General features: G+C 59.1%; 58 protein-coding genes, 1 tRNA gene, 1 other RNA gene and 4 pseudogenes (2 of these 64 running past the window's edge). 45 read left to right on the forward strand and 19 right to left on the reverse strand.

Annotation, left to right across the window (positions count from 1 at the left end; translation table 11 throughout):
• From H7847_RS12305 to ribD, 14 genes are all read left to right on the forward strand, one after another.
• Positions 1-92: the 3' end of a hypothetical protein gene (locus tag H7847_RS12305; protein WP_227269779.1), read on the forward strand. 397 nt of this gene lie to the left of the window's left edge; the window shows 92 of its 489 coding nt (coding positions 398-489); its start codon lies beyond the left edge, outside the window; it ends in the stop codon at positions 90-92.
• A gap of 169 nt (positions 93-261) precedes the next feature.
• The gene (locus tag H7847_RS12310; protein WP_227269780.1) at positions 262-1,701 is read left to right on the forward strand and encodes a Glu/Leu/Phe/Val family dehydrogenase; all 1,440 of its coding nucleotides are present in this window, start codon (positions 262-264) and stop codon (positions 1,699-1,701) included.
• Between the two features lie 93 nt (positions 1,702-1,794).
• Positions 1,795-2,376, forward strand: coding sequence for a DUF6151 family protein (locus H7847_RS12315; protein WP_227269781.1), 582 nt, complete (start codon positions 1,795-1,797; stop codon positions 2,374-2,376).
• Positions 2,377-2,491: 115 nt separating this feature from the next.
• Positions 2,492-3,742 (forward strand): sarcosine oxidase subunit beta family protein, encoded by a 1,251-nt coding sequence (locus tag H7847_RS12320; RefSeq protein ID WP_227269782.1) that lies wholly within the window; start codon positions 2,492-2,494, stop codon positions 3,740-3,742.
• Between the two features lie 47 nt (positions 3,743-3,789).
• Positions 3,790-4,059, forward strand: a complete 270-nt coding sequence (locus tag H7847_RS12325; protein WP_227269783.1) for a sarcosine oxidase subunit delta — start codon at positions 3,790-3,792, stop codon at positions 4,057-4,059.
• Positions 4,056-6,983 (forward strand): sarcosine oxidase subunit alpha family protein, encoded by a 2,928-nt coding sequence (locus H7847_RS12330; RefSeq protein WP_227269784.1) that lies wholly within the window; start codon positions 4,056-4,058, stop codon positions 6,981-6,983. Before H7847_RS12325 ends, H7847_RS12330 begins: the two co-directional genes overlap by 4 nt.
• The gene (locus H7847_RS12335) at positions 6,976-7,521 is read left to right on the forward strand and encodes a sarcosine oxidase subunit gamma (protein WP_227269785.1); all 546 of its coding nucleotides are present in this window, start codon (positions 6,976-6,978) and stop codon (positions 7,519-7,521) included. Before H7847_RS12330 ends, H7847_RS12335 begins: the two co-directional genes overlap by 8 nt.
• 32 nt (positions 7,522-7,553) lie before the next feature.
• Complete coding sequence (locus tag H7847_RS12340; protein ID WP_227269786.1) at positions 7,554-7,856, forward strand: hypothetical protein; 303 nt, start codon at positions 7,554-7,556, stop codon at positions 7,854-7,856.
• 72 nt (positions 7,857-7,928) lie between these two features.
• Positions 7,929-9,887 (forward strand): DNA primase, encoded by a 1,959-nt coding sequence (gene dnaG, locus H7847_RS12345; RefSeq protein WP_227269787.1) that lies wholly within the window; start codon positions 7,929-7,931, stop codon positions 9,885-9,887.
• A gap of 122 nt (positions 9,888-10,009) precedes the next feature.
• On the forward strand, positions 10,010-11,992 hold the full coding sequence (gene rpoD, locus H7847_RS12350) for an RNA polymerase sigma factor RpoD (RefSeq protein ID WP_227269788.1): 1,983 nt from the start codon (positions 10,010-10,012) through the stop codon (positions 11,990-11,992).
• A gap of 163 nt (positions 11,993-12,155) precedes the next feature.
• Positions 12,156-12,569 carry a hypothetical protein gene (locus H7847_RS12355; protein WP_227269789.1) on the forward strand — a complete coding sequence of 138 codons (414 nt, stop codon included), beginning with the start codon at positions 12,156-12,158 and terminating at the stop codon, positions 12,567-12,569.
• A 36-nt stretch (positions 12,570-12,605) separates the two neighbouring features.
• Entirely contained in the window at positions 12,606-13,025 is a 420-nt protein-coding gene (locus H7847_RS12360) for a secondary thiamine-phosphate synthase enzyme YjbQ (protein ID WP_227269790.1), read from the forward strand.
• A 134-nt stretch (positions 13,026-13,159) separates the two neighbouring features.
• On the forward strand, positions 13,160-13,627 hold the full coding sequence (gene nrdR, locus H7847_RS12365; protein WP_227269791.1) for a transcriptional regulator NrdR: 468 nt from the start codon (positions 13,160-13,162) through the stop codon (positions 13,625-13,627).
• Between the two features lie 17 nt (positions 13,628-13,644).
• A complete protein-coding gene (ribD, locus tag H7847_RS12370) occupies positions 13,645-14,721 on the forward strand; it encodes a bifunctional diaminohydroxyphosphoribosylaminopyrimidine deaminase/5-amino-6-(5-phosphoribosylamino)uracil reductase RibD (protein WP_227269870.1) in 1,077 nt (358 codons plus the stop codon).
• 31 nt (positions 14,722-14,752) lie between these two features.
• Here ribD and H7847_RS12375 read toward each other — a convergent pair whose 3' ends face one another.
• From H7847_RS12375 to H7847_RS12385, 3 genes are all read right to left on the reverse strand, one after another.
• Entirely contained in the window at positions 14,753-16,765 is a 2,013-nt protein-coding gene (locus tag H7847_RS12375) for a capsular polysaccharide biosynthesis protein (RefSeq protein ID WP_227269792.1), read from the reverse strand.
• A gap of 6 nt (positions 16,766-16,771) precedes the next feature.
• On the reverse strand, positions 16,772-17,872 hold the full coding sequence (locus H7847_RS12380; protein ID WP_227269871.1) for a polysaccharide biosynthesis/export family protein: 1,101 nt from the start codon (positions 17,870-17,872) through the stop codon (positions 16,772-16,774).
• Positions 17,873-18,016: 144 nt separating this feature from the next.
• Positions 18,017-19,336: a capsule biosynthesis protein gene (locus H7847_RS12385; RefSeq protein ID WP_406675993.1), complete on the reverse strand. Its 1,320-nt coding sequence runs from the start codon at positions 19,334-19,336 to the stop codon at positions 18,017-18,019.
• Positions 19,337-19,461: 125 nt separating this feature from the next.
• On the opposite strand from H7847_RS12385, the gene H7847_RS12390 reads away from it, so the two are divergent.
• The 5 genes from H7847_RS12390 (at position 19,462) to H7847_RS12410 (ending at position 22,611) form a co-directional block, all read left to right on the forward strand.
• On the forward strand, positions 19,462-20,055 hold the full coding sequence (locus tag H7847_RS12390; protein ID WP_227269794.1) for a riboflavin synthase: 594 nt from the start codon (positions 19,462-19,464) through the stop codon (positions 20,053-20,055).
• A gap of 72 nt (positions 20,056-20,127) precedes the next feature.
• On the forward strand, positions 20,128-21,252 hold the full coding sequence (gene ribB / locus H7847_RS12395) for a 3,4-dihydroxy-2-butanone-4-phosphate synthase (RefSeq protein WP_227269795.1): 1,125 nt from the start codon (positions 20,128-20,130) through the stop codon (positions 21,250-21,252).
• A gap of 5 nt (positions 21,253-21,257) precedes the next feature.
• The gene (locus tag H7847_RS12400; RefSeq protein WP_227269796.1) at positions 21,258-21,809 is read left to right on the forward strand and encodes a 6,7-dimethyl-8-ribityllumazine synthase; all 552 of its coding nucleotides are present in this window, start codon (positions 21,258-21,260) and stop codon (positions 21,807-21,809) included.
• The gene (gene nusB / locus H7847_RS12405) at positions 21,806-22,288 is read left to right on the forward strand and encodes a transcription antitermination factor NusB (RefSeq protein WP_227269797.1); all 483 of its coding nucleotides are present in this window, start codon (positions 21,806-21,808) and stop codon (positions 22,286-22,288) included. The genes H7847_RS12400 and nusB overlap by 4 nt, the downstream gene beginning before the upstream one ends.
• Positions 22,289-22,341: 53 nt before the next feature.
• Positions 22,342-22,611 (forward strand): hypothetical protein, encoded by a 270-nt coding sequence (locus tag H7847_RS12410; protein ID WP_227269798.1) that lies wholly within the window; start codon positions 22,342-22,344, stop codon positions 22,609-22,611.
• A gap of 264 nt (positions 22,612-22,875) precedes the next feature.
• Here the strand turns inward: H7847_RS12410 and ssrS are convergent.
• A non-coding RNA gene (gene ssrS / locus H7847_RS27370) (6S RNA) lies at positions 22,876-23,029 on the reverse strand.
• 103 nt (positions 23,030-23,132) lie between these two features.
• On the opposite strand from ssrS, the gene H7847_RS12415 reads away from it, so the two are divergent.
• The gene (locus H7847_RS12415) at positions 23,133-23,591 is read left to right on the forward strand and encodes an MmcB family DNA repair protein (RefSeq protein ID WP_227269799.1); all 459 of its coding nucleotides are present in this window, start codon (positions 23,133-23,135) and stop codon (positions 23,589-23,591) included.
• On the opposite strand, the gene H7847_RS12420 is transcribed toward H7847_RS12415, so the two are convergent.
• Complete coding sequence (locus H7847_RS12420; protein WP_227269800.1) at positions 23,588-23,785, reverse strand: DUF6324 family protein; 198 nt, start codon at positions 23,783-23,785, stop codon at positions 23,588-23,590. The two genes, H7847_RS12415 and H7847_RS12420, sit on opposite strands and share 4 nt — an antisense overlap.
• Positions 23,786-23,864: 79 nt before the next feature.
• Between H7847_RS12420 and H7847_RS12425 the strand changes: the two genes are divergently transcribed.
• Both H7847_RS12425 and H7847_RS12430 read left to right on the forward strand, forming a co-directional pair.
• Complete coding sequence (locus H7847_RS12425) at positions 23,865-24,347, forward strand: GNAT family N-acetyltransferase (RefSeq protein ID WP_227269872.1); 483 nt, start codon at positions 23,865-23,867, stop codon at positions 24,345-24,347.
• A 43-nt stretch (positions 24,348-24,390) separates the two neighbouring features.
• Positions 24,391-24,467 (forward strand) — tRNA-His (locus H7847_RS12430).
• Between the two features lie 31 nt (positions 24,468-24,498).
• Here the strand turns inward: H7847_RS12430 and H7847_RS12435 are convergent.
• Genes H7847_RS12435 through H7847_RS12465 form a run of 7 tightly spaced genes read right to left on the reverse strand, consistent with a single transcriptional unit; the run spans position 24,499 to position 29,776 of the window.
• Positions 24,499-24,729 carry a hypothetical protein gene (locus H7847_RS12435; RefSeq protein WP_227269801.1) on the reverse strand — a complete coding sequence of 77 codons (231 nt, stop codon included), beginning with the start codon at positions 24,727-24,729 and terminating at the stop codon, positions 24,499-24,501.
• A complete protein-coding gene (locus tag H7847_RS12440) occupies positions 24,729-25,175 on the reverse strand; it encodes a hypothetical protein (RefSeq protein ID WP_227269802.1) in 447 nt (148 codons plus the stop codon). Before H7847_RS12440 ends, H7847_RS12435 begins: the two co-directional genes overlap by 1 nt.
• A complete protein-coding gene (locus H7847_RS12445) occupies positions 25,162-25,968 on the reverse strand; it encodes a hypothetical protein (protein ID WP_227269803.1) in 807 nt (268 codons plus the stop codon). The genes H7847_RS12440 and H7847_RS12445 overlap by 14 nt, the downstream gene beginning before the upstream one ends.
• Entirely contained in the window at positions 25,929-27,368 is a 1,440-nt protein-coding gene (locus H7847_RS12450; protein WP_227269804.1) for a DEAD/DEAH box helicase family protein, read from the reverse strand. The genes H7847_RS12445 and H7847_RS12450 overlap by 40 nt, the downstream gene beginning before the upstream one ends.
• On the reverse strand, positions 27,365-28,696 hold the full coding sequence (locus tag H7847_RS12455) for a hypothetical protein (RefSeq protein ID WP_227269805.1): 1,332 nt from the start codon (positions 28,694-28,696) through the stop codon (positions 27,365-27,367). The genes H7847_RS12450 and H7847_RS12455 overlap by 4 nt, the downstream gene beginning before the upstream one ends.
• A gap of 4 nt (positions 28,697-28,700) precedes the next feature.
• Complete coding sequence (locus H7847_RS12460) at positions 28,701-29,243, reverse strand: hypothetical protein (protein ID WP_227269806.1); 543 nt, start codon at positions 29,241-29,243, stop codon at positions 28,701-28,703.
• Positions 29,240-29,776: a helix-turn-helix domain-containing protein gene (locus H7847_RS12465; protein WP_227269807.1), complete on the reverse strand. Its 537-nt coding sequence runs from the start codon at positions 29,774-29,776 to the stop codon at positions 29,240-29,242. Before H7847_RS12465 ends, H7847_RS12460 begins: the two co-directional genes overlap by 4 nt.
• Before the next feature lie 1,181 nt (positions 29,777-30,957).
• On the opposite strand from H7847_RS12465, the gene H7847_RS12470 reads away from it, so the two are divergent.
• The 7 genes from H7847_RS12470 (at position 30,958) to H7847_RS12500 (ending at position 34,191) form a co-directional block, all read left to right on the forward strand.
• A complete protein-coding gene (locus tag H7847_RS12470; protein ID WP_227269808.1) occupies positions 30,958-31,338 on the forward strand; it encodes a hypothetical protein in 381 nt (126 codons plus the stop codon).
• The gene (locus H7847_RS12475; protein WP_227269809.1) at positions 31,335-31,700 is read left to right on the forward strand and encodes a hypothetical protein; all 366 of its coding nucleotides are present in this window, start codon (positions 31,335-31,337) and stop codon (positions 31,698-31,700) included. The genes H7847_RS12470 and H7847_RS12475 overlap by 4 nt, the downstream gene beginning before the upstream one ends.
• 356 nt (positions 31,701-32,056) lie before the next feature.
• Entirely contained in the window at positions 32,057-32,611 is a 555-nt protein-coding gene (locus tag H7847_RS12480) for a terminase large subunit domain-containing protein (RefSeq protein ID WP_227269873.1), read from the forward strand.
• Complete coding sequence (locus H7847_RS12485) at positions 32,608-33,066, forward strand: hypothetical protein (RefSeq protein WP_227269810.1); 459 nt, start codon at positions 32,608-32,610, stop codon at positions 33,064-33,066. The genes H7847_RS12480 and H7847_RS12485 overlap by 4 nt, the downstream gene beginning before the upstream one ends.
• A complete protein-coding gene (locus H7847_RS12490; RefSeq protein ID WP_227269811.1) occupies positions 33,059-33,622 on the forward strand; it encodes a hypothetical protein in 564 nt (187 codons plus the stop codon). The genes H7847_RS12485 and H7847_RS12490 overlap by 8 nt, the downstream gene beginning before the upstream one ends.
• Before the next feature lie 23 nt (positions 33,623-33,645).
• Positions 33,646-33,867 carry a hypothetical protein gene (locus H7847_RS12495; protein ID WP_227269812.1) on the forward strand — a complete coding sequence of 74 codons (222 nt, stop codon included), beginning with the start codon at positions 33,646-33,648 and terminating at the stop codon, positions 33,865-33,867.
• Between the two features lie 18 nt (positions 33,868-33,885).
• Positions 33,886-34,191: a hypothetical protein gene (locus H7847_RS12500; protein WP_227269813.1), complete on the forward strand. Its 306-nt coding sequence runs from the start codon at positions 33,886-33,888 to the stop codon at positions 34,189-34,191.
• Between the two features lie 270 nt (positions 34,192-34,461).
• Here H7847_RS12500 and H7847_RS12505 read toward each other — a convergent pair whose 3' ends face one another.
• From H7847_RS12505 to H7847_RS12520, 4 genes are all read right to left on the reverse strand, one after another.
• Positions 34,462-35,277 (reverse strand): sugar ABC transporter substrate-binding protein, encoded by an 816-nt coding sequence (locus H7847_RS12505; protein ID WP_227269814.1) that lies wholly within the window; start codon positions 35,275-35,277, stop codon positions 34,462-34,464.
• A gap of 85 nt (positions 35,278-35,362) precedes the next feature.
• The gene (locus H7847_RS12510) at positions 35,363-36,307 is read right to left on the reverse strand and encodes an NAD(P)-dependent oxidoreductase (protein WP_227269815.1); all 945 of its coding nucleotides are present in this window, start codon (positions 36,305-36,307) and stop codon (positions 35,363-35,365) included.
• Positions 36,307-37,119, reverse strand: coding sequence for an HpcH/HpaI aldolase family protein (locus tag H7847_RS12515; RefSeq protein ID WP_227269816.1), 813 nt, complete (start codon positions 37,117-37,119; stop codon positions 36,307-36,309). The genes H7847_RS12510 and H7847_RS12515 overlap by 1 nt, the downstream gene beginning before the upstream one ends.
• Positions 37,120-37,129: 10 nt before the next feature.
• A complete protein-coding gene (locus H7847_RS12520; RefSeq protein ID WP_227269817.1) occupies positions 37,130-38,566 on the reverse strand; it encodes an NAD-dependent succinate-semialdehyde dehydrogenase in 1,437 nt (478 codons plus the stop codon).
• A 302-nt stretch (positions 38,567-38,868) separates the two neighbouring features.
• On the opposite strand from H7847_RS12520, the pseudogene iolD reads away from it, so the two are divergent.
• The 3 genes and pseudogenes from iolD (at position 38,869) to H7847_RS12535 (ending at position 41,632) form a co-directional block, all read left to right on the forward strand.
• Positions 38,869-40,729, forward strand: a pseudogene (iolD, locus tag H7847_RS12525) (3D-(3,5/4)-trihydroxycyclohexane-1,2-dione acylhydrolase (decyclizing)).
• Between the two features lies 1 nt (position 40,730).
• Positions 40,731-41,087 carry an IolE/MocC family protein gene (locus tag H7847_RS12530; protein WP_227269818.1) on the forward strand — a complete coding sequence of 119 codons (357 nt, stop codon included), beginning with the start codon at positions 40,731-40,733 and terminating at the stop codon, positions 41,085-41,087.
• Positions 41,088-41,116: 29 nt separating this feature from the next.
• Positions 41,117-41,632 (forward strand): TIM barrel protein, encoded by a 516-nt coding sequence (locus H7847_RS12535; RefSeq protein WP_227269819.1) that lies wholly within the window; start codon positions 41,117-41,119, stop codon positions 41,630-41,632.
• A 340-nt stretch (positions 41,633-41,972) separates the two neighbouring features.
• Here H7847_RS12535 and H7847_RS12540 read toward each other — a convergent pair whose 3' ends face one another.
• Together H7847_RS12540 and H7847_RS12545 are read right to left on the reverse strand one after the other, a co-directional pair.
• Entirely contained in the window at positions 41,973-42,839 is an 867-nt protein-coding gene (locus tag H7847_RS12540) for a MurR/RpiR family transcriptional regulator (RefSeq protein ID WP_227269820.1), read from the reverse strand.
• Positions 42,840-43,040: 201 nt separating this feature from the next.
• Positions 43,041-43,658: pseudogene (locus H7847_RS12545) on the reverse strand (IS3 family transposase); the annotation flags it as partial.
• Between the two features lie 379 nt (positions 43,659-44,037).
• Here H7847_RS12545 and H7847_RS12550 point away from each other — a divergent pair.
• The 5 genes from H7847_RS12550 to H7847_RS12570 all read left to right on the forward strand — a co-directional run bounded on the left by H7847_RS12550 (position 44,038) and on the right by H7847_RS12570 (position 47,654).
• Entirely contained in the window at positions 44,038-45,000 is a 963-nt protein-coding gene (locus H7847_RS12550) for a DUF1403 family protein (protein ID WP_227269821.1), read from the forward strand.
• A complete protein-coding gene (gene scpB / locus H7847_RS12555) occupies positions 45,000-45,611 on the forward strand; it encodes an SMC-Scp complex subunit ScpB (RefSeq protein WP_227269822.1) in 612 nt (203 codons plus the stop codon). Before H7847_RS12550 ends, scpB begins: the two co-directional genes overlap by 1 nt.
• 126 nt (positions 45,612-45,737) lie before the next feature.
• Complete coding sequence (locus H7847_RS12560) at positions 45,738-46,046, forward strand: type II toxin -antitoxin system TacA 1-like antitoxin (RefSeq protein ID WP_227269823.1); 309 nt, start codon at positions 45,738-45,740, stop codon at positions 46,044-46,046.
• Positions 46,036-46,590, forward strand: coding sequence for a GNAT family N-acetyltransferase (locus tag H7847_RS12565; RefSeq protein WP_227269824.1), 555 nt, complete (start codon positions 46,036-46,038; stop codon positions 46,588-46,590). Before H7847_RS12560 ends, H7847_RS12565 begins: the two co-directional genes overlap by 11 nt.
• 5 nt (positions 46,591-46,595) lie before the next feature.
• Positions 46,596-47,654: a toll/interleukin-1 receptor domain-containing protein gene (locus tag H7847_RS12570; RefSeq protein ID WP_227269825.1), complete on the forward strand. Its 1,059-nt coding sequence runs from the start codon at positions 46,596-46,598 to the stop codon at positions 47,652-47,654.
• Positions 47,655-47,892: 238 nt separating this feature from the next.
• Here H7847_RS12570 and H7847_RS12575 read toward each other — a convergent pair.
• Positions 47,893-48,057 (reverse strand): annotated as a pseudogene (locus tag H7847_RS12575) (IS6 family transposase); the annotation flags it as partial.
• Positions 48,058-48,364: 307 nt separating this feature from the next.
• Here H7847_RS12575 and H7847_RS12580 point away from each other — a divergent pair.
• The 8 genes and pseudogenes from H7847_RS12580 to H7847_RS12620 all read left to right on the forward strand — a co-directional run.
• Positions 48,365-48,601, forward strand: coding sequence for a helix-turn-helix domain-containing protein (locus tag H7847_RS12580; RefSeq protein WP_227269826.1), 237 nt, complete (start codon positions 48,365-48,367; stop codon positions 48,599-48,601).
• 16 nt (positions 48,602-48,617) lie between these two features.
• Positions 48,618-49,301 carry a LysR substrate-binding domain-containing protein gene (locus tag H7847_RS12585; RefSeq protein WP_227269827.1) on the forward strand — a complete coding sequence of 228 codons (684 nt, stop codon included), beginning with the start codon at positions 48,618-48,620 and terminating at the stop codon, positions 49,299-49,301.
• Positions 49,298-50,212, forward strand: a complete 915-nt coding sequence (locus H7847_RS12590; RefSeq protein ID WP_227269828.1) for an NAD-dependent epimerase/dehydratase family protein — start codon at positions 49,298-49,300, stop codon at positions 50,210-50,212. The genes H7847_RS12585 and H7847_RS12590 overlap by 4 nt, the downstream gene beginning before the upstream one ends.
• Before the next feature lie 171 nt (positions 50,213-50,383).
• Positions 50,384-51,148 (forward strand): annotated as a pseudogene (locus H7847_RS12600) (IS6 family transposase).
• A gap of 171 nt (positions 51,149-51,319) precedes the next feature.
• Entirely contained in the window at positions 51,320-53,524 is a 2,205-nt protein-coding gene (locus tag H7847_RS12605; RefSeq protein ID WP_227269831.1) for a type VI secretion system Vgr family protein, read from the forward strand.
• A gap of 432 nt (positions 53,525-53,956) precedes the next feature.
• A complete protein-coding gene (locus H7847_RS12610) occupies positions 53,957-54,457 on the forward strand; it encodes a hypothetical protein (protein WP_227269832.1) in 501 nt (166 codons plus the stop codon).
• Positions 54,457-55,296 (forward strand): hypothetical protein, encoded by an 840-nt coding sequence (locus tag H7847_RS12615; RefSeq protein ID WP_227269833.1) that lies wholly within the window; start codon positions 54,457-54,459, stop codon positions 55,294-55,296. The genes H7847_RS12610 and H7847_RS12615 overlap by 1 nt, the downstream gene beginning before the upstream one ends.
• 47 nt (positions 55,297-55,343) lie before the next feature.
• On the forward strand, positions 55,344-55,433 hold the 5' portion of the coding sequence (locus tag H7847_RS12620) for a hypothetical protein (protein WP_227269834.1). 507 nt of this gene lie beyond the right edge of the window; 90 of the gene's 597 nt are visible here — the first part of the coding sequence; the start codon lies at positions 55,344-55,346; its stop codon lies beyond the right edge, outside the window.

The raw sequence follows: 55,433 nt of genomic DNA on the forward strand, positions 1-55,433 counted from the left end.
GGATCGGGGTCGGCGGCATGACGCCGATGCGTCCGACCAAATACATGGCCGAAGTCATTGCGATCATCATCGCTGAGCGCGACGGCGAGTAACAACGCCCTGCGGCCCGCTTGCACGCAGCCGGTCTTCATATGCCCTTAACACAAATCGGTTTAGCTTTCGTAAACTGCCCAAGAAACTGGCAATTACGCCGGGGCAGGCATAGGGTCCGATGATCAATGAGCGTTGCATCTGCGGTCAAGGATGCATTTCAACAGGAGAATGAATGTGAACCAACCTGCCTCTGAGCCGAGTTTTCGCGAAAGCGTCGATCAAATGTTCAACCGCGCTGTCGGATTGATGGATCTCTCGCCGGGGCTGGAGGAAAAGATCAGGGTGTGTAACGCGACCTATACCGTGCGGTTCGGTGTGCGCCTGCGTGGCGAGATCAAGACCTTCACCGGCTACCGCTCGGTTCATTCCGAACATATGGAACCGGTCAAGGGGGGCATCCGGTTTTCCATGGAGGTCAATCAGGACGAGGTCGAGGCTCTTGCCGCGCTGATGACCTACAAATGCGCCTTGGTGGAGGCGCCCTTTGGCGGCTCCAAAGGCGGGCTTTGCATTGATCCGCGGGAATACAACGCCCAGGAGATGGAGCTTATCACCCGGCGCTTTGCCTATGAGCTTATCAAGCGCGACCTCATCAACCCCAGCCAGAACGTGCCGGCCCCCGACATGGGCACCGGCGAGCGTGAGATGGCGTGGATTGCGGACCAGTACAAACGCATGAATACCACCGACATCAACGGCAACGCCTGTGTGACGGGTAAGCCCTTGAATTCAGGTGGTATCTCTGGCCGGGTCGAGGCCACGGGACGGGGCGTGCAATATGCGCTGCGCGAATTCTTCCGCGATCCGCAGGGCCTCAAGAAAGCAGGTCTGACCGGCACGCTTGAAGGCAAGCGGGTGATTGTGCAGGGCCTCGGCAACGTGGGCTATCACGCGGCCAAGTTCCTCGGCGAAGAAGACGGCAGCGTGATCGTCGGGATCATCGAACATGACGGTGCGCTCTACAATGCCAAAGGTCTCGATGTTGAGAAGGTCCGCGCGTGGATTTCCAAGCATGGCGGCATCGCGGGCTATTCAGATCGCCATCAGGTGGCCGAAGGCAACAAAGTTCTGGAAGAGCCCTGCGATATCCTTATTCCCGCCGCGCTGGAGGGGGTTATCAACCTTCAGAATGCCCGGAAAATTCAGGCACCGCTGATCATCGAGGCTGCAAACGGGCCCGTGACCGCAGGGGCGGATGAAATCCTGCGCGAACGCGGCACGGTCATCATCCCCGATATGTACGCCAACGCAGGCGGTGTGACGGTAAGCTATTTCGAATGGGTCAAGAACCTCAGCCACATCCGCTTTGGCCGGATGCAGCGGCGACAGGAAGAATCGCGCCACCAGCTGTTGATCAACGAGCTGGAACGGCTGTCGCGCGACAAGGAGCTGAACTGGGAGCTGAGTCCGAACTTCAAGGAGAAATACCTGCGCGGTGCGGATGAGCTGGAACTTGTCCGCTCAGGCCTCGATGACACGATGCGGATCGCTTACCAATCCATGGCCCGGGTCTGGCATGAACGCGACGAGGTCGAGGATCTGCGCACCGCGGCCTATCTGGTCGCCATCGAGAAGGTCGCGGCCAGCTATCAGGCCAAGGGCTTGTGACGCGGCATCCTGCAGCGTAGTCTTTTGCTTGACGACCGAATGAAATCTGACCCGGCCAGTCAACTCTGGGTCTGAAACGTAAGTGTTAAGAACATGACTGATATCGCATTCGCATGTGCCTGCGGCACGCTGAAGGGTGTTTTGCACGAGGTGTCACCGACGAGCGTCTGCCATCTGATGTGCTACTGCAAAGACTGCCGGGCTTTTGCGCGGCACATGGGGCACGCAGAGGCGCTGGAGCCGGGCGGCGGAAGCCCCATCGTCCAGGTTCTGCCCGCCCGGATTGAGATCACCGAAGGGGCCGCGCAAATCGCCTGCCTGCGGTTGTCGCCAAAGGGGCTGCACCGCTGGTATGCGGCATGCTGCAAGACCCCGCTGGCCAATACGCCGGGCAGCGCGCGGATTCCGGTCGCGGGCATGTGGCGGCCGCTGTTTGATCGCACGGACGCATTTGGCCCGGTGGTGGCTTACGGTTTCACCAAGGCGGCGCTGCCCGGCGGGCCCCGCAAGGACAGGGGGCTGTCGCGTATGCTGGGCGGGCTGCTCAAGAGGTCACTGGCCGCCTATCTCAATGGCACGGCGCGTCAAAGCCCGTTCTTTGATGCCACGGGCGCGCCGGTTGTTGCACCGCAGGTGATCAGCAAAGAGGCGCGCAAAGCTGCTTACGCGGACTGACCTGCTGTTTTGGCAATCAAATGATCCGTCTGCGACATCGGATGTCTGATTTGGTCTCGGATGCTGCTGAAAACTGCTGCTAGGCTGTGACAAAAGTCAGGGAGCCTGTCTGTCGATGTTTTCTGGTCTGCGGATATTTAAAGAAGGCCTTACGGGCAACACCGGCTGGTCGCCGCACTGGCGCGATCCGGCCCCCAAGGCAGAATACGACGCTGTCATCATCGGTGGCGGTGGTCACGGACTGTCGACCGCTTACTACCTTGCCAAGAACCACCGCATGACCAATATCGCGGTTCTTGAAAAGGGCTACATCGGCAGCGGCAACATCGGGCGCAACACGACGATCATTCGCGCCAATTACTACCTCCCCGGCAATTCGGAATTCTACAGCCATTCGCTGAAGCTGTGGGAGGGGCTGGAGCAGGAGCTGAACTACAATGCCATGGTGTCCCAGCGCGGCGTCATAAATCTGTTCCATTCGGACGGTCAGCGAGATGCCTTCGTGCGGCGCGGCAATGCGATGCGCGCGCAGGGCGACGATGCGGAGCTGCTCGACCCTGAGGGGGTGCGCCGCTACCTGCCGTACCTGGACTTTGACAACACGCGGTTTCCGATCTACGGCGGCCTGTTGCATGCCCGTGGCGGGACCGCGCGGCACGACGCGGTGGCCTGGGGATATGCGCGCGGCGCGGATCGGCTGGGCGTCGACCTCATCCAGAATTGCGAGGTCACCGGCATCGACATTGAAAGCGGCGTTGTCCGCGGCGTCCAGACCGCCCGCGGGCCGATCAAAGCCAAAAAGGTCAGCATTGTCACCGCAGGCCGGTCGGGTCAGGTGGCGGCGCTGGCGGGCCTGCGTTTGCCCATCGAGAGCCACGTCCTGCAGGCCTTTGTGACCGAGGGGCTGAAACCCTGCATCGACCATGTGGTCAGTTTCGGCATGGGGCATTTCTACATCAGCCAGTCCGACAAGGGGGGGCTCGTGTTTGGCGGCGATCTGGATTTCTACGCCTCATACGCACAGCGCGGCAACCTGCCGATGGCCGAACATGTGATGGAGGCGGGGATGACCCTGATGCCGATGATCGGCAAGGCCAAGGTCTTGCGGTCATGGGGCGGGATCATGGATATGACCCCGGATGGCTCGCCCATCATCGATAAGACGGATACGTATGGTCTCTTTCTCGACTGTGGCTGGTGCTATGGCGGTTTCAAGGCGGTGCCGGCGTCAGGGTATGCCCTTGCCCATCTGATGGCGACGGGTGTGCCGCACGAAACGGCGCGCGGCTTTCGGCTGGACCGGTTCCGGGACGGGCATGGGCTGATGGACGAGGAAGGCACCGGCGCGCAGCACAACCTGCATTAGCAAGATGCAAGTCCGGGATTTAATAAGATGACGAAGATGGATATCAGATGAGGTTGACCTGTCCACTCTGCGGCGACCGTGATCGCCGGGAATTTTACTACCGGGGGGCTGCCGTTGCATTGCACCGCCCGGCGCCGGACGCAGGTGTCGCCGCATGGGATGACTATGTGCATCTGCGGGACAACCCTGCCGGAGAAACCCGCGACCTTTGGCATCACGAGGCAGGCTGCGGTGCCTGGCTGGTTGTGACCCGCCATACGGTAACGCATGCCGTGCTTGAGGTCGCCTTGGCGCAGGATGAGGGTGCCGCTGGATGAGGATTGACGGCAAAGGCCTGGTGGATCGCAGCAGCCCGATCCGGTTTCAGTTCGACGGGATCGGCCATACCGGCTTTGCCGGAGACACTTTCGCCTCGGCGCTGCTGGCCAAGGGGCAGCGGCTGATGGCCCGGTCGTTTAAATACCACCGCCCGCGCGGCGTGATGACTGCGGGCAGCGAGGAGCCGAATGCGCTTGTCACGGTGGGCACGGGGGCGGCACAGGAGCCCAACCTGCGTGCCACCACGCTGGAGATCTACCACGGGCTGGAGGTGCGCAGCCAGAACGCCTGGCCCTCGCTGTCTTTTGACGTGATGGCGGTCAATGATGCGCTCTGGCCGTTTCTGGGGGCGGGGTTCTACTATAAGACTTTCATGTGGCCGCGCAGTTTCTGGGAACACCTCTACGAGCCGCTGATCCGGCGGGCCGCCGGTCTGGGCGCGCTCAGCGGCCAAAGCGTGGCGGAGCGCTACGAGAAGGCCTTTGCCTTCTGCGATCTGCTGGTGATTGGTGCAGGGCCGACCGGGCTGATGGCGGCGCTCACGGCGGGGCGGGCGGGGGCCGATGTGATCCTCGCTGACGAAGACAGCCTGCCCGGCGGTCGCCTCAATGCCGAGCGCCATGCGGTGGGGGATATGGCGGGTAGCGATTGGGCGGCCCAAGCCACGGTGGAGCTGCGGGCGATGCCGAATGTGCGTGTCATGACACGCACCTGCGTGACCGGGGCCTACGATCAGGGCACCTATGGCGCGCTCGAACGCGGGGCGGGAGCACCGCAGCCGGGCCGCCCGCGCGAGACCTTCTGGCGGATCGTAGCCAAGCGTAGCGTTCTGGCCGCCGGCGCGCTGGAGCGGCAGATCGCCTTTGCGGACAACGACCGACCCGGCATCATGACGGCGGGGGCCGTGCGCGCCTATCTCAACCGCTGGGGTGTTGCGGCGGGCCGGCGGGTGGCCGTCTTCGGCAACAACAATGACGCGCACCGCACGGCGCTGGATCTGCGGGCAGCCGGGGTTGAGGTCGTGGCCCTTATCGACCCGCGCCCCAAGGCAAGTGGACCAAAAGGCGACTTTCCCCTCTATGCAGGTGCGATGGTCGAAGGCACGCGCGGATGGCTCGGCCTGAGGGAAATCACGGTAAAGACCGGGGGCGGTATCGTACGGCTTGCGGTGGATTGCCTTGCGGTCTCCGGCGGGTGGAACCCCACGGTGCATCTAACCTGCCATATGAACGGCAAACCGACGTGGTGCGACGCGATTGCCAGCTTTGTGCCGACACCGGGGGCGGTTCCGGGACTGGTCGCGGCGGGGGCTTGTGCCGGGGCCTTCAGCACAGCCGCCTGTCTGGCCGCGGGCGCGCAGGCGGCGCGTGATGCGCTGGCAGAGATTGGGGTGACCTCCGCACCACCCGATGTCCCGGAGGCAGATGACACCCCCTACCGGATTGAGCCGTTTTGGGCGGTGCCGGGGGCCGGACGCGCCTGGCTCGACTACCAGAACGACGTCACGCTCAAGGATATCAAACAGGCCGCAACCGAAAACTTCCGCTCGGTCGAGCACATGAAACGCTACACCACACAAGGCATGGCGACCGATCAGGGCAAGAATTCCAACGTGGCGGCGCTCGCGCTGCTGGCCGACGCCACCGGACGGGGTATCCCCGAGACCGGCAACACGACCTTCCGGCCGCCCTACACACCTGTGTCGATCGCCGCCATGGGCGCGGGAGGGCAGGGCATGGGCTTTGCCCCCCGCCGCTTCACCACCTCGCATGCGGCAAGCGTGCAACGGGACGCCCCGATGGTCGAGGCCGGACTGTGGTACCGGCCGAGTTACTTCCCGGCCGCCGGTGAAACCACCTGGCGGGAAGCCTGCGACCGCGAGGTGCGGCTGGTGCGCGAAAAGGTCGGTGTCTGTGATGTCTCCACCCTTGGCAAGATCGATATTCAGGGCCCGGACGCGGCGACATTCCTGGATATCGTCTACACAAACACCTTCTCGACTTTGCAGGTCGGGCGGGTGCGCTACGGTCTGATGCTGCGTGAAGATGGTCATGTCATGGACGACGGCACCAGCGCGCGTCTGGGCGAGACCCATTTCCTGATGACCACAACCACCGCAGCGGCGGGGCTGGTCCTGCGGCATCTGGAGTTTGTGCATCAGGCACTGCGGCCTGATCTGGACGTTCGGTTCGCTTCCGTGACCGAGCAGTGGGCGCAGTTTGCGGTTGCGGGGCCAAAGTCACGGACGCTCCTGAACGACCTGTTGGACAGGCCTCTCGACAATGAAACCTGGCCTTTCATGACCTGTGGCCCGATCACTCTCGGAGGTGTCGAAGGCCGGTTGTTCAGGATTTCGTTCTCGGGGGAACATGCCTATGAGATCGCGGTCCCGGCCCGCTTCGGCGCGTCTCTGTTCGACACGCTGGTCGCACGGGCGGAGGCTCTGGGAGGCGGGGCCTACGGGATGGAGGCGCTCAACGTGCTGCGCATTGAAAAGGGGCATCTCACCCATGCTGAAATCCATGGGGCCACCACCGCCTTTGACATCGGGTTTGACCGGATGGTGAGCGCCAACAAGGATTGTATCGGCAAGACGATGGCTGCACGACCGGGGCTGACCGATCCGAACCGGCAACAGCTTGTGGGGCTGCGGCCTCTGGACCGGGCGGTGGAGCTCACGGCGGGGGCGCATCTTTTTGACCGCGCGGCCCCGGCCCGGCGCGCGCACGATCAGGGCTATGTCACCTCGGTGGCCTTCTCGCCCACGCTGGGGCACGCCATCGGACTGGGGTTTCTCAGCCGCGGGCGGGACCGGCACGGCGAGGTGGTGCGGGTGGTGGATGCGCTGCGCGGGAAAGAGACGTTGGCTGAAGTCTGCCCGCCGGTCTTTGTCGATCCCCAAGGAGGACGCCTGCGTGGTTGATCTTGAGGCGAAGAAACCCTGCGCGGGGCTTTTGCCGGTCGCGCACCCCGGCACGGAATTGGTTGAGGTTGACCTCGGGGCGCTGACCTCCATCGCCCCTTTTGCCGGTCAGCAGGACGCCGTCTCGGTGGCGCTGCAGAACGCCTATCGTCTGGGTTTTCCCGCGCCCAACCGCACCACCGGCACCAAGGACAGGCGACTGATCTGGTTCGGGCGGCAGATGGTCTTGCTCGCGGGCCCCGCACCCGCTGCCGCTTTGCAAAAAAATGCCGCCCTGACCGATCAGACGGATGCCTGGGCCAGCGTCTCGCTGTCCGGTAACAGGGCCGAAGATGTCCTGGCCCGACTGGTGCCCATTGACCTGAGACGCGCGCAGTTTGGAACGGGCCACACGGCGCGGACGCTGCTGGGGCATATGAACGCCTCCATCACCCGCACAGGGGCGGACCGGTTCCTGATCCTGGTGTTTCGGTCCATGGCGGTCACACTCGTGCACGATCTCAATCAGGCTATGGAAGCTGTCGCGGCACGGCGTTAAACTGGCCTCGAATGCATATCAGGAGTTCTACCATGTTGCGTCTATCTCTCGCGGCCGTTCTGGCCTTTAGTGCTCTCCCCGCCGTTGCGCAAAGCGACAAAGAAGTGAGCTGCGGCTACCAGGCCCAGGTTGTCGCGGCTGTTCAGCAGGCCCGACTGGATCGGGTGGAGGAACGCAGCGTGCAGAAAACCATCCTCGACAGTGACCCGGAGTGGCCCGCGAACTTTAACAATGCCATCCCGCTGATCACGCCCTGGGTCTACGAGATGCCGATGAAGGATGTTCGGGAAAACGACCTGAGCGACGTGTGGAACGAGCTTTGTCTGCAGCAATAGCGACACAGAACAGGTCAGAGGCAGGCCGTGTCATGACTGGACTCTCGACCCCGCTGCCTTGATACTTGCGGCATGAGCCTGCCGCCCGGATTCCTTGACGAATTGAGATCGAGATCGAGCCTGACACAGGTGGTCGGTCGTAAGGTCATGTGGGACGCGCGCAAGTCCAATCAGGGCAAGGGCGACATGTGGGCCCCATGCCCCTTCCATCAGGAAAAGTCGGCCTCTTTCCACGTCGATGATCGCAAGGGATTTTATTACTGCTTTGGCTGTCACGCTAAGGGGGATGCTATTTCCTTCGTGCGCGAGACTGAAAACGTGGGCTTCATGGAAGCGGTGGAAATCCTGGCGCGCGAGGCAGGCATGCCGATGCCGGAACGGGACCCGAAAGCGCAGGAAAAGGCCGATCTGCGCACGCAGCTGACGGAGGTGATGGAGCTTGCGGTCAAGTTCTTCCGGCTTCAGCTCAACACCGGGGCGGCTGCCGATGCGCGCGCCTATCTGGCGCGTCGCGGCCTGGGACCACAGGTGCTGGAGCGGTGGGAGATCGGCTTTGCCCCCGACCAGTGGCAGGGGTTGTGGGACCACCTCAAGGCCAAGGATGTGGCGGATGATCTGATCCTCGGGGCCGGTCTGGCCAAACCCTCCAGCAAGGGCGGCAAGCCCTATGACACGTTTCGCGGTCGGATCATCTATCCGATCCGAGATGCGCGGGGGCGGGCGATTGCCTTTGGCGGACGGGCGATGGACCCCAATGACAATGCCAAATACCTCAATTCCCCCGAAACTGCGCTTTTTGACAAAGGTCGCAGCCTTTATAATCAGGCCCCGGCGCGGACGGCTGCGGGCAAGGGCCAGCCGCTGATCGTGGCCGAAGGCTACATGGATGTGATCGCGCTGGCCTCCGCGGGGTTCGAGGCGGCGGTCGCCCCGCTCGGGACGGCGATCACGGAAAACCAGCTGCAGATGCTGTGGCGGATCGCGCCCGAGCCGATTATCGCGCTGGACGGGGATACCGCGGGCCTGCGGGCGGCGATGCGGCTGATCGATCTGGCCCTGCCACTGGTGCAGGCCGGGCAATCCTTGCGGTTTGCGATCATGCCGCCGGGCCAGGACCCGGATGATCTGCTGCGCGCGCAGGGGGCGGGCGCGCTGCAAAAGCTGCTGGATGCGGCCCTGCCGATGGTGCGTCTGCTCTGGCAGCGCGAGACCGAGGGGCGTGTGTTTGACAGCCCTGAACGCAAGGCAGCCCTCGACAAGGCGCTGCGCGAAAAGATCATGCTTATCAAGGATCCCTCGATCCGAAGCCATTACGGGCAGGAGATCAAGGACCTGCGCTGGCAACTCTTTCGGCCGCAGCGTCAGGGGGGCGGCAAGGGCCGGGCCGGGGGCGCGTCGCGCTGGCATGCAGCGCCGCAACATGCCTTGGCGAGCACCAAGGCCTCGACCCTGGCGACGGCGCAGAGCCCCGACATCGCCGAGCACATGCGCGAGGCGGTTATCCTTGCAGCGCTTGCAAAATGCCCGCAGGTGATCGAGGGGTTCGAAGTGGAACTGGAGCGCATGCGCTGCATTGATCCGGTGCATGCGGGTCTGCGGGATATGCTGTTGCGTTACATGTCCGCCACACCTGACGATTTAAGGGACAAAATCGCGCAGGCGATTGGGCCGGACGCCCTTGAAAACCTGCTGGGTCAGAGCCATGTGGCAATTGTGCCCTGCATCCGTACCCCAGGAGACCCGGAAAAGGTCCGGATGACGGTGGCCGAAGAACTGGCAAAGCTTCAGGCGGCGCGGGGGCTCGATGCGGAAATAGCAGAAGCGGCAGAGGATTTGAGCGGTGTTGCGGACGAAGGTCTGACGTGGCGCTTGTCCGAAGCTGCAAAGGCTGCCGACAAGGCTTTGAGAAGCGGGCAGGAGGACCGGGCCGAGTATGAAATTGGAGACAACGGTGCGCGAATCAGCCGGGACGAACGGAGCGCGTTGGATGCACTCCTTGCGACGATAAAGTCGCGGAAACCGCATGGTTAACGATATTTGAACGCAAAACCATGAATTATTAAGTCTTAACGGCTGGCCGAATCAGCCAAAACACGAGATGATTCTCTTGTGATTCGGGCGAGCGAATCGGTGTTACCTGTGAGGAGCAGTCTATGGCCGCGAAAGATACCAACGAAGACGCAAAGCCAGACGATCAGGAAGCGGGCCACTCGCTTGATATGAGTCAAGCCGCCGTCAAGAAGATGATCGGCGAGGCGCGCGAAAAAGGCTACATCACTTACGATCAGCTGAACACGGTTCTGCCCCCGGATCAGGTGAGTTCCGAACAGATCGAAGACGTGATGTCGATGCTCTCCGAGATGGGCATCAACATCATCGAAGACGAGGACGCCGAGGAAGAAGAAGCCAAGGGCTCCACGGAGCTGACCACGACGGAAGGCACCCGCGAGGTCACGCTAGGCTCTGGCACGGCGGAAAAGCTCGACCGTACCGACGATCCTGTGCGGATGTATTTGCGCGAGATGGGCTCGGTCGAGCTGCTGAGCCGCGAGGGCGAGATCGCGATTGCCAAGCGGATCGAGGCCGGGCGGAACACCATGATCGCGGGGCTTTGCGAAAGCCCGCTGACGTTTCAGGCGATCACGATCTGGCGCGATGAACTTTTGTCCGAAGACATTCTGCTGCGCGATGTGATCGACTTGGAAGCCACTTTCGGCAACCAGTTGGATGAGGATGGTGGCGTCGATGAGCCGGTGGTCTCGGGGGACGGGGCCCCCGCCAAGAAAGACGAGGCGACCCCCGAGCTTGACGCGGACGGTAACCCGATTGCCCAGGACGACGAGGACGACGAGGACGAACAGGCAAACATGAGCCTGGCGGCCATGGAAGCAGCCTTGAAGCCGCAGGTGCTCGAAGCGCTCGACATCATTGCCGGCGACTACGCAAAGCTGAGCGAAATGCAGGACAGCCGCATTTCCGCGACGCTCAATGAGGACGGCAGCTTTAGCGCGACGGATGAGGGGCTCTATCAGAAACTGCGCGCCGAGATCGTGCTGCTGGTGAACGAGCTGCATCTGCACAACAATCGGATCGAGGCCCTGATCGACCAGCTTTACGGGATCAACCGCCGGATCATGCAGATTGACAGTGCCATGGTCAAACTGGCGGATCAGGCCCGGATCAACCGCCGCGAGTTCGTGGATGAATACCGTGGCTACGAGCTTGATCCGAACTGGATGGAGCGGATGGCGGAAAAGTCCGGTCGGGGCTGGCAGATGTTCATCGAGCGCTCCACCGACAAGGTGGAAGAGCTGCGCACCGATATGGCGCAGGTCGGGCAATATGTGGGCCTTGATATCTCTGAATTCCGCCGCATCGTTCAGCAGGTCCAGAAGGGTGAAAAAGAAGCCCGTCAGGCCAAGAAGGAAATGGTCGAGGCGAACCTGCGTCTGGTGATCTCCATCGCGAAAAAATACACCAACCGCGGCCTGCAATTCCTTGATCTCATTCAGGAAGGCAACATCGGTCTGATGAAGGCGGTGGACAAGTTCGAATACCGCCGCGGCTATAAATTCTCCACCTATGCGACCTGGTGGATTCGCCAGGCGATCACGCGGTCCATCGCGGATCAGGCCCGCACGATCCGTATTCCGGTGCATATGATCGAGACGATCAACAAGCTGGTCCGGACCGGTCGCCAGATGCTGCACGAGATTGGCCGTGAACCGACGCCGGAAGAACTGGCCGAAAAGCTGCAGATGCCGCTGGAGAAAGTCCGCAAGGTGATGAAGATCGCCAAGGAGCCGATCTCGCTGGAGACGCCGATTGGCGACGAGGAAGATTCGCAGCTTGGCGATTTCATCGAGGACAAGAACGCGGTTTTGCCGCTGGACAGCGCCATTCAGGAAAACCTGAAAGAGACCACGACTCGCGTGCTGGCCTCACTCACGCCGCGTGAAGAGCGCGTGCTGCGCATGCGCTTCGGCATCGGGATGAACACCGACCACACACTCGAAGAGGTGGGCCAGCAGTTCAGCGTGACCCGCGAGCGTATCCGCCAGATCGAAGCGAAAGCGCTGCGCAAGCTCAAGCACCCGAGCCGGTCGCGCAAGCTGCGGTCCTTTTTGGATCAGTAAGACCCTGCCTTCAGGGCACATCAGGGGATACGGGCAAGGGCGGTCGCATGGCCGCCCTTTTTGCGTGGCAGCGATCACATCAGACGTCAACAGGTTGGGACTTTGAGCGAAGCGGTTCTTAGACTATTGCTAAAAAAGCTCGTTGGTCGCGTCGGAGGATTACATGCGCAGGTTTCTTATCGGTTTGGTGATCGCGTCCATGGGTTTACCCGCCGCCGCGAATGTCTATCGGACGGTCAACCGTCTTTATGTCGTACCAATCACAGCAGACACGTTTGAGGTGATCGAAGACCGAGGCGTGGGCGCGCGTGGCATCTGGTGTGCGGCTGCGGATTACACGCGCGCGGCAGGACTGGATGGGCTGAGAAAGCGCCTCTACATCGTGGAGCCGCGCGGCCCCTCAAGGACAATGGCCAACCAGATCGGTGTCGTTTTCACGGTCAACCCCGATGAGCAGATGCGCAACACCCCGTCTTCCTACTCCGTCTCGGTGAAACGCAGGGGGGAAAACCTGGGCGTTGGCCATGCCTATAATTTTTGCGAGACCCTGCTGGATGAGCTTTTTGACCGTTTTTAGAAAGGTGCAACTCGCGCCAGCGGCACAGAGGTAGACATGCAGACCATCTTCGAGATCAACACCCATGGCCCCGGTCTTTACGAATGTACCGCCCCGATCACGCGGTGGCTCTCCGGGCAGTTGGAGGGTGTGCTGGTCCTGATGGTCCAGCACACCTCCGCATCGCTCCTGATCCAGGAAAATGCAGATCCCGATGTTCAGCGGGACCTTCAGGCGTTTTTCCACCGCCTCGTGCCACCGTCCGATGACCCGCATATGGCCTATCTGCGGCACAGGGCGGAAGGCCCCGATGATATGCCTGCCCATATCAAAGCGGCGATGATGCCCGTCAGCCTCTGCATTCCGGTATCGGCCGGGCGGCCTGCGTTGGGAACATGGCAGGGGATTTATCTCTTTGAGCATCGGGACCGACCCCATCGGCGTCAGATCGTCGGTCAGTTTCTGGCTGACCGATAAGACACGGTTTTTGCCACAACATGTGGGCAGGCATTTCACCTCTACCCAAAACCTAGCAGCTCGCCTATAAGTGTGGATAAGTGGGGCAACGATCCCACAACGAGAGGCAGAGACTGAAATAAGGGGGACGGCCCATGCGCTGCCCGTTTTGCGGAAATATCGATACTCAGGTTAAAGACAGCCGCCCGGCGGAGGATCATGTATCGATCCGGCGCAGACGTTTTTGCCCCGCCTGTGGCGGACGTTTTACGACGTATGAACGTGTCCAGCTGCGCGATCTGGTGGTTATAAAATCGACCGGCAAGCGCGAGGATTTTGACCGCGACAAGCTGGAAAGATCCATCCGGATTTCGATGCAGAAACGCCCCATCGATCCTGAGCGGATCGACCAGATGATCTCCGGTATCGTGCGACGGCTGGAAAGCATGGGGGAGACCGATATCGGCTCCAAACAGATCGGTGAGATCGTGATGGAGGCGTTGGCGCGGATTGATACCGTGGCTTATGTGCGGTTTGCCAGCGTCTACAAGAATTTCCAGGCGGCCGATGACTTTGACAAATTTGTCAGTGAGTTGCGGCCTGACGTGCCGCCGGAAGAGTGATCGACTCCGCACGCCACATGGCGCTTGCGCTGTCCTTGGGGCGGCGCGGACAGGGGCGTGTCTGGCCGAACCCAGCGGTTGGCTGCGTGATCGTCAAAAAGGGCCGCATCGTCGGGCGCGGCTGGACGCAGCCCGGCGGCCGCCCGCATGCGGAAACGCTGGCGCTGGCGCAGGCCGGGGCTGAGGCGCGGGGCGCTGATGTTTTTGTCTCGCTGGAGCCTTGCGCCCACCATGGCAAGACCCCGCCTTGTGCCAAGGCCCTGATCGAGGCAGGCGTGGCGCGTGTCTTCATGGCCACCGAAGACCCCGATCCAAGGGTCAGCGGCGCAGGCGCGCGGATGCTGTCAGACGCCGGGATCGAGGTGCAGACGGGTCTGGCAGAGGCGCAGGCCTACCACGACAACGCAGGTTTCTTTGCCCGGATCGACTTGGACCGTCCCTTTGTGACGCTGAAACTCGCCAGCAGCTTTGACGGTCGGATTGCCACGGCGACGGGAGAAAGCAAGTGGATCACAGGCTCGGCGGCCCGGCGCGCGGTGCATGCGCTGCGGGCGCGGCATGACGCGGTCATGATCGGCGGCGGCACGGCCCGCAAAGATGATCCTGCGCTGACCGTGCGCGATTTGGGTACCTCCTGGCAGCCCGCGCGTGTTGTCATCAGCAGGCGGTTGGATTTACCGCTTTTGGGGGTCATCGCCCGCACCGCCAAGGAGACACCGGTTATCCTGTGTCATGGGCATGACGCGGACCCGCATCTGATCCAGACCTGGCGGGATCTGGGGGCTGACCTCTTGGCCTGTCAGTCTGCGGGCAGTCAGCTTGATCCGGCGGATGTTCTGCGGCAGCTCGCCGGCTACGGGCTGACGCGTGTGTTCTGTGAAGGGGGCAGCGCCCTGGCAGCCTCCTTGCTGGAGGCGGATCTGGTGGACGAGCTGGTCGGCTTCACCGCCGGGGTGGCCATCGGGGCCGAAGGGCTGCCGTCGATCGGCGCTTTGGGTCTGGGTCGGCTGGAAGAGGCGCCGCGGTATGCGCTGCAACGCAGCCATCCGGTGGGTGGCGATGTCCTGCATGTCTGGGCGCGTGCACGAGCGTGATTCGGTAAAAAGGCCGATCCGGTGATTTCAGTCACCGCCACAAACGGGCCTGACTGGCAAAGAGACCTTGCAGCTTTGACAGCAGACGGTTGTGCCAGCTGCGCGGCGGGGTCGGGTCCGCCTGCGCCAGCCAGTCTGTCGCGGCTTCGACGGGACAGGCGGTCTTGAGGTCCGGGTGCATATAGCGCGGATAATCGATGAGGCAGGCGTGCACCAGACCTGCAAGGCTCGGGGTCGCCCGGCGGCGTGGCGGGACTTGCGCCAGATCGTTTGTGAGCTGCCATCCGGCGTAAAACGGGAGCCCGAGCGTGGTAACCGGGACGCCACGGATCAGGGCTTCAAACCCCAGAAGCGATGTCATCGTCCAGACCTCCTGCACCTCTTGCAGCAGAAAAATGGTATCCGCCTCTCGGACAACAACATCCGCAAGATCATCGGATAGCTCACCACCGCGGCGCAGGCCGGCCTCCACATCGGGGTGGGGCTTGTAGATCAGAACCGCGTCCGGGTTGGCGGTTCTGGTGGCCTTGAGCAGCCCGGCATTGGTCCGGATGCTGTCGCCGCCGTGGATCAGTGAGGCGTCATCCTCGACCTGCCCGACAACAAGGATACGGTGTCCCTGCGGCAATTCCGGTTGCCGGCCGCCGAGGTTGTACTTGCTGAGCCCGGCGCTCTTGATCTGTCGGATCAGCGCTTCGGCCCGCCGCGCCTGATAGGGGCGTAGAGTGGCCCGCGCCGCGATCAGGTTTTCCAGGCGGCTGGGTTTGGAGGCATCGTAGTAAACGCCCAGATCGTCAATCACCAGAGACAGCGGGGGCACAAGGGCGGCCCCCAGCCCGCGCGAGCGCAGAAAGCCGTCCTCCACCCGCAGGGCATCGGCATGACCCACAGCTGCTTTGCTGGCCCAGACCATCCAGGGCCGCTTGGTGGCACGCGCCTTGGCGGGGTGATCCTCGAACAGCAGCGGTTTGTGGGTGCCGAAGGCGTCTTGCAGCGGGCCGCGCTTCCATAGACGCATGCCGGAGGCGACCCAGCCCCGGTGATCCTCTCGCCACGCGCGTGTCTCTGCCGCGAGGTTCTCCAGTGCGGTTTCGAATGCACACAGGCGGTCTGCAAAAGGATCGTACCATTTGGGATAGATCAGGGCGGCAGCGGCAAAGAGCTGGGCGCGGCTGAGCTGTCGTTGTCGGCGCTGGACGGGAAACTCATCCTGCGTCAGCCCCCAGCCGGCGTAAAACGGCGTGCCGAAAACGCGGGGTCTGTGGCCGGCAAAGATGGCTTCGAACCCGAGCTGAGACGAGACCGTGTAGACGGCAATCGCCCCCTCCAGAAGGGTCCAGGGGCTCACGGGGCTGTCCAAAAGACTGATGTGATCCGCCAGATCGGCCTGTGTGTAGTAGCCCGGACGGTACTCTTGTGTCGTTTCAGGATGCGATTTGATGACGATCCGCGCGCCGGGGTGTTCTTCCTGCGCGATGAAAAGCATCTCAAGGAAACGGTTGCGATCCGCGCCGCAGGCCTTCAGCGAGGCGTCGCCCTCGGTTTGATCCACCACCAAAACATAGCCCGGCGGCGGCACGGCAGTTGCGGGCTCAAAGGCGGTGTATTTGGTCAGATGCGCCTCTTTCAGACGTTCAATCGCACCACGAGCCCGGTCCAGCAGGGCGGTGTCATCCAGCGGGTGCGTTGCCAGCAGGACCTCCAGCTCCGAGGCGGTTTGCGCATCATAATGCACGCCCTGGCCGTCGATGACCAATCCCATGGGAGGGGCCCCGGCCCGACCGGGAAAGAGCGAGCGCAGCCAAGCATCTTCGACCCGCAGGAGCCCGACACCGCGATGCTCCGCCACCGCCTCACCCCGGTGGGCGGTCGGGCTGTTGCCCCAGACACCCACCATGTCCTGCGGTCCGGGGGCCCCAAGTCGGACCTGATATCCGCAGAGCGCGAGAATGCGTTTGATCCGCTTTTCGGTCAGAAAGCCGCCGTTATAGACAAAAAGCCGCCGATCAGCATCGGCGGCCTTTGGGGCGTTTGCTGTCTCCATCAGGCCTTAATTGGCAAGCTGGTCAAAGGAGGCAACGGGGCCAAGCAACGATCCGACGAGCGCGCCGATGGTTTTGTTCCACTGCGTGATCGGGGCTTCGGTGACATAGAGCGTATCGCCGTCGCGGATCACGAAATCGCGCGCTTTGAACATGCCGTTGGGTTGGGTCAGATCCAGCAGATAGACCATGCGCTGGTCCCCGATAAGATCCGTTCTGCCCAGAACTTCGTTGGCGATATTCTGTGTTTCATTGCGCAAAACGAACACGCCCGTGGCGTCCGAAGTGGTAGAGACCAGCCCGCCCACCTGCGCAATTGCCTCAAGTGCGGAGAGATTCTGTTTGCTGAATGGCACCCGTGCCTGCGACCCCGTGGCCCCGAGCGAGGTGAAGGTGCGTGTGTCTTCTTCCACTAGGATGCGGTCCCCGCCGCGCAACGCGATGTCGACACTTGGGTCCTTGTAAAGATCATTGAACCAGATCCGGCCTTGCTGGTTGCCGCGCAGGACGGTGATCTGGGCAATCTCGGGCTCGATCGTCACGCCACCGGCGCGCGCGAGCATGGTCGACAATGTGCGGGTGGGGCGCTCGATCGGGTAGACACCTTGTCCGCCGACGGCCCCGACAAGCGAAACGGTAGAGCCGTCGCCGGCCTGGCGCCGGACCTCAACCTGGGGATCCGGTGTCTGGTCTTCGAGCCTTTCCGTAATGATCCGGCGAATAGTCTCCGGAGAATTCTCTGACACTTTGATCCGACCCGCGTAGGGCACAAAGATAAAGCCATCGCCATCGACCTGCACCTGTTCCAGCAGGGTTGCGTTCTGCGCCTCGCCGGCCAGCAGGCCGTCGTCCACGTTTTCCCAGATCGTCAGTCCCAGAATATCACCGGGCTGGATGGTATCAGACCCGACCCGGGCGGCATTTCTGAAACTGTCGGAAAATCCGAGCGCTGGCACGAAAGCGGTTGCGCGGGTGACACGGTCGTTGACCTCGACCACGAACGCATCCCCTTGTTCCTGAACCGATCCGCTGAAAATCTGGTTTTTGTTGGGGCCGACCTTGGGCAGGCCACAGGCCGACACAACGATCAGAGCCGCCAATAAAGTCATGGCGCGCGTGCGCGCGAAACGGATAGCTGTCACTGCCGGTCTCCTCGACCTGTATTGCGCTGTCAAAAAATGTCAGTCATTTATATTATTTGGCTGCACGATATCCTCGAATTTCGAAAAATCCACTATTTTGAAGGCTTTTGCCTATCGCACGACGCGCAACTGTTGCTGAACTGCTTCGCTTTTCGGGTGGGGCAGGGCGTAAGGATCATGACCTTGCAGCATCAAATCGGTCACTTGGCGCAGCAGCTGGCGGCGTCCCTTTCGGGCATAATAGCTGCCCGGCAATTGGCTCGTGGCGAGCAGAAAGTCCCGAAACTGGCGGTAGGCACGGGCATCCGGACGGGCCGGATCGGCAAAGAAGTCAGTGATGCTCTGATGTGAAACCAGTTCTGGTTTATTGTAGACGGCCGCCCCAAAGGCCCGCAGGGGAATGCCGCGCCACAGTACTTGCTGGCCTGCCGTCGAGTTGACGGTGACAGCGCTGCGCGCATCGGTCAGCACGCCCGCAAGCTTGCCACCCCGGACGTAGTGCACGCGGTCGGCGATCCCGTGGCGGCGTGCCAGGCGTTTGATGTCTTGCCGGACGGGCACGCGTCCATCCTCCAGCGGGTGGGCCTTGAAGACCAGATGATGATGTACGGGCGCGCCTTTGGCAAAGCCTTCGATCACCAGATCCAGAAAGTCGCTTTGCGTCTGGAAGGGCCCATGCATCTGGAAGGAGCTGTCATGCTCCAGTTGCAGCAGCGCCAGATGGTAGGGAAAGCTGCCCTGACGGATGCGAAACGTGGCGAGCATCCGTTCCAACGATTGAAAGGGCATCAGCAGCAGGCGTCTGAGATAGAGCTTGAATTCCTGCGCGACGTTCAACGCCCTGTGAGGCTGAAACCGGGGGTAGCCCTTGTTCCAGAACAGCACAAACCAGTGGTAAAGCGCACCGTAAAACACGTGCTGCCGCATATCGCCCCAATGACCGGGTGGAATGGGCGGCTCAAAGGGTTGCTCCTCGCCCATGGCCTGCATCGCGTCGATGGTGAGCGCCATCAGGCTGGAATGACCGTTTGCGCCGCCTTGCTCATAGGTGACCCAATAGGGTCTCAGATATCCCTCTTCGAAGACGTGAACGCGCAGGCCCTGTCCCTTGGCCAGCGCGATGGCCTGGGCATGAACGGGGCGTGTGTCACCGTAAAGCACGACATCTGTCACGGTGTGATCCTTGACCAGACCGACAAAAGTGTCGGGCCAGCCGTCGATAGTGCCGCGGAAGGGAATATAGCTTTGACGGTTGAACCAGAACGCGCGATCCCCGGCGTTAAAGCCGACGCGCCGAACCTGCGCGCCGCTCTGCCTGAGCTGTTCGGCAAGCGACCAGAAGAATGGCCCATGCGGCCCCTGCAGAAACAGGAAAACGCGGTCTTTGTTCACCGGACCAAGGGTCACACAACTGTCCTTTTCAAATCTCATCCACCCAAGGAAGTAGAGTAAGAGATCAGATATGACAGCAAGATTAATGCGCAGCAAGGCAGGGGGCTTGTCAGCCGGGTGTTGCACGTCTACGTCACACAAGGCATGGGCAGAGCGGGATCAGCATGTTTACGGGTATTATAACGGATATTGGCACCATCGTCAGCCTTGAGCAGCAGGGCGACCTGCGCGCACGTATTGCGACATCCTACGACACCTCGGGCATCGATATGGGGGCGTCGATTGCCTCGGATGGGGTCTGCCTCACGGTGGTTGATCTGGGGGAGGACTGGTACGATGTTCAGATCAGCGCCGAGACGGTCAGCAAAACCAACCTCGCCACCTGGGACGTTGGGACAAAAGTGAACCTTGAGCGCGCCCTGCGGGTGGGGGATGAACTGGGCGGGCATATCGTCTCAGGCCACGTGGATGGCGTGGCAGAGGTTATCGCGGTCAGCGATGAGGGCGACAGCACGCGTGTCACCCTGCGGGCCCCCCGGACACTTGCCCGGTTTATTGCGCCGAAAGGGTCGGTGGCGCTCAATGGTACGTCGCTGACAGTAAATGAGGTCGACGGCGTGGATTTCGGGGTGAATTTCATCCCGCACACCAAAGAGGTCACCACCTGGGGGGGCGTGGCGGTTGGCGACCGCGTCAACCTTGAGATCGATACACTGGCCCGTTACGTCGCGCGTCTCGGCGATATGCCCGCGCTTTAGCGGGTCCGGTGACTGGTCAAGAAAGCGCGCTTGGGCTAAGAGCCAGCGACGGCACAATGAGGCGATCCTGCTATGAGTTTTGAAACACCCGGACCGGTCGAGACGGATTTGCGCAGCAGTATTTCGCCCATCGAAGAGATCATCGAGGTCGCCCGCAGGGGACGGATGTTTATCCTTGTCGATCACGAAGACCGCGAGAACGAAGGGGATCTGGTAATCCCGGCCCAGTTTGCGGATGCCGCCGCGATCAATTTCATGGCCACTCATGGCCGTGGGCTGATTTGCCTGCCGCTGACGGCAGAACGGGTAGAGACTCTGGGATTGCCGATGATGGCGGTCAACAACTCCTCGCGGCACGAGACGGCGTTCACCGTGTCCATCGAGGCGCGCGAAGGGGTGAGCACAGGGATTTCCGCCGCAGACCGGGCGCTGACCGTGGCGGTGGCCATCGATGAGAGCAAGGGCCAGGCCGATATCGCAACACCGGGTCATGTCTTTCCACTCGCCGCACGGCGCGGCGGGGTGCTGGTGCGCGCGGGCCATACCGAAGCTGCGGTGGATATCAGCCGTCTTGCGGGACTGCATCCCTCCGGTGTGATCTGCGAGATCATGCGGCCTGATGGGGAGATGGCGCGCCTGCCGGATCTGGTGCGCTTTGCCGCCCAGCACGGGCTGAAGATCGGCGCGATCAGTGATTTGATTGCCTACCGCCACAAGCATGACAATCTGTTGCGCCAGCGCGCGGAGCGCCGCGTCACCTCGGAGTTTGGTGGCGAGTGGACGATGCGCATCTTTTCCGATCAGATCACCGGCACCGATCATGTGATGCTGTCGAAGGGCGATATCTCGACGCCGGAGCCGGTATTGGTGCGGACCCATGCGCTCAACGCGCTGGAGGATGTCCTGGGCCTGGGGCCGAGCCCTTCCGATGAGCTGCCCCGCGCGATGCAGATCATCGCGGAGGAGGGCCGGGGGGCTGTGCTGCTGTTCCGCGAACCGCATCCGAAATTGCGTCTGGAGGATGACGAGGACGAAGGCCCGCGCACCATCAAACGCACCGGGACCGGCGCGCAGATCATGTCGACGATGGGCCTGCGGGACCTCATTCTGCTGACCGACAGCCCGCAGACCAAGTACCTCGGGCTGGAAGCCTACAACCTCTCCATCGTGGGCACGCGCCCGATCACCAAGGAGTAAAAGCCATGGCTGCGAACGAAGACCACTACGTCCTGCCGCGCCCCGATTTTGACAAACCGGTCAAGATCCTGATTGTCGTGGCTCCCTACTATAAGGACATCGCCGACCAGCTTGTGGCCGGGGCCAAGGCCGAGATCGAAGCCGCCGGTGGCAGCTGGGAGCTGGCAGAGATGCCGGGCGCGCTTGAGGTGCCAACGGCGATTGGCTTGGCGGATCGTTGCAGCAATTTTGACGGCTATGTCGCTCTGGGCTGTGTGATCCGGGGCGAGACCACGCATTATGAGACGGTGTGCAATGACAGCAGCCGGGCGCTGCAATTGCTGGGCTTGCAGGGGCTTTGCATTGGCAATGGCATCCTGACCGTCGAGACCCGCGCGCAGGCTGAGGTCCGGGCGGAGGTTGCGGGGCAGAACAAGGGGGGTGGGGCCGCAGCGGCAGCCTTGCATCTGATCGCGCTCGCTCGTAAGTGGGCGGCAGAGCGCAAAGGCATCGGGTTCAAGCCGCAAGGGCAGGAACTCTTGATGGCCGGTGACACAGATGGATCCAAGACTGCATGAGTTCTCTTCACGGCAACCTTTCCGGCAATCAACGTCGCAAGATGAAGTCGGCAGCCCGGCTTTACGCGGTGCAGGCGCTGTTTCAGATGGAGCATTCTGCCCAGACCGTCGAGGCAGTGCGCCGTGAATTTCTCGACCACCGGTTTGGGGCAACCTATGAGGGGCAGGAGATGCTGGACGGCGACATCGATCTCTTTGACCGCCTTTTGGAGCAGGCGGTGAATTATCAGGCCGCCATTGACCAGTTGACCGACCGGGCTCTGGTGGCGAAATGGCCCTTGGGACGCATTGACCCGACGCTGCGCGCGCTTTTTCGGGCGGCAGGGGCCGAGTTGCAGATCGCTGACGCGCCGCCAAAGGTGGTCATCACTGAATATGTCGATGTGGCCCGCGCGTTTTTCGAAGGCGGCAAGGAGCCGAAATTCGTGAATGCAGTGCTGGATCACATGGCGCGTGAGGCCCAGCCTGAGGCATTCTGACGCTTGCGTGGCGGACCCTGCGTGCTATTTTCCGAACTGAAAGGAGCTGGAACATGCCCCGTATCTTCCGACTATATCTGGTGAGCGCCCTCAATGGATTTGGTATTTCACTCGCCTTTGTGGCAATGATCCTGATCTTTAACGTGGCAAACCTGCGCCATCTGGTTGGCACGTCTGATATCGGTGTGATGGCGGCAGTCGCCTTCTGGATTCTGAATGGAATCGTTTTTTCCGGAGTGCAGTTTGCCTGGGCGTTGGCGCAGATGGTGCGTGTTGAAAATGCCAAGATTGCAGAAGAGCAGGGTGGAACACCTCACAGGTGAACAAATTGGTAATAATTTGCGCCTACAGTCCCATTTATCGCTATTTTCAAGGGTAAAGGCTCTGGACATTTCATCCAGAAATGCCATCTTAATCCCAAAGGAGAGCAGAAATGTTTGATGCCATCGTATCTTTTTTCCGGTCAATTTTCGCCGAAACGCGGCAGGACGAGCTGCTGATCCCTGTACGCGTAGAGCGCAAGCGCGACCAGTTGGGTCGCCGCTGATCCACGAGATCATCTGACTTTTTGAAGGGCAGCGGGTGTGACGGGCCCGCTGTAACCGTTTGGTTTTTTATTCCCGAGGACCTGTATATACAGGTGGGCGCCAGGTAACCAGGCCAGGGCCAGGACAGAGCCAGCTCCCTCGGATTTGCTTAAGGCCACTGGAACGTAACCAGTCACGAGAAAAGCAGCACCCGTCACGCACAGCACTTAAGACGCACAAGGTGCCAGAACAAGTGGCGGATGGCCTGCAACAAGATTATTGTTGATTGATGTTCTTGTAATGTTCATATTTGAAGCATGACACAAGAAGATTTGCAGTGTTTTCAACCAGGCCAGCTCCTGGCGCGCGGCACATCCCGCCTGATGTCGAGCCATGGGTTCTGCACCGTGGAAGAACTGGTGCCGGCACGGGGACTGCGTGTTGATGTAATGGCCCTGGGCGCAAAGTCAGAGATCTGGGTGATTGAATGTAAGTCAAGCTGGGCCGATTTCAGATCAGACAGCAAATGGCGCGGTTATCTGGAGTGGTGTGACCGGTTTTTCTGGGCGGTGGACGCCGCGTTTCCGACCGAACTGCTCCCCGACGACACGGGTTTGATCGTTGCGGACGCTTACGGGGGTGAGATCATACGGATGGGCCCTGAGCGCAGATTGGCCCCGGCCCGCCGCAAATCGGTGGTGCAGACCTTTGGATCAACAGCGGCGCGACGCTTGCAGGCATTGCGCGATCCCGGTGCGCAGCCAGAGTGGACCTAACGGCGAGGTTTTGCCGTGCCGCGGGCGCGCAGTGCCGCGGCTTTGATCTCTTCTGCGATTTCATCCGCATCGTCCGGCGCGAAATCCATGGGAATTTCAACACCGTCCGCTTCTACGTAAATGCGGACCATCCCCTTGTCGGTCGGTCCGATCTGAAGGTTGGCTTCAATGTCGCGCTCTGTGTCGATCCCCATGAGGTCCTCCTTGATGAAGTGGCGCATCGCTAGCCTGCAAGAGCTTGAAAAGCAAGCGCAGATGGGATCAGATGAGAGGATGGAAGACGTGACCCTTCGCCCTTTAAACCGGACCGACCGGGATTGGCTGGTTGACCAACACCGCATCCGCTACGCGCAGGATGAAGGCTTTGACCCCAGCTTTGGCGTGCTGGTGGCAGAGATTGTGGATGCTTTTCTCAGCGGACATGATCCTGAGCGGGAGGCCGCATGGATCGCGGTTGAGGGCGATGTGCGTCTGGGGTCGATCTTTTGCGTGCGCCAGAGCGCAGAGTGCGCCAAGCTGCGTCTCTTTTTGTTGGTACCCGAAGCCCGTGGCAAGGGGTTGGGGCGCCAGTTGTTGGAGACCTGCATGGCCTTTGCCAAAGACCACGGCTACCTCAGGATGCAGCTTTGGACCCATGAAAGCCACAGTGCTGCCTGCGCGCTTTACAAGGCCACGGGCTGGCAGTTGGAGTCGTCAAAACCGGTGCACTCTTTTGGCCAGGATCTTGTCGAGCAGAGCTGGAGCTATCACTTTTAACCCTCTTGCATTTCCCAGACGCGGAGGCTAAATCCGACGCAGTGCCGCCTTAGCTCAGTTGGTTAGAGCGCCTGATTGTGGATCAGGAGGTCCCCCGTTCAAGCCGGGGAGGTGGTACCATTAAATCAATACCTTAGCGGATTTCGACAGCTCACAGATAGCCATAAAATATTTTTTCCAACGCTTTTCCAACACTCGAACACAAATGCCAGGCGCTGGGCACCGGGGCGATGTTGGAAAGAATCGTGGAAAAATCACATGCCGCTGTAGTCAGGCCAGTCACGGGCGGCGGGGTCACCGCTGCGAGGGTTGGGATCGGTGATACGGCGTAGTCCAGCTTGAGTTCGAGGTACCGCAGCAGTCGGTGGTCGTCAGGCGTCATTATGCTTTCCTCATTTCGATGGTCGAGGCGGTCGGCACCAGAGCGCGCAACAGGCGCTCTCCGTCCTCGTGGTTAGCCGCGTGAACCAGCACGGCATAGCGCGGGCTGTGCGGCTTCAACTGCAGGAACATGGGCAGCGGCTCATGGGTCCAGACCCGGTGCACCACGTCCAACGGCTTATGGTCCCAGTATGGCTTCAACTGCATCGGGTTGGTCACCAGTTCGGGCAGCAGCTCAAGCGCCAGAGAGCCGAGCTTCTGGTCGACGGCTGGATCAGGCACGACGCCCTTCGCTGCCATCCTGACGAACCAGCCCTGCCGCCAATAGGCGACCCTTTCGCGCTGTTTGCGTGGCAGGGCACCGGGCGGGATGCGGTCCCAGTCGCGTGGGATGGTGCCCCAGTCCTTCGGGATATTGTGGGTCTCTTCGACCTTACGCTGTGCCATGAGCGGCTCCTCTCTTCAGGTTCTTCAGCGACTTCAGGTTCACTTTCTGGTTCTCGCGTTCTCCGCGCCGGGTCTTCAGTTCAGTGCCTGCAGGCAGTGTGCCATCAGCGATCAGCTCATCGATCAAGCCGTACGCGTCGTCATCGTCCAGCGCATCGATCAGAACCGGTACGGCAAACACCAAGTCGGGCAGCTTCAGGGTATAGGCTCGGGGGTCAGTAAAGCGGTGTGCGTCGACCAGCGCCTCTTTGGTTTCGCCGAACTCCCGGCGACGGTAGTCGCGATGGTTCTCGACTGCCTTGGCGTCGGCGAAACGGTCGGCCAGTATGGTGGCCACCAGCTCGTTCAAGCAGGCAACGCGCTTGGCATTGAGGTCCGGTACAATCCCCATGTCGGCCAGCATCTCGTACCAACTGTAGAGCTGGTCGGTGGTCACGATGTCATCGATCTCGATGTTGTCGTGCAGGGCGTCAGTGTAGAAGAAATGATCGTACTGGGCGTCGGCAGTGCGGCGCTGTGCACGGCCTCGAACGGACTGTAGCACCTGCGCCTCGGTGATTGCCCGCATGCGCTCCGTCAGGAACGGGTTCTCGTGCACGTAGCGCACGACGGTGTATGGCACGCCTCCGGTAGTCTGGCGCTCAATTTCGTGCCGCTGCCACATGTTGTCGTCGGCGTCCTCGATGACATCGCCGATCAGGGCTTCGATCTCCGGCACGAGGTCGTGCACCTGAGGCAGCACCTGCCCGATGGTCAGGCCCCACCGCGCGTCCTTGAGGTCGTTGCTCCCCATCGTGCTGTTGTGGTGCAGGACTTCGAACCGACGCGGCAGGTCCAGCTCGCGGAGCTTATCAGCGAGCACCTCCGGCGCGACGACGTAACCCCCCCCGGCTTGCTCTCGTCGGTGGCGTACTCGGGGAAAAACCGCTGGTCGAGCAGCTCGATGATCTGGACGATCTCCTCCAGCCGCCCGTCCTGCTTCAGCGCGGTCTTCGTAGTCTTCGACCCATTGATCTTGACGAACCGCGTGTAGGGCCGTGGAGCTGGTGTGAGGGCCGCCTGCGTTACGCTGGAGAACAGGCGGCCATACATGGGCGAGGCCGTGGCGGACAACAGAGCCACGTTGACGACCTCGCTGAGGTGTGTGGCCAACGGCGCGCGGTGGCGCAGCACAGCATCGAGTTTGTCGCCCCGGCTGCTTGGTCGCCATTGGATGCGTGTGCCGGGCACCAGATCAAGGTCTGGGCGGCAGCGCATCGTCTCCAGCAACTGGTCGAGATAGAGGCAGGCAACCCAGATCGCCTGATTGTTCAACGCGTCGGTGCCGAGCCTCTTTGACTCGGCGCGCCGATCATCGACATTGGGGCGGCTGCGCAGCTCGACAATGGCGCGGTTGTAGACGCCGCGCAGTGCAGTGATCAACTTCGGCGACGGCAGGTCATCGCGGCTCAGCCTGCCGTGTGGACGGCCTGCTGCGCGCCTGTGGGCCTCGATGATCTCGTCGCGCAGGGCGGTCGCCAGCGCGCCGCTGACACGCTCTGTGTTTTCGCCTGCGACCAGTGTGCCGAAAGCGTCCTCGTCGATGATCAGCTGCTTGAACCTGGCGCGCTGCTCTGTTGGTAAACCGAGAACTGCCATCGGATGTGTGGCCACCAGCACCTGCGGCTGGTGCGCTCGGAGCGTCGGGCGATAGATCGGGCAGGTGTCCGCGTTGGGGCACGTCGCGCCTTTCACGCCGTCCTTGGTCTTTACGTGGCAGACAGAGCGCTTGCGCCCGCGTCCGGTGATCAGGTGGTGGGCGATGTCGTACTGGGTGCAGGCAGGCTCGTTGTCAACGACGGACAGGGGCTTACCGGGGCGGTGGTTGCCTCGCTCGGCGGGGTCAACGTCCTGCCACTCACGGTCGGGGCCGTGGTAGACGTGCACGCTGACCTTGGCGGCGCGTAGGTCCCGCATGATCTGGTTGGCCAGCTTGATGGTTGCGGCGACGATCAGGATGCGGTCGTCGCTCATGCGGGTCAGCTCGATCACCTCTTGCAACGTCACGAACGTCTTTCCGACCCCTACGTCGTTACAATTCATCAGCAACGGCGTCGGGATCAGAGGCAGCGGCATGAGCGGCCACCCGATGTCGAGCATGGAACGCTCGACCTCGACGCTGCGCCTCAGCCCTTTGATAATGAACTGGTTCACTTCTCCGTACCGAAGGCCCTACGCAGAAGAGTCCGGAAGTCACCGAGTGGCTTCGGCACAGCTGCAACTCTCGCGCGGTGCTTCTCCTCGGCCTCTGCCGCGCGTTCAGCTAGCTGGCTTTCAGACCAAGATTGCTGCCGATAGCAGTAGCGAAACTGACCCCTCAAGCCTTCATTCATGCGCAGGGCGAACTCGATATCATCCCGCAGCGGGTGCTTCGTGACATGCGCCACCAGCTGCTGCAGCTCCTCGAACGATCCGTCGGGGTAGACCTCGTTGACGTAGGCACCAGCCAGACTGAGCAGTTGGTGGTGCAGCGTCGGTTTGCCGGTGGCGTCGCCACCGGGGCCGTAGTCCACGATCTCGGCTGCACGTTCCTGCACGCTCATGCTGGTGGCACTGCTAGCGCGTTCCTTGATCTGCGCCATCTTCGCCTTCTTCTCGCGGAAGGGCTCGATGTCGGTCGGCACCTTCACGCGGGGTCCGTTGAGGCGCAGTAGGCGTGGCAGTGGGTCCTTGACCAAGCCCGGCAGCGCGAGCGGCGGGCCATCAGGATCGGCGTTCTCGCGCAGTCTGATGCCCCAGTAGCGCGCCTCTGCGGTGTAGTGGACGTGACCGGGTTGAAACAGGCTGCGGTCGCAGGCGAAGCCGTATGTCCAGTCCTGCATCTCCTGCGAGCTGACGGGCCGGTCGCTCAGGCACCAGACGTGTGCCTTGCTGATGTCCCGTGCGCCGCCCAGCATAGAGGAGGACCATCGTACGATGCACCCGGCATCGTGGAGCTCGGGCGGCAGGCACTCGCGGATCAGGTAGCGCGCCCAGTGCTTTGGGTTCTGCTCCCAGCCTTCGGGGAAGGGTGGCCCGCAGTCCACGTCGAACATGATCCACCGGCGCGGTACATCGACGATGGCGCGGCGGGGGTCGCTCTTTTTGAAGATGCGGCGGAAGATACTGGCTGAGGCCTGCGTGATCGCGCCCCTGATCACACACTTGTAGGCGTTCGTCGTGCGGGGGTGCGCCGTTTTGAGCAGGTGCTGCAGCGTCGCCTCCAACTCACCGAGGTCGGTGATCGGCCAGCTGCTATCGACCTTGTAGTATGTGGGGAAGCCGGGGCCTTTTCCCTTCCGCCTGCGCTGGATGGCAGGCGGCGGGGTATCCTCGGTGGCAGGTGCAATCAGGACTGTTTTGCGCAGCTCCTTGCGGTACTGCACCTTGCCGCGCTCGTCGACGTACTCGACGGCCTGCAGCACGACCATTGTGTCGGGGTTGTCTTGCCCCATGATGACAGGCACGGCGGCTGCCGTGTCGTAGTTGAAATCGAAGTCCATGGCATCACCCCACGAAGCGGTCGAGCAAAATTTCGGTCGCCCTGTCGGTGATCTCGTCATTCTTGAGACCGGGCATCGGTTTGTAGCCAAGGGAATGGACCTCTGGCGCTCCGTCGCGGATGGCGACGGCGATGTACGCCTGCCCCCCGATCCGCAGTGCGCGGTCGTCCTCTTCGGTCCAGCCGGGCATGAGAAAGGCGCAGTCGCGGTCGACGTTGCTGATCTCGGGCTCAGTACCGTCGGTGCGCAGCAGATGAGCCAGCTTGCCGGACAGTGTGACGTGAGCGATCTCGAAGGCGGCGGGTTGTGGCGTACGCTCCGGATTAATCAGGACGTCTGCCCAGAAGCTCGAGACCCAACCTGCCAACGGCGGCATGTGCTCGGTTTCGATCTTGGTCAGCTTGTTGTGCTGGATGCGGACGGGGTCGCCGGTAAGGCTGAGGTGCCCGCCGCTGTTGTGGACAGCGAAGTCGACGCTGCCGTCGGCCAGTACAACGCCGAACCCGTGGCTTCGGTGGTAGACGATGGAGAGGTGCGGATATTTCATGCCCGTGCCTCCCGTACAAGACGGCTACGGTTCCGCTTGGCGCTTGGGGTGCCGCCCATCAACCATTCAAGAATGTCGGCGCGTGTGTAGCGGATGATCGCGATGTCCCGCCCTTCACGCTTCCGGCTCCCGGCGGTGTGAAACTTCGGACCGGCGCCAGTGCTGCGCATCGCGCGAAGGCTTTCGGCGGTCACACCCAGCCACTCGGCGGCCTGCTGTGAGGTGAGCGGCTCATGCCAGTAGCCTTGGTCGCGCTCGATGGCCTCGCCAAGTTGATCGGTGGTGGGGTCGTAATACAGGCTGGTGAAGACTGTAGTGCGCGCGCCGGTGGGCGGAGCCTGCGGCTGCTGCGGTTCGGCGGCGCGCCGCTTCGATGTCGTTGGCCGACGCCCTGCGCGGCGAAGAGGCTTCGACGGCTCCTCGATGGCATGCTGCGCGGTGCCTGTTCCTGTCTCCGGTGTTCGAAGCACCGTTGGCGTGATCGCGCTCACGCTCAGGGCGAGCACGGACGTAGCAGTGGTTAGGTCCGACATTTGGAACCTCCTATGAGGCACCCCTGTCAGCGTCGGCTGTGGAGATGCACACTTCAATTTGACCTCGTGGTCAGCGAGGTCGGCTGCTGCTACCCTCAAGCGTCTCCCGGCGGGTAGCCGAGCCGTGTGTTGTGTGCACGGTAGAAGATGCAGCATGTCTGCTGCCCAGTCAAGGGAAAAACGCAGCATATTGAAGTTCTTATATGCGGTGATACTAAGGGTGACGTGCTGCGCGCGGAGCTGTGCTAAGCTCCAGTTGCGTCTCCAGATCGCATTCTGAGAATGCATCTCCACAATGCAACTGGAGATGCGAATGGACGCAAGTGCTGCTGGAGATCGATCTGGAGATGCGTTTGAGCTGAAACGCGACTGGAGCAGTTGACGTCGGGTCAACCGCTAACCCTGAATAGGCCTTATAGGGGTATTTCCTTGTAAGGGGCAGTCAGGGGAAGAGCCGATTAGATAGGTCAGCATTTCTGATATATTTGCTCTCAGATTGATCTGAGGGCCAGATCGGTCTGAAATCCACTGGATCAGAGCTGGAGATCGATCTGGAGCCAAACTCCAGCTGGAGCGACGGTCAGTACAAAAGCGGGCCTCAGGTTGCGTTTCCTGAAAGGGCACTGGGTCTGAACTGAGATCGCGTCGGGAAGTAAACAACGCGAGCGGCACTTGCGTCTGCTACCGACTTGCACGGGATCGCGCCGAGCTGTCTCCTGCAGCGGCGTCTGTCCCGACCGCACTGGCGACCCGCACTAGCCGGGCAGCAGGCCGGAAAGTCGCGGCACTGGGTTCGGAGACCGGTGTTCCAGAACTTGCAGCGCCAGCCGTGCAGGTTTCCTGCACAACAGTGCGCCGGGGCGACCACCGCGCTGACCGCCCGCCCGTTGCCCCGTACGCTGCAAAACTGGCCGCCTTTCTGTTGGAAAAGTGTTGGAAAGAAGAGTGACTCGCCTCTAAAACCTTGAAAACAAATTAAGTTTCCCTGATCGAATATCAGGAAAACCTTTTCTCACCGCTCCGCTGCGCAGCCTAACGTGCTGATCTTAAATGGAAAGTTTGATGCCTATCGTCTATGATGCCTGTGTTCCGACAGCAGCCTCCTATGGCGAGCAGCTTAATCAGCGGCGGGGCGGTGGACTTAGTCACCCATCGCCCCGTCGCATCAGCCGGAGAACCGAATGCGCCGACCCGTCAAACGACATCGCCTCAGCCGCCGCGAAGAGCTGCAAGACACGCGTGAGCGGATCGAGCGGGAAGCAGACCCCATCGGCTTCCTCGCCGCCATCGTGCGGGGCGAGCCTGTGGCTGTCCGCGATTACGAGGGCAGGCTGCTCAGCACCGAGCATCCCAAGATGGAGCACCGTGTTGTCGCCGCCAGAGAACTGGCACGCAAGATCGCACCGGACATGAAGGCCATCGAGGTCGACGCAACCGAAGGAGGCATGACCATCAACTTTATCAGCCCGATCCCGTTGCCAAACTCACAGCCGACCCTCGCAGAGCAGGAGGCGATAGAGGATGCCTATCTGATCGAAGACCACGAGGAGCAAGAGACATGACAGACCCCCGCATCGACAAGGCGCGCGCCATCCTCGACGCCACAAATCGCGACCCCAGCACCGGACGCCTGCCGCACGGCATCCGCGCCAAGATCGTGCTGGCCACCGGCCTGCGCATGGAGCAGGTGAGAGCGTGGCTCAACAAAGGCGCACCACTCGATTACCAACCGCAAGCCACACCCATGCCGCAGACGCCTGAGCGCCAGAAGTTGGAAGCCAAGGTCGAGACCTTGCTGCTCAATGCCAAGCGCACCGCCTCTGGCAACCTCGCACCGGGCGAGTTGCAGAGGATCGCAAAAATCGCCGGGATCACGCCCCCTGCCGTGCGCCACATCGCAACCAAGTTGGTAGATGCCGCATGATCGAACTGGCCCTCAAAACGCAGCGCATCGTACGACGCATGAAGCGGCCCTCTCATGTCGCACCTGTGTCCGAGCCAACCAGCGCGCCGCAGCAAGAGGGACACACCCCCCCGGGTGGTAGTGTTCTTTTGCAGGAGGAAGCAGCACAGGGCGAGCACACAGCGCGAAAAGCTGCGCAAACGAGGGGCATACCCCCAAATTTGCGCACTTTCGGGGAGAGAAAAGAACAGGCACAAAATTACCTAGCCTCGCCTGAAAAAATCCCAGCCTCCTCCTCAGAAGACCCACTGACAGCAGCCGCTCAGGCCACAACCGGATACCAGCCACGCGACTGGCAACTCACAGTCCACAGCTCCATGTCCGAGCACCGCTTTTGTTGTTGCGTCGTACATCGCCGGGGCGGCAAGACCGTACTGGCCGTAAACACGCTGATCGCAGCTGCCATGGCTCTGCCACAAGGACGGTTCGCGTACATCGCGCCCACCGTTAAACAGGCCAAGTCGATCAGCTGGCCCATCTTCCGCGAATACACATTGGGCATCCCCGGCATCGACTTCCGGCCCGCCGAGAACAAGATCGTCTTTCCGAACGGGGCTGAGGTCATGCTGTTCAGCGCCGACCTGCACGACAGCATCAGGGGCCACGGTCTCGACGGAGCCGTCCTGGACGAGGTCGCCAGCTTCCCCGCCGAGGCATGGCCCACCTCCATCCGGCCAACTCTCAGCGACAAGAACGGCTGGGCGCTCTTTGTGGGCACCGTGCGCGGACAGGGTGACGAGTTCCACCGCGCCTACCCACGGCGCGCCGTCGACGAGCATCTTCCGCTCTACCTGCAGCCCGATCACCACAAAGAAGAGGACTGGGACTTTACCCCCGGCGTCTTCCACGATCACAGGGAATACGGATATTGAAACGCGCCTACACCGGCCCCGACTACATGCCCCAATACAAGGCCGACGCCCTCGCAGCAGGCGAGCAGAAGCGTCGCATGATCGCCATTGCTCAAGCCCGTAAAGGCGAGGCCGAGGCAAAGAAACCACCACCCCCGACGAAGGAAGAACGCATGTACCCGAAGATGAAACAGGCCATGACCCGCGACAAGGTCAGCCGCGAAAAGTCCTTCCGCGAAACCACCGGCCCAAGGCAAGTCAAGGATATGTCCAGCGCCGAGAGGTGGGAGGCGTTGCGCCAGCAGGGCTGGCGCGTCGCCACCGATCAGGACGAGCGCAACCTCAAGAGCTACCCGAGCATGGCCAACCACATCGTCAGCTCCGTCGCACATGACGGCACGCCCATTGTGCGCCCGTCCACCGAAGCAGAACGCCACAGCGACCAAGTCATTGAGGAGCTGAGCCCCAATGGATGAACACCGGATCACGCAGATCGAAGCCGACCTGCAGCGCGTTATGCGCAGGTTGTTCCCTGAAGAGTTCAAGCGCCCTGCGCCGCCGCCACCGGACCCGCTGGAGGACCTCTTCGGTGCACCGCAGGCAAGCGACGATCACTACCTCAAAGTCCGTTGGGACGCGCTGACAGACCACCGCGCCTGCTTCCTCGATGCCGATGAGCATCGCAAGGCAAGGGCTGAGTATATGGACATGCAGGGCTCGTACCTGCCGGATTTCTACGTGAAGGACGGTGAGGTGATCGACGGCAAGACCGGGAAAGTCGTGACCCGCGAACGCGAACTGCGCAAAATCATCAGGCGCGAGCGCGCGTCGATCAAGCAGATGGCACGCGATCAGATCGATGATGACCCCGAGATGAGCTGGACACCTGTGCAGGACGCTCACGACACGTTGCACGCGGCAGAGACCGAGCTGGCCAAGCTGAAGGGCAAAGCGCCACCGAAGCGCCGGTCGCTCGACCCTGCACTAAACCGCGCGAAGCTGGTCGCCCAGTCCGCAACACTGGCGAGGTGATCGGCATGTAGAGCCCGAAGACCGTGAAGACGAACAGCGCGCCACCGCGCAAGCTTACCAAAGAAGAGCGCGATCTGGTGGAGACCACCCTGAACATCGCGGCATGGACATGCGAGAAACGCGGCGCAACCCACGTGCCTGTCGACCGGATAGATAGCCCGCTGATGGTCGCTGCGGTCATCAGCGTCCTGCAGCAGAGCGAACACAAAGTCGATCCCAACGTCGGCTCTCACGCAGCAGCATAGTCACAGAGGAGACATCACATGGCTGAAGAAACCATTTTCGTACAGTTCGACAAGGTCGGGTTCTACTCGCCCGCCACCGGGGCCATCGGCACCGGCAAGGATCGCGGCACCATCTACCGGATGCCCGCGAGCTTCGCCGAGACCGACGCCAACGAGAAGCGCAGGTTCCTGCCCAGCTCGGCAGAGATCATGGACGAGGACGAGGCGAACGACCTCGTCGCATCCGACAACCGGATCGCCATCGTCACCCCGAAGATGGATCGGCAATACCTGCCGGATGCGAAGAAACCGCAGAAGCGGCGCACCAAATCAAAGGCCGCCTGACCAGATCGACCGGGGTTGGATGGCTCCTCCCTGAGGTCGCAAGCGGCGCGCCCGGCTATGCTTCGTTGGCTGGGCGCGTCGCACCAAACCCAACAGCCAAGGAGGCGAACATGAGTGAAGCAGGAAACAGCAAAGGCACCAAGGGCGGCGGCTCGAAAGCCTAAACAGTGACAGATGCCCGGATTGGGACAGTGTCTCAATGTCGGTGATGCGCAGAATGCAGACATGGCGTATCTGCTGAGCGCTCGGCTTCAAGGGCATTGAGAACGGCTAGCCTTGGTAGTATGGCTGCTGGTCAATAGCCCAGCTGATTATGTCTTCCTTTATGCCGTCTGAAATCTCAGCGCTCAGGTCGAACGTGCCGAAATAAATGTCGCCAGCGAGACCGTTCTCTTTGAGGGCTTCGATGGTTGGCCCTGCAGAAGTAGGCCCGAGCGTTAGGACGGCATCGGTTTCCGGATTTGCCGCGAGATATGCCAGAACCTTGTTTTTGATCTCAGCCGGGTCTTGACCGGAATCAATCATCTGCGAGCCTAGCTCAACACCAATACCTTCCGCGAAACCAGCACAGCGGTCAACGGAAGCACTGTTTGTGATGTAGTGGTTTACGCAAAGAAACGATCCAGGCGAAGCCTCGGCCATTGCCCGCTCACCAGCTTTTCTACCCGCAAGAGACTCCGGTTGGCCAATATGCATCATTGCGCCGATTCTGGCCGATTCTTCTTCGGTGCCAGAGTTTACAGTAATGACTGGAATACCACGTGCAATGGCGTCCATCAGAGGACCTGAAAGGGCATCGAAGTCAGCAATTGTTGCGACAATTCCATCGGGATTGGTGGCGGCCGCCTGTTCAATGATCCGCGCCATGTCTGCGATGTCACCGGTTGGTGGGTTGCGGTATTCCACGGTAACGCCCAGCTGGCCTTCCACCTCGGAAAGTGATGTTTTGATGGTATTCCACCAGCTATCGCTATCTGGAGCGTGGCTGACAAAGACGAAACGTTCGCCCTCGGCGCTGGCAACAGTGGCGCTGAGTATGGTGGCCGCTGCAATAGCAGTCGCCATAAAGTAAGACTTGATTTTCATGAGTTCTCCTCCAAGTTGGCCCGCCAATGCGCGGGTTTTTTGAGCGAATGGATTTACGCCCGAATTTCACGCTGTTAAGTGATGTTCAGTTCACGACTAACTCCGGCAACAGTCTGCCTGAGAAGTAGTCCAAGACATTTTGTACGGCCTTAACCGCCATGCGCTCTGCGCATTCCAACGACATTCCGGCGGAGTGAGGCGTTAGAATTGCAGTATCGATGTCGTGGTAAGGATGATCCGGCCGAGGCGGCTCTTCTGCAAAGACATCTATGCCGGCGCCAAGAATGCGATTTTCGCGCAGTGCAGTGGCCAGAGCGCGATCATCAATGATGCCGCCACGCGCTGAATTCAGAACGACACAATTTGGCTTTAGTAACTCTATTTCAGCGACGCCCAGAAGAGGCTTTGCCTTGGGTGGCATGTGAAACGAAATGAAATCGGAACGCTTGAATCCATCAAGCAGATTGGGCTCAAGAGTTATGTCCGCGCCTACGTCACCATGCCCTAAAAACGGATCGAACACCGAAATGCGAAGTCCGAACGCCATAGCCATAGATGCCAGCTTTCGACCAATTCGACCATAGCCAACAATCAATAGCGTTTTGCCGTCGACCTCTTGTGCTTCAAGTGAATTGCGATAGCCCCAGGGACGAGCTCCGCGGCAAGACTGGTCATAGCATAGCAGCCGTCGTGAGGCCGCCAACAAGAGGGTCATCGTATGTTCAGCGACTGCACCCGAGTTAACATCACCGACGATTGCAAGCTTTATGCCGCGTTCATTTAATGCATCAATATCCACCGCATCATAGCCAACTCCATGTCGAGATACGATTTGTAGTTGGTTTGCCTTTGAAATCGTAGCAGCGGTCATTGGTTGTGTGCGGAGCACAATGCCATCGGCTTGCTCGATGAGCGGTGCATAGCTTTCTTCACTGATGTCTTGGACATAATCATAAGTGATACCTTCAGCTTGATCCAAGAGAGCGATCCCAGTGGGATGAAGTTTGCCAGCGACAAGTACGTGGGGCATTAGTATCCCGCCTTGTGTTCGTTTGATTTTTCGGTGGCGCCGAGCAATGTACGCGCTCTTCCAACGCTTGTTGCAGCACTTGCAGCAAGCAAACGGCTATCGCCTGAGATCGTTGTCAGGTCGAAACCCCAGCCAATGGCCTTGGCAGCGTATTCTGGTGTGCCGCAATGAAGACATGCATGTATTCCGGCACCCTTGGCGGCCTTAAGGATGCTTTTGATGAGTTCCACCATTTCAGGTTCTTCACGATCAAATCCTGGGGGCAGTTCCCCCTGTTTTGCACCAAGCGTAAGGTCGGCCGGGCCAATGTAGATCGCATCAAGTCCAGGAGTTGCGACGATTTCTTCGAGATTTTCGATCCCTTCTCGGGTTTCGATCATTCCTATGGCCAGCATTTCAGCATTGGCTTCATCGGCATAACCGCCACCCGCTGCAAAACTCACGCGTGTTGGTCCAAAACTTCGGCTGCCCAATGGAGGGTATCGCACGGCAGAAACAAAAGCTTCGGCTTCAGTTCTAGAGTTGATCATCGGGCAGATGATACCGTAGGCACCCGCATCAAGGGCCTTCATGATAACGCCTGGGTCGTTCCATGGCACACGAGCCATCAGAGTTTTGCCGCTGGCGCGCATCGATTGCATCATCGGCAGAGCATCGCTGTAATCAAGCGCGCCATGCTGCATATCTATTGTAATGCTATCATAGTCCTGCGCGGCCATAATCTCTGCCGTGAAGGAGTTACCTATGGACAACCAGCCGTTTAACGCTGGCATGTCCGCGGCCCAAAGCTCTTTTACCTTGTTAGGAACCATCGCGCGCCTCTTAAAAAACGATCTGTGCCAATTTGGTATCGAGGTAATCCTCGATTCCTTCCGTTCCGCCTTCGCGGCCCAGCCCTGAAAAATTGCTGCCACCGAAAGGCGCTTCAGCAGCAGCTAGAGCAAAGGAATTGATACCAATCATCCCAGACTTCAGCTCTGATACAGCCCGGCGTGCGCGCTCGGGGCTTGATGTAAACGCATATGCCGCGAGCCCCATGTCGGAGTTGTTGGCACGTTCCAGCGCTTCATCATCGGTCGCAAAACTAGTAATGGCTGCAATGGGTGCAAAATTCTCGTCAGCAAACACCGCATCATCATCAGCGATGTTCGATAAAACCGTTGGTTCAAGAAAATGCCCCGTATTCAGATGTGCAGGACGTCTTCCGCCTGTGTGCAACACTGCTCCCTTGGCTACAGCGGCCTCAATGTTACCCAAAGCAGTCTCAAGTGAACGTGCGTTGATCAAAGGTCCCATCTGAACGTGGTCCTTCAATCCATCTCCAATGACTAAGGCCTCGGCTCTTTTCACAAAACCATCGACAAAGGCGTCATGCAGTTCATCATGTACAAAAATGCGATCCGCGGTCACGCAGACTTGCCCGCAATTTGAAAACTTGGTTGGCACAGCCGCGTCGAGCACTGCGTCTAGATCAGCGTCGTCATAAACTATCATAGGCGCGTTGCCCCCAAGCTCCATCGACACTTTCTTGACTGTATCTGCTGAGTCTCGGATCATTTTCTGACCAACCCAGGTCGAACCGGTCAAAGACACTTTGCGGACTGACTTTGCCGCCATAATTGGGTCGTAAGTTTGGGGGGTTGAACCGGTGATAAGATTCACGACGCCTGCAGGAAGACGACCTGCCTGCAAGCAGTCAAAAATGATCATCGCTGTACCCGGCGTTTGAGATGACGGACGCACGATTATCGAACACCCGGCCGCCAAGGCGGGTGCCACTTTACGAGCGATCAATGCTGCAGGAAAGTTCCAGGCAGTGAAGGCTGCAACGACACCGACGGGCTCTCGAGCCACTTCAAACCGGCCGCCCGGAACTCGGCTTTCGACCAAACGGCCATAAATGCGGCGCGCTTCTTCTGCATACCAACGGAACTGATCGACAACCAGGCCCCACTCACGTCCAGCCTGAACTAAAGGCTTACCCGTTTCGGTGGAAATCATTTGCTTGGCATCTTCTGTGCGCAGTTTTAACTCGTCGGCGATGGCATGCAATGCATCGGCCCGGTCGAAAGCTGCTGTTTTGCGCCAGATTTTAAGACCGCGCTCTGCCGCTTCAATGGCACGATTGGTGTCCTCAATCTCGGCGGCGGGCATGTCACCAATCGAATTCTCAGTCACAGGGCTGTCCACCTGTATCGTGGCGCCACTGGTTGCTTCAGACCATTTGCCACTAATGAAAAGACCGTATTCGGCGTACATTATCCAACCTCCTGAAGTGGTATTGGGCGCTCGTTGAGCCTCAACGGCAAAGCTTCACTGAGCTCGGTCAGTACGTATGCCGCGGAGCTCGCGCTTGCGGCTACGCTCATCAGGCGACGTTTATGCCCAGACAGCATAATCGCGTTCGTGTGCGGAGCGCCCAAACGCTCGCATCCAGTGATTGACATATGTACTTTCCTCCCGGCTCGTTACTCTGCGAAACGAGTCATGCAATATATGTTGCAAGAAAACTAATCTGTCAATAAACAATTCATGAACGCTAGTACCGCTGGGAGGAAAACATGGCCGGTAAGACAATCAGGTTGACGATGGCGCAGGCTGTCGTACGCTATCTTTGTAATCAGTTCACAGACATAGAAGGTGAGCGAGTACCGCTATTTGCGGGCGTCTTTGGGATCTTTGGGCACGGAAATGTCACGTGCTTTTCTGAAGAGTTGGAGCGCGTTCAGGATCAGCTTCCGACATGGCGAGGGCAGAATGAGCAATCGATGGCGTTAGCGGCGATCGGCTATGGCAAGGCCAAACTGCGCCGGCAAATCATGATCGCAACCACCTCAATCGGACCAGGCGCTACCAACATGGTGACAGCTGCGGGGGTTGCCCATGCGAACCGTTTGCCCGTTCTTTTGATCAGCGGAGACACTTACAACAACCGTCTTCCAGATCCGGTTCTTCAGCAAGTCGAGCATTTTGGTGACCCTTCGACTACAGTAAATGACAGCTTCCATGCCGTTACACGCTATTGGGACCGCATAACGCATCCCGCACAGATCCTCTCCAGTCTACCGCAGGCGCTGGCGACAATGCTTGACCCAGCTGACTGCGGCCCGGCCTTTCTAGGTTTACCTCAAGACACCCAAGAACTCGCCTATGACTACCCCATCGCGTTTTTCGAAGAAAAGACATGGGTTATTCCCCGCCCGCGGCCTTCTCACGACCAGGTCTTCGCTGCCGCAGAGCTGTTGAAAACAGCGAAAAAACCATTGATCATTTCTGGCGGCGGTGTGCGTTACTCGGGGGCAGGGGAGGCCTTGGCCAGTTTTGCAGTTGAGCGCGGTATACCAATGTCGGAAACGATCGCCGGCAAGGGAGCAGTGGTACATGACCATCCAGCTTATGTAGATCCTCTTGGGATCGAAGGGACGGATGCAGCAAAGGCACTGGCGGAAAACGCGGGTGTGGTAATAGCAGTTGGTACGCGGATGCAGGATTTCACCACTGGCTCGTGGACAACGTTTTCCCCAGAGACGCAATTTATTGGAATAAATGCTGCGCGATTTGACGCTGCAAAGCATAAGGCTCTTCCCGTTGTGGGTGATGCGCTGGAAGCGCTCGGTGATCTAGATGCTGCCTTGGGTGATTGGTCTGCACCTGCGGCTCGGATGGAAGAGGCTAGTGCGGAATACGCATCGTGGAACAAGATGTTGGACGAGTATCAGAATCCAACAAACGATCTCCTTCCGAGCTATTCGCAAGTTATTGGAATTGTGAACAAAGCTGCGGGTGACAGAGATACCGTTGTTACAGCCGCAGGCGGCTTGCCAGGAGAGACAGTAAAAAAACTGGCGTACGAAAGGCGCCAACACATTTGACTGTGAATTTGGCTTCTCTTGCATGGGATACGAAATCGCTGGCGCTTGGGGCACAGCAATGGCGACCGAGGGTACCGGAACACCAATTGTGCTAGTGGGCGACGGTTCCTACATGATGATGAACTCTGACATTTATTCTTCGGTTTTGTCAGGGCACAAAATGATCGTAATAGTTTGTGACAATGGTGGTTTTGGCGTCATAAATCGTTTGCAAACCGGGATGGGCGTACCTGGATTCAACAATCTCCTGAAAGACAGCAGGGTCCAAAACAAAGACGACCCATTGCATGTTGATTTTGCAAAACATGCCGAAGCAATGGGAGCACTCGCGCGCCATTGCGACAGCTTGGCTGATCTAGGAACAGCCATGGAATGGGCGAAGACGACAGATCGAACCACTGTGCTTTCAATTGCAACCGACGCACACAAATGGACACCGGGCGGTGCAGATTGGTATGTCGGCGTACCCGAGGTTAGTCCGCGCGAGAGCGTACAAAAGGCCCGAAAGGGCCAAGAAGCCTTTCGCCAAAAGCAGCGTCAAGGAGTCTAATATGTTGAAGGCAAAACTTGGCATCGCTCCTATTGCGTGGTGGAATGATGATGACGCATCATTGTCTGATGATGTCAGCCTAGATGAAGCTCTGCGTCAGGCTTCTGTTGCTGGGTTCACAGGAATGGAAACCGGCCGCCGATTTCCGATGGACATGGATAAGTTGGGTCCAATTCTGAACCGCTACGGTATGTCGGTTTGTGGCGGTTGGTTTTCAGGTCTGCTACTCGACGGAGATATCGAGGCCGAGAAAGATCGCATCGCTCAACAACTTGCTTTTTTTTGGCAGCAGGCGCTCCTTGCATTGTCTATGGTGAAACAGCACGTTCAATTCAAGGCGAGCGTAACCGTAGCTTGAATACAAAACCAGTGTTGTCTGAGGCTGAAATGGAAGCTTACGGCCGTAAAATTTCGGACTTTTCCGATTGGTGCGCAGCGGAAGGGATGTCGCTAAGCTATCATCATCATATGGGTGCCGTCATCGAACGGGAGCATGAGCTTGATATGTTTATGAAGCACAGTTCAGTGCCACTACTGTTTGACGCAGGGCATATGGCGTTTGCCGGTGGAGATTGCGAAGCAGTGATTGACAAGCACCACGCACGCATCAACCATGTTCATACAAAGGACGTCCGGAATACCGTTATCGGCTCGATTGACCGAGATAGCGACTGTTTCCTCGACGCTGTAATTGACGGCGCATTCACGGTGCCAGGTGATGGTTCCTTGGGCTTCGAAAAGATAGTCAAGCAATTAGCTGGTCGTGGCTATGAGGGTTGGTTTGTCGTTGAGGCCGAACAAGATCCGTTCGCCAATCCGCCGTTGGAAATGGCCAAAAAGGGCCATAGCGAACTGCTGCGGGTGATGAGGACAGCAGGGTACACTGTGGCCAATGCAGCGTGACAACGGAGCGCCAGTTTACTTTGGTTTTCACAGCGGCCTTGGCCGCTGTGATTATCTTGGCGCTCAATTTTGACCGTCTGTCTGGGGTGTCAGGCGACACTTACTTTGATTTCCCCTGATTGCGTCGATGTCCCTGAGCGTTCGCAATTATTGCGTCCTGAGGTTGCACACACGATTTTCCTTCCAGACCAGAACGTTGGTGATGACGCAGTGACGAGAGTGATTTGTCGCAAGTGAGGCGCTAACGAACCACTAGTTTTTTGAAGTTGGTGCCTCGTGTTTTGACTGCGATCACGGGACGCAGATGCGAACAGGTGCTTCATCATAAATTGCCAAGTCACTAAGCCGTCGTAACGGTGGGGATTCTTGGCTCCGATTGCCCCTGTTGAAGCGCCGCGAGGCTCAAGAGTATTGCCTGCGCAAGACATACCGGTGCTGCCAGCGAGCGAGAAAACACATACTCACGCTCTGGGATTACGAACAACGGATTTGAATACTTAGCGATTGGAGAGAGGGTTGAATCGGAAATGCCGATGATTGGTATTTGTTTCTGCCCGACCTCTTCCACGATATTTACAACTTCGTTAGCGTAGAAACGGAACGAAATCGCAACAAGCGCATCGCTTGAACTGAGCACTCTTGACATATGCGTGCTAAGGCCACCACTGGCATCTAACAGTACCGCCTTCTTTCCTAACATAGTCAAAATGTAACGAAAGAGTTCGGACACAGGAGCAGAGCGCAATTGCCCAATCAAATATATCGTTTCTGCTTTGTTTAGAACTTGCGCTGCCCGATCTAGGTCGGTTTGCCGGGTCAACTCTAGCAATTCTTGCAAAGACGCTTGATCCCTAGTTACCAACTGCTCTAAAAAACTACCGCCCTCAACAACTTCTGGCCGCGAAAGCTCAGATGTAAGCGCGGCCTGTCTGGCTGTGAAACCGGGCGCTGCTGTGGTCAACCGAGCTTTGAACAGGTGTTGCAGATCCTTAAAGCCACCGAAGCCTAAAGACTGTGAGAACCTGACGAAGCTGGATGCGTGAACGCCGCTGTCCTTTGCGATAGCGTTCAATGATCTGACGGCAACCTCGTTGGTGTTTTGTGTAAGATAAAGGGCAATATGCTGATATGTCTTTGACATGCCATCGTGTCTTTCATGCACAAGACGCATGAAATCTTCGTAGTCTGTCGGGACAGTGTCATCCATTTGCATATCCGACTGCAATAATCCTTCCACATCATTGCAGCAGATGTATTCTTTGGCAACGATGGTTGCACCAGCTTCGATGCCGTCTCGGCCAGTGTCTCTCGGGCTTTGACCTGAGACCCGACTTCCCTCCAGTTTTTGGGAGAATCCGTCGGTTGGTTTCTGGCCTCATGCGGCCTTGGTTTCCAGTCTCGATTTCATTGCAAATTCCCGCGGCGTGAGATTGCCGAGCGATGAGTGGGGTCTGTGTCGGTTGTAGTCTTCCTTCCAGGCAGTGATCTTATCGCGGGCCTCGGCCAGCGATGAGAACAGGGTTTCGTTCAAAAGCTCGTCGCGGAAACTACCGTTGAAACTTTCCACGAATGCGTTCTGCATGGGCTTTCCCGGTGCGATGTAGTGCCAGTCGATCTGCGTTTCCTGGCACCACCTGAGGACCGCCATGCTGGTCAGTTCCGTGCCGTTGTCGCTGACAATCGTTCTGGGCCTTCCGCGTCGGGTCATGATCGCGGTGAGTTCGCGTGTGACGCGCAGTCCGGAGAGCGACGTATCGGCGACGAGCGCCAAACATTCGCGGCTGAAGTCGTCTACGATGGCCAGCACCCGGAACCGTCGCCCATTTGTGAAGGCGTCAGACACGAAGTCCAAGCTCCAGCGTTCATTGGGATGCTCCGGAACCAGCATCGGTCTGCGCGTCCCGAGGGTCCGCTTCCGACCACCGCGTTTGCGCACCTGCAGCTTCTCTTCGCGATAGAGCCGCCTCAGCTTCTTCTGGTTCAACTGCCAGCCTTGTCGTTCCAGCATGACATGCACACGCCGATATTGGCGCCTCCAATATGTGCGCTGCAGGCTTCACCGCCTTTTACAAACGCCGCGATGGACGGCTATGCAAGAGTTAGCTTATCCATGAAAACAAACAGCTTTTTGTTTAGAAATCAACTGGAATGGCGAGGAACAAAGCCAGAATGTTTAGACTCCGCAACAGTCTAGCATTGCACTCACCAGCCAGTTCAAATCGTATCGCGCGGTGAATTTGGGCTTCGAACACCTGGGGTCTCCGAAAGAGCAGCAACGCGCGGCCTTTGAGCCAGAGTAAATAAACGATAATGCAAGCTTATTGGACATAGAAAAGATGTTAAAGGCGGGGCGGTTATGTATCTATTCGATAGCATAAAGCGCCGTGGTAATTTACACTGTTTGCATGATTAAGACGACCCATGCAGCAAAACGAAAAGCACCTGACGCCATTTTGCCACCCCTTTTACCAAAGTGGATCATGGGTGGTTCCGGTGCCGAAACCCCAGAAATGGCTGGCTTTGCCAGCGGATCAGCGCTCGCTCTGCTGCATGTCGCCCTTGCAGATCGTAACATCAATGTCCCTTTCGAATTGTTACGCAATCGGCTGGCGCTGCGCGCTGCCGCGCATTGTCTGAAACTGGAGGACAGGGGCCAAACAGAAGCCGACATCCGTGATGCCTACCTGCTGACCGCCCCGGGAGATACCATGGGGCCATCTGGCGACATGTTAGCGCTCTGGAGAGCGGGATCGGCGATTTCCCTGAAACTGGCCAACTGGCAAGAGCGACTACGAAGCCTGTTGCCGGAAGACATGCAGGAGCAGTGGCCCGACTGGGTCGATCTGCTGACCGAAGGTCCGGGCAACCCCGTTGCCCATGCCTGTTTGGTTCTCTCAGCCATCATTCGGGATTTTCCGCGTCAGGAGGCGGCAGCCCTTGTCTGTGCTGACACCGTTCTGGCGCGCGGTTTGGGATGGGAACGACCGCTTCCCCTTTTTGGTCTTCATCTGAACCGCAGAGTGTTTCGGGATATCGCGGACGGTACAGACGTTCAGATCGCGTGCCACAACGCCGTTGCGCGCGCTGCGCAAGATGTGGTGCGATTGGTCCATGATTTGGCCCGTCGTGCAGCGCACTTCCGCGCGATCGAACCAAAGCTGCGCACGAAGGGGTCACAAGACGCAGTGCGTCTGTTCCTGTCGGAAGACGCCGTTCTGCCCTCAACGATGTTGTCACCCACCATCCGTGGATCGAACACGGCCATGACACCCCGGTCAGCGCGGCGGCTCTGCGAACGCCTGGTCGAATTGGGTGTCGCCAAGGAGCTGACCGGCCGCGCTTCTTTCCGGCTTTACGGGGTGGCGTGATGGTGGCAGCGCGCAGATCGGAAGATGCTGAAGTGGAGATGCTCGATATTGAGCTGGAGGATTTGCCCGCCGAGTTGAGGTGGCGCGAATGGATGAACCGCATCGAGGCCGTGATTTTTGCCAGCAGCAAGCCGGTGGCGCGGGACGCCTTGTCTTTGGTGGTCGGCAAGGCCGCCAAGATCGATCTGCTGATCGAAGACATTCAGGCCGACTTGAAAGCCAAGCCCTACGAGATCGTTCTCGTGGCGGGCGGCTGGATGTTTCGGACGCGTTCACACTATGCGACGGCGATCCGAACGGCGGCCGATGTTGGAGATGGAGCTCATGATTTCTCGGAGGAGGAGATGGCGGTGCTGTGCGCCGTCGCTTACCACCAGCCAATCGACAGGGCCGGTCTTGCCGACATCTTTGGCAAGGAGATCAATCGCGATCTGCTCAGCCGCCTGCGCTACAAGAACTTGATCGGCAATGGGCCGAAAAGCCCACGGCCCGGTGCGCCACATACATTTGTGACGACGGATGAATTCTTGGCGACGTTTGATCTGCAGAGTTTGCGTGACCTACCAGAGCTAGAATTTGCGCCTGAAGAACCACATGCGATTCATGTTTAGTTTTTGTGTAAGCACTCTGTGTCTCGCTTCGCTTTCCCCACAGTCGATGAGGATTTAGGAGAGATAGTTGTCAACTATTGACATGTACGGCGTTATACCGTACATTAAGCGGGTAAGGAGAATGATATGTTTGCCATTGAAACAGTGACCCCGACAGCGGGCAAGATGGAAGCGCGTAAAGAGTTGCGTATGCATCGTGCAGATGAAGAACGTATTCGGGCTGCTGCTGCAGCGACCGGCCTACAAGAGGCTGACTTCATCCGTCAAGCAGCGCTTCTGCGTGTTCAAGAAATAGAGCAACGCGTTTCGTTGTCCGTTCTACCAGTAGAGGCGTTTGATGCGTTCAAGGGCGCAGTTGAAGCTTCGGGCAAGGTCGTGCCTGGCTTGCAAAAAGCCGCAGAGGCATCGAAAGGCCTTCTCAAGGATGCCAGCTGATGCAACGGCACCAGCGGCTAATCTAACACTCACCACATTTGACAAAAAAGCTCACGACCGCAGCAAATTTAGCTGCGGTTTTAAGCCAATCGATAATTTTCTCAAATCGTCTCTGACGGACCAAATAAAAGCCGGGATGGTTACAGCTTGGATCGCCACGGCCGAAGACGATCCAGCTGTGCTCGGGTTCTACACGCTCGGCGCAATGGCCGTTCGATCCGAATTCGGTCCGGCCAAATGGCAACGTGCCAGGGTTCCAGATGTGCCCGTCATCTACATCCGCGCTGTTGCCGTTCGAAAAGATATGCAGGGTAAAGGCCTTGGCTCGGCCCTTTTCATAGATGCTATGAAACGATGTGACGCCATCTCCGAGCAGATGGGCGCAGCCGCTATTGTATTGGACGTCTTGGAAGACGATGCGTTTGACAAAAGATGGGCATTCTATGCAGATCTTGGTTTTGAACCTCTAGGCGATCCAGCCAACAAACATCGCGTGTTTATCTCAATGGCCGATGTGCGCTCCACTCTCGGAGCCAAAGCCTAGAACACATGAATTATGATTTTACCACACTCTCAGCCAATGAATTCGAAGAACTCAACCGAGACCTTATCGGACGGGAACTCGGCATCAGGTTCGAGGCTTTTCCAGAAGGACGCGATGACGGCATGGACGGCCGGCACGCATCAGGCGAGAACAAAACAATCCTTCAGGCGAAGCACTATTATCGTTCAGGTCTATCGACACTAAAATCGAAAATGCGGACCGAACGCACTTCAATTGATGCGCTCGCGGCCGACCGCTACATTCTCGCGACCTCCACACCGCTCATGCCAAGAAACAAATCTGACCTGGCCGAGGTCATCGGTCCTTCGCTGCAATCGCAGGGCGATATCTATGGTTCCGACGATCTAAACGCGCTTTTGCGCAAGTTTGAAGACATTGAACAAGCTCATTCCAATCTCTGGAAACAGAGTACGGGGGTGATGAAATCGGTGATGACCGAGGCAGTTGAGCAGGCACTTGCCAACAGAGGATCATTGCCTCCCGCAATCCAATCCATACTCCCCGACGCGCCAGATTCCGGTTCGGGAAAATCCTTAGATAATCCACGCAACGTCGTCTTCTTCATCAAATCGTCGCCGGTCGACGATGAATTCGTGTTCTGGCTTGGTCCCAAACTGGAGGCGGAAGGCTACCAAGTCTTTGCAGACATCTTGACACTTCAACCCGGAGATCGATGGCGACGTGAGGTGAACCAGGCGCTCGACCATCGAGCGGTGAAAGTGCTACTGCTCAGCAGAGGTTCAACACTGGCAGACGAAACGGTCCAAGATGACATTGATATTGCCATTGATTTAGGCAAACGGCTTGAAGACCCGCGTTTTATCATTCCCTTGCGTTTGGAAGATGGACAGAAGGTCAAAGGCATCGGAGATGCTTTACCGGTAGATTTCGTGCGGGTTGGGGCGAGGGCCTTACTTCTCTTTTCAAAGCACTTCAGAGGCAAAAGCTTCCTAAGCGAGCAGACAATGTCAACATCAATCCCAATTGGGAACTTTTTCGAAGACGTGGCGCGATCCCACTGGTCGCGGAACCCGAACGTCTAACATCCAATTGGCTTCGTATTTCTGAAGCGCCAGATCACATCCACTATTTCGAACCATCGGGTGCTGTTGACGAAACGCGGATCAAACGAGCATTGCCTCCGACGCGGACATAGGTCTCGTCTATTACCCGGCAGGCGATCACGAGGTGATCTGCCGAAAGGGCACATGCCAGTCGACACTCGCGCGGCGCAGGTGTTTCTCGGTGCGCTTGGTCAATTCAGGCCCGAACTTTTGAATTTTGAACCCAGCGATAGACGGTCGACCTGTCGACTGTGATGCCACGCTCCGCCAGAAGATCGACGACATCCCGATAGGACAGCGGGTAACGCAGGTACCAGCGCACAGCGCAAAGGATGATATCGCGCGGAAAGCGGTGATGCTTGAACGGTGATGGGCGCGGCATGTTCAACCTCAAAGATCCAAACTTGTCCGCACATCCCGAATAATGCAACAGTCCCGTTGCAACGTTCGGGATGGCCCTGAGCCATGCGGCATGAACGCTTCCAAACCCTGTGCCGACAACGATACACTTCATGGTATATTCCTGTCTCGACCGAAGCGGTTTTGGCAGATTTCGGATATCCGCCGATTTTCCGTCTTACGGGAATAACTGGTTTCAAGACTTCTTTGAGGTATCATATGCTTGGGTGCGTCTGACCAACAATCGACAATAGTTCGATCCGCTTTTCCATACGAACCGGAGGGCTGCCATGGACCATATCGCGAGATTCCAGATGAACGGGTTGCGCGCGCTTTCTGCGCTGAGCCGATACGGCACCCTTAGCAAGGCCGCTTCGCATCTCTGTGTGTCACCCGGCGCGATCAGCAAACAGGTCGTGCGAATTGAAGAGCAGTTGGGACACCGCGTGTTTGACCGCACATCTGACGGGTTCGTACCTGTGCAGGACTATCACGGGTTTACTCGAGGAACTGTCCGGCGGATTTGACCGGATAGACTCGGCCTTGTCCTTTCTGGATTCGAGAAAGAGCAAGGAATTGCGTGTCACGGTTGCGCCTGGCCTGGCGAAAAGCTGGCTGGTCTCTAGGTTGGGCAACTTTTGCTCGACGAACGATGACATACATCTGACGGTCGACTCCAGCCACGACCTGACAGATTTGCGTAATGGCCAGTATAGCTATGGTGTCAAATTCGGGTTGGGCAGTTGGTCCGGCCTGCGAGCAAGCAAACTGATGGACCTGGAACTGTTTCCTGTTTGCGCTCCGGCCCTGCTTGGCAAACTGGAAAGCATTCAGGATCTCGAACAAGTGCCAATCATCTTTGGAGAAGAAGGGGGCTCTGGCTGGCCTCTCTGGCTTACGGCCGCGAGTGCATCGCATTTGAACCTGAAAGAGAGGTCGATGATGTCTTCTCCCGATTTGTGTATCGAAGCGGCGATCTCAGGTATGGGTGTTACTCTGGTATGGCAGACCATGGCGTTGGACGCACTTGATGCAGGTGATCTGGTGGTTCCGTTTCCGATCACTGTCAAAACCGGCGAAGCCTATTGGTTGGTGGGTCCGGAATCGCGGAGCTCGTCAGCTGCGGCACGTCATTTTCGAAAGTGGTTGAAAGAAGAGTTCCAGGTTTCGCAAAGCAAGTACGAAAAGCTCGTCGGCGCAGGACGTCTTCGCAGCAGCATGGAATGATAGGCGGTCACCTTCCCAAGACGGTTGTTACCGGCGCTGCCGGCCGCATAGGCAAAGCGATCATGGTCGGCCTTCGCCAGGGTGCGGAAGGGTGCACCGGGATCGACATGCACGGGGCCGCGGACATCCGCGCACTCGATATCCGTGATACGGATCAACTGGCATCTTTGTTCGAAGGACATCAGTTGGTGATTCATTGCGCGGGGTTGCACGCCCCGCATGTCGACAAGGTCCCGGATGAGGACTTTCGGTCGATCAATGTGGGGGGGACGCTCAGTGTCATCAGGGCTGCACGGCTTGCTGGCGTCGAGAGGCTGGTCCTCACAAGCACGACAGCGCTTTACGGGGGCGGTTCGGCAGCCGGTGAGGACGCGCGCTGGATTGAAGACAACAGTGATGTGCGGGTTCGAACGATCTATCATGAGACGAAACTCGAAGCGGAGCACTTGGTCCGGACTGCGGCGCAAGACGGCCTGCCGGCATCAATTGTCAGATTGGGGCGCTGTTTCCCCGAGAGTCGGAGCACCATGATCTTGCACCGCCTTTCGCGCGGAATTGACGAGGAAGACGCTGCTTGGGCCCATATCAAGGCGGCGCAGGCGACGTCCTCCGACCCTCAACCCGTCATCGCGGTCGCCAGGACGCCGTTCAAGCGATCAGACTGCAGAGATCTCGGGACGCGTGCCGATGAGTTGATCCGTGTCCGCTGCCCGTCTGTGGCCGCTTACTTCGATGCTCAGGGATGGACATTGCCGCGTCATGTCGACCGCATCTATTGCAGCATGAGGGCGTGGTCGGATTGGGGTTGGGAGCCCACCAAAGGCCCTGAAGTCGGGCCCTTAGACCGATGGGGGACTGATGCTGTAACCGCCCCTCGACGGCGCCATCGAGTAGTGGCGCGCCTATGCTAAGGTTGACGCAAGCGATCACAACTTGTCCACCCAGGCAATAGGTTAACAGGGTGAAACTGCAGCGCAGTACATTTTGACTAGGGTTACAGGTTTCTCTTCTCAAGATGATCTTTTCCGGGACTGTTGCATTATTCGGGATGTGCGGACAAGTTTGGATCTTTGAGGTTGAACATGCCGCGCCCATCACCGTTCAAGCATCACCGCTTTCCGCGCGATATCATCCTTTGCGCTGTGCGCTGGTACCTGCGTTACCCGCTGTCCTATCGGGATGTCGTCGATCTTCTGGCGGAGCGTGGCATCACAGTCGACAGGTCGACCGTCTATCGCTGGGTTCAAAATTCAAAAGTTCGGGCCTGAATTGACCAAGCGCACCGAGAAACACCTGCGCCGCGCGAGTGTCGACTGGCATGTGCCCTTTCGGCAGATCACCTCGTGATCGCCTGCCGGGTAATAGACGAGACCTATGTCCGCGTCGGAGGCAAATGGCGCTATCTATGGCGCGCGGTCGATGCGAACGGTCAAATGGTCGATTTCCGGCTAACCGCACGGCGAGATGTAAAGGCGGCAAGGGCTTTCCTGCACAAGGCGATCGAGCGCGTCCGGCTGCACCGGCCTGTTACGATAGTGACGGACAAGGCGCACAGCTATCGACGCGTCATTCGTGAGATCAATCACCGATATGACCCTCACTTTGACAGCATCCGACATATCGACAGAAAGTGGCGAAACAATCTGATCGAGAGCGATCACGCGGCCATGAAACGGCTGCTCGGATACCGGCAGAGCTTCCGATCCTTGCGAACGGCCAAGGCGACCCTGAGCGGGATTGAGACAATCCGGACCATCAAACGAGGGCACATCTATAACAAGCAACAAGGCGTCAAAGGCGAGATCGAATTCATCCGCGGGCTGTTCGAAACCGCTGCGCGACCCTAGCGTCCTGCTGGGCTACTGTGCACCAGCGGAAACAATGCAACAGTCCCGCTGCAAGCAATACGCGCAAGGATACGCCGATGGTCGCCCGCTGGCTATAATCGACTCGCCAGGCGGACGTGGGCATGGCAGGTCTTTGCTAAATTGTTTGAAGTAATGATGCGGGAGTTTTTTATGAACGCGGAGAGTGATTTCCTCCAGGCTGACCGGATCCTACGCATCGCGACCCCGTTGGGCGAAGATGCCTTGCTGGCCGAGAGGCTCACGGTAGAGGAACATGTCTCCGCGCTGTTTGAGATCACCGTGGCTGTACGTTCGAAAGAGCCAGAGATCGCGCCCGATCAACTCCTGGGAAAGACGGTGGATGTGAGCGTCGAGCTCAGCCAGCAACCGCCCGTCCGCCGCACCTGGAACGCCATCGTGACCAATCTGGTCGCGGGTCCGCGTGCCAGCCGGGGGTTGCGGTCCTACCAGCTGGTGCTGCGCCCTGCCTTGTGGATGCTCACACAGAAGAGTGACTGCCGCATCTGGCTTGACAAATCCGCCACCGAGGTCGCCGAGATCCTCTGCCAGGAGCACGGGTTGCTGACCCCCGTCATCGCGGGTGTGGTCGAGCCAGTGCCCCGGCAACACTATTCTGTTCAATGGAACGAGACGGATCTCGACTACCTGATGCGACGGCTGCAGGAGGATGGGCTGTTCTTTTTCTGGCGGCACGAGGAAGGTGCGCATACCCTGCACATCGCATCGCACCCGGCGGGGTATCTGGCCGCGCTCGAAGACGATGGTGATGTGCGGTTTGCCGCTGGATCGACGGATCGCAACCAGATTAACCGGTTCGAGACGACCTTCCGCTACATTCCCGGCAGCCACGCGGGGCGCGACTGGAACTTCACCACGCCGGGGACGGTGCCGGGTGCGGCATCGCTTGGGCTGGTGACGCTGCCAAAGAACGGCGGCTATGAGCTCTTTGAATACCCGGTGCAGGCGGGCTACGGGACCGGCACGCGGGCCAGTGAGGGCATCGACAACGCCGAGGTCGAGCGTGTCTCAAAGCTGCGCATGCAAGCGCATGAGGCAGAGCACGCCCGGGTCGAGGGCGCCGGAACGGTGCGCACGCTGGCACCGGGGCATCGCTTTACGCCCTACGATTTGGCGGATCCCGACGCCGCGTATCAGCCGCATGTGATCCTGTCGATCCACCACGACGTCGTGGACACCAGCTATGAGAGCGTCGAGAACCAGCCAGAATACGTGAACCGGTTTTTGGCCCTGACCGCCGATGTGCCCGCGACGCCGCAACGCACGGTGCCACAGCCGCGGATCGACGGCACCCAGGTGGCGATCGTCGCGGGCCCCGAGGGCGAAGAGATCCACCCCGACGAATACGGCCGCATCAAGCTGTGGTTCCCCTGGGACAGGCGGGCGGCCAAGGACGGCTCGGACACCTGCTGGGTGCGCGTGGCCCAAAACTGGGCGGGCGCCGGCTGGGGCGGCCAGGTCATCCCCCGCATCGGCATGGAAGTCATGGTCACCTACCTCGACGGCGACCCCGACAGACCTGTGGTCACGGGCGTCGTGCCGAATGCCCGCCAGAAGGTGCCATACGAGTTGCCGGGGAATAAGACACGTACGGTGCTGCGAACGAACAGCCACAAGTCGAGCGGCTTCAATGAACTACGCTTCGAGGACCAGGCCGCGCAAGAGGAGGTCTTCATCAGGGCGCAGCGTGACCGCAACGAAAAGACATTGCGTCACCACACGGAGAGAATCGACCAGAATTGGGTTCAGTCAGTCGGAGCACACAAGGCCGTTGAGGTCGAAGGCAGTCACGACGAGGTGGTGGCCGGCAACATGAACCTGCACGTAGGTAGCCTCAACACGCGCAACGCGGCGCAGTTTGCAACCAAAACCAACTGGCAAGGCATGCCCGCAGCCGCCGAGTTTCTCGGCGCACGTGCAATCAACACTCTTGGCAGCGGCATGCTTTCAATCACGACCGAGCGCGGCATCACGGAAACGACAATGGGCATGAAAGCCCAGAATGTGGGCCATTCGAATCAATCCTTTGCAGGAGTTTCTCAGAACATCGCGGCCGGAAAGGCGGTACAGATAGAAAGCGGACGTGTGGTTAGCGTGCGCGCTGACACGTCTGTGTCCATCGCATCAGATGGAGAAGTGACAGTCTATTGCGGCGCTTCCTCCCTGCGCATGTTCCGCAACGGAGATGTGCACCTCTCTGGGCGCAAGCTTTCGCTCAATTTTACAAGCGACGTCGAGATCAATAGCGAAGGTTTGGTATCTTTGGATGCAAATGACGTTTCGCAGAAATCGGACACCGGTTTCACAATCAAAGGAGCGCGCGTTGATATCAATTGACCACATGTTTGCTGGAGTCTTCGCTGGGGTGCTTGCTGTGACGGCGTGCCCCGCCGCAGCGTACGATGAGTTCCGATGCGACATCGACAGCTATGAGGGCAGCGGCACCCACCTTCAAAAGCTGAAGCTCGCAGACAACTACGAAGGTTTCTTCGGTTTGATGATGCAAGGATCGGAAGAAGCACACCAACGGATGCGATCTGCAGCGGCCCAACTAGAGCTCGACCTAGGGCGTACACCGATCATCTATGGCGATATGGAGACGGGAGACCTTCACGTAACATACTGCCCAAACATGACGTGTACGCGTCATGATGTTGCGCGCCAGTTGGAAGACTGCGCGCGGGCTCTGGAGTCTCGAAGTTGCTTGCCATTTGCCATTAGGGTTGACACTACGCTGCTGTGCGTTGCCGGGCCAAGGCCGACCGCGCCATGATCAACATAACCGCATTCCAAGCGCGCATTTTAATTGGGATTGCACTGGCAACAGTGGGTGCGATCTGGTTGTCGAGCGCCGATGCCGTATCCGGCGAAGGCTTCACTTGTGACTACGCAACCTTTTTCAGCGATGCGGGGAACGGTTTCAGTGAAGCACACATGACGCTCGCAGAAACTGCCCGCGCGTCTTACGGCGAGAATGTCGCATCTTTTTTCGGCATACTTGGTTCGAAATCCATGCACGAAGTGCTCAGAGCGAACATGGAGGACCTCGACGTCGATATGACCCGCACCCCTCTGGTCTACGCGGATTTTGAGTCCGGGCGGCTGCATGTCTCATATTGCGAAGCCGAAGTCTGTGACTACGAAGAGATTTTGGCATCAAGGCGCGAATGCGCCAATGCTGCGCCCTCGCCCGGTGCAGCCCAGTGCGAACTTTACGCAATCCGTGCCGATGATACACTTTTGTGCGTCCTCAGTCCGGAGGCTTGGTAATGAGCGATACCTTTCCCTTTGGCAACGACCCGCAGCGTGTCACGTCGTGGCTTGGCCGCCGTGACACGCCATCACGCCGATGGTCGGTCTCATACAACGCTGGCCTCACATTTCTATGCGGCAAGCATACTATGATCTTTTTCGGTCACGACAACCTGCAGATCGGCGTCGTTGAAATTCAAGGATGTGGTCCAACCGTCAGCCGGGGTACCGGGGATATGCGCAGGGGCCGTGGTGCAGGAGGGCAGATACCAGACCGCCAGATTGAGCGCGCTATTGAAGGTACTGAAGACGCAATCAACAACAGTGACTACTTTGCGGATGTGCGAAACGTGGATGACGCCGATTCTGGGCGCGCTTTGCTTGCGCTGATGAACAATAACCCCACTCAATTTGACACAAATATCCCGATGTCATTTACCGATCTGACGCGTGCGTGGGGGTCAATTACAGGATTTAATGTCGATGTAATGCTCGCTGGTGCGCAGATTTACTACATCACGATATCTCCAACGATGTTCGCGTGGAACGCGGAGCAGCTCTATGTGGCCGATCAGCAGGTTTATAACCTTGACGATGGTTCCGTTGGCATAGGCGCCGGCATTCTAGAAGGCAAATGGGTCGTCAGACGGACATACGATCTTTGGCATGAGAATACCGAAGCCGCTTTCGCCGAGCTTGGCGTTAACGCCTGGCCTGCGGAGACGCCTGATATTCAACCAAACGCCAATGTACCCAACCAGATTCATCCGTTCCTGCGGCAACTTCCCATGCGCAGCTACCCGGTGCCAGAAGCCTTGATAAGGCGCTACTTTCCCGAGTTGGAGACCACGGATTGAGCACGCCTGCTGACGATCAAGCGCCAATGAGCCCAGGATTGCCTTTCATGCTGGAGAATGAAACGACGCTGCCACAACTCTGGGACTGGCTGCACAACAATGCACGACACTGGGCGCTGCTCCATGACGCTGCGCCA

The organism is Roseobacter weihaiensis (genome assembly GCF_020622345.1).
Classification (GTDB): Bacteria; Pseudomonadota; Alphaproteobacteria; order Rhodobacterales; family Rhodobacteraceae; genus Roseobacter; species Roseobacter weihaiensis.

Excerpts from the sequence above, each read along its gene's own strand:
- H7847_RS12470 (WP_227269808.1), top strand. The coding sequence starts at position 30,958 with ATGCGCCGACCCGTCAAACGACATCGCCTCAGCCGCCGCGAAGAGCTG.
- H7847_RS12420 (WP_227269800.1), bottom strand. The coding sequence starts at position 23,785 with ATGGGGATCGACACAGAGCGCGACATTGAAGCCAACCTTCAGATCGGA.
- H7847_RS12520 (WP_227269817.1), bottom strand. The coding sequence starts at position 38,566 with ATGTACGCCGAATACGGTCTTTTCATTAGTGGCAAATGGTCTGAAGCA.
- H7847_RS12500 (WP_227269813.1), top strand. The coding sequence starts at position 33,886 with ATGGCTGAAGAAACCATTTTCGTACAGTTCGACAAGGTCGGGTTCTAC.
- H7847_RS12410 (WP_227269798.1), top strand. The coding sequence starts at position 22,342 with ATGCCCCGTATCTTCCGACTATATCTGGTGAGCGCCCTCAATGGATTT.
- H7847_RS12490 (WP_227269811.1), top strand. The coding sequence starts at position 33,059 with ATGGATGAACACCGGATCACGCAGATCGAAGCCGACCTGCAGCGCGTT.
- H7847_RS12560 (WP_227269823.1), top strand. The coding sequence starts at position 45,738 with ATGTTTGCCATTGAAACAGTGACCCCGACAGCGGGCAAGATGGAAGCG.
- H7847_RS12375 (WP_227269792.1), bottom strand. The coding sequence starts at position 16,765 with ATGGAGACAGCAAACGCCCCAAAGGCCGCCGATGCTGATCGGCGGCTT.
- H7847_RS12570 (WP_227269825.1), top strand. The coding sequence starts at position 46,596 with ATGAATTATGATTTTACCACACTCTCAGCCAATGAATTCGAAGAACTC.
- H7847_RS12330 (WP_227269784.1), top strand. The coding sequence starts at position 4,056 with ATGAGGATTGACGGCAAAGGCCTGGTGGATCGCAGCAGCCCGATCCGG.
- H7847_RS12590 (WP_227269828.1), top strand. The coding sequence starts at position 49,298 with ATGATAGGCGGTCACCTTCCCAAGACGGTTGTTACCGGCGCTGCCGGC.
- scpB (WP_227269822.1), top strand. The coding sequence starts at position 45,000 with ATGGTGGCAGCGCGCAGATCGGAAGATGCTGAAGTGGAGATGCTCGAT.
- H7847_RS12340 (WP_227269786.1), top strand. The coding sequence starts at position 7,554 with ATGTTGCGTCTATCTCTCGCGGCCGTTCTGGCCTTTAGTGCTCTCCCC.
- H7847_RS12505 (WP_227269814.1), bottom strand. The coding sequence starts at position 35,277 with ATGAAAATCAAGTCTTACTTTATGGCGACTGCTATTGCAGCGGCCACC.
- H7847_RS12360 (WP_227269790.1), top strand. The coding sequence starts at position 12,606 with ATGCAGACCATCTTCGAGATCAACACCCATGGCCCCGGTCTTTACGAA.
- H7847_RS12325 (WP_227269783.1), top strand. The coding sequence starts at position 3,790 with ATGAGGTTGACCTGTCCACTCTGCGGCGACCGTGATCGCCGGGAATTT.
- ribD (WP_227269870.1), top strand. The coding sequence starts at position 13,645 with ATGGCGCTTGCGCTGTCCTTGGGGCGGCGCGGACAGGGGCGTGTCTGG.
- H7847_RS12440 (WP_227269802.1), bottom strand. The coding sequence starts at position 25,175 with ATGGCACAGCGTAAGGTCGAAGAGACCCACAATATCCCGAAGGACTGG.
- H7847_RS12310 (WP_227269780.1), top strand. The coding sequence starts at position 262 with ATGAATGTGAACCAACCTGCCTCTGAGCCGAGTTTTCGCGAAAGCGTC.
- H7847_RS12380 (WP_227269871.1), bottom strand. The coding sequence starts at position 17,872 with ATGACTTTATTGGCGGCTCTGATCGTTGTGTCGGCCTGTGGCCTGCCC.
- H7847_RS12480 (WP_227269873.1), top strand. The coding sequence starts at position 32,057 with ATGTCCGAGCACCGCTTTTGTTGTTGCGTCGTACATCGCCGGGGCGGC.
- H7847_RS12615 (WP_227269833.1), top strand. The coding sequence starts at position 54,457 with ATGAGCGATACCTTTCCCTTTGGCAACGACCCGCAGCGTGTCACGTCG.
- H7847_RS12385 (WP_406675993.1), bottom strand. The coding sequence starts at position 19,336 with ATGAGATTTGAAAAGGACAGTTGTGTGACCCTTGGTCCGGTGAACAAA.
- H7847_RS12455 (WP_227269805.1), bottom strand. The coding sequence starts at position 28,696 with ATGGACTTCGATTTCAACTACGACACGGCAGCCGCCGTGCCTGTCATC.
- H7847_RS12475 (WP_227269809.1), top strand. The coding sequence starts at position 31,335 with ATGACAGACCCCCGCATCGACAAGGCGCGCGCCATCCTCGACGCCACA.
- H7847_RS12415 (WP_227269799.1), top strand. The coding sequence starts at position 23,133 with ATGACACAAGAAGATTTGCAGTGTTTTCAACCAGGCCAGCTCCTGGCG.
- rpoD (WP_227269788.1), top strand. The coding sequence starts at position 10,010 with ATGGCCGCGAAAGATACCAACGAAGACGCAAAGCCAGACGATCAGGAA.
- H7847_RS12390 (WP_227269794.1), top strand. The coding sequence starts at position 19,462 with ATGTTTACGGGTATTATAACGGATATTGGCACCATCGTCAGCCTTGAG.
- H7847_RS12565 (WP_227269824.1), top strand. The coding sequence starts at position 46,036 with ATGCCAGCTGATGCAACGGCACCAGCGGCTAATCTAACACTCACCACA.
- dnaG (WP_227269787.1), top strand. The coding sequence starts at position 7,929 with ATGAGCCTGCCGCCCGGATTCCTTGACGAATTGAGATCGAGATCGAGC.
- H7847_RS12445 (WP_227269803.1), bottom strand. The coding sequence starts at position 25,968 with ATGGGGAGCAACGACCTCAAGGACGCGCGGTGGGGCCTGACCATCGGG.
- H7847_RS12540 (WP_227269820.1), bottom strand. The coding sequence starts at position 42,839 with ATGGATGACACTGTCCCGACAGACTACGAAGATTTCATGCGTCTTGTG.
- H7847_RS12605 (WP_227269831.1), top strand. The coding sequence starts at position 51,320 with ATGAACGCGGAGAGTGATTTCCTCCAGGCTGACCGGATCCTACGCATC.
- H7847_RS12435 (WP_227269801.1), bottom strand. The coding sequence starts at position 24,729 with ATGACGCCTGACGACCACCGACTGCTGCGGTACCTCGAACTCAAGCTG.
- H7847_RS12530 (WP_227269818.1), top strand. The coding sequence starts at position 40,731 with ATGTTGAAGGCAAAACTTGGCATCGCTCCTATTGCGTGGTGGAATGAT.
- H7847_RS12425 (WP_227269872.1), top strand. The coding sequence starts at position 23,865 with ATGGAAGACGTGACCCTTCGCCCTTTAAACCGGACCGACCGGGATTGG.
- H7847_RS12400 (WP_227269796.1), top strand. The coding sequence starts at position 21,258 with ATGGCTGCGAACGAAGACCACTACGTCCTGCCGCGCCCCGATTTTGAC.
- H7847_RS12510 (WP_227269815.1), bottom strand. The coding sequence starts at position 36,307 with ATGCCCCACGTACTTGTCGCTGGCAAACTTCATCCCACTGGGATCGCT.
- H7847_RS12465 (WP_227269807.1), bottom strand. The coding sequence starts at position 29,776 with ATGTCGGACCTAACCACTGCTACGTCCGTGCTCGCCCTGAGCGTGAGC.
- H7847_RS12515 (WP_227269816.1), bottom strand. The coding sequence starts at position 37,119 with ATGGTTCCTAACAAGGTAAAAGAGCTTTGGGCCGCGGACATGCCAGCG.
- H7847_RS12610 (WP_227269832.1), top strand. The coding sequence starts at position 53,957 with ATGATCAACATAACCGCATTCCAAGCGCGCATTTTAATTGGGATTGCA.
- H7847_RS12550 (WP_227269821.1), top strand. The coding sequence starts at position 44,038 with ATGATTAAGACGACCCATGCAGCAAAACGAAAAGCACCTGACGCCATT.
- nrdR (WP_227269791.1), top strand. The coding sequence starts at position 13,160 with ATGCGCTGCCCGTTTTGCGGAAATATCGATACTCAGGTTAAAGACAGC.
- H7847_RS12580 (WP_227269826.1), top strand. The coding sequence starts at position 48,365 with ATGGACCATATCGCGAGATTCCAGATGAACGGGTTGCGCGCGCTTTCT.
- ribB (WP_227269795.1), top strand. The coding sequence starts at position 20,128 with ATGAGTTTTGAAACACCCGGACCGGTCGAGACGGATTTGCGCAGCAGT.
- H7847_RS12320 (WP_227269782.1), top strand. The coding sequence starts at position 2,492 with ATGTTTTCTGGTCTGCGGATATTTAAAGAAGGCCTTACGGGCAACACC.
- H7847_RS12355 (WP_227269789.1), top strand. The coding sequence starts at position 12,156 with ATGCGCAGGTTTCTTATCGGTTTGGTGATCGCGTCCATGGGTTTACCC.
- H7847_RS12315 (WP_227269781.1), top strand. The coding sequence starts at position 1,795 with ATGACTGATATCGCATTCGCATGTGCCTGCGGCACGCTGAAGGGTGTT.
- H7847_RS12535 (WP_227269819.1), top strand. The coding sequence starts at position 41,117 with ATGGAAGCTTACGGCCGTAAAATTTCGGACTTTTCCGATTGGTGCGCA.
- nusB (WP_227269797.1), top strand. The coding sequence starts at position 21,806 with ATGAGTTCTCTTCACGGCAACCTTTCCGGCAATCAACGTCGCAAGATG.
- H7847_RS12460 (WP_227269806.1), bottom strand. The coding sequence starts at position 29,243 with ATGAAATATCCGCACCTCTCCATCGTCTACCACCGAAGCCACGGGTTC.